Genomic DNA, 57,671 nt, shown 5'->3' with positions numbered 1-57,671 from the left:
TCAAGTAATTTGGGCCTCCCGCTTTAGGTCCCGTGCCAGAGAGTCCTCGACCACCAAATGGTTGAACCCCAACAATTGCACCAATCATATTTCGATTAATATACACATTGCCAGCACCGGATAATGCCGCTAGCTCATTCGCTCGCTCTTCAATGCGCGTATGAATTCCCATCGTTAAACCAAAACCGGTATTGTTGATATCATCAATCACCTGATGAAGATCTTTTGCCTTAAATCGCACAATATGTACGCATGGGCCAAACACTTCTGCTTGCAATACATTTATATTGTTTATTTCAAAAAGGTGGGGGGCAAAGTAGTGACCAACTAGTTTGTCTTCCACTTTACAACGATAAAGTAATTTCTGGTTCTGTATCATTTCGTTTGCATGCGCTTCTAGCGTCGAGAGTGCCCGTTGATCAATGACTGGGCCTACATCGGTATGTAGCCATTGCGGATCACCAATAGACAGTGTTTTCATTGCGCCAATCAGCATTTCAATAATAGTATCAGCGTTGTCTTCCTGTAAATATAAAACCCGTAAGGCTGAACAGCGTTGCCCTGCGCTCTGAAAGCCCGAAGCAATCACATCATCCACTACTTGTTCAGGCAGTGCCGTTGAATCTACGATCATGCAATTTTGACCGCCGGTTTCTGCAATCAGTGGTACTTGACCAGTACCTCGTTCTGCAAGCTTTTGCGAGATCAATGTGCCGGTTACCGTTGAGCCAGTGAACATTACCGCTTGAATACCCTCCTCAGAAAGTAAAGCATCGCCGACATCAGTCCCTTTTGCGATAATCAACTGCACAACGCCCACTGGCAAACCAATTGCTTGCATTAGCTCCAATGCTCTAATAGCAATTAAACTTGTTTGCTCAGCGGGTTTAGCAAGCACAGTATTGCCCGTTACAATCGCCGCCGCGACTTGTCCTAAAAATATAGCAAGGGGAAAGTTCCAAGGGCTTATGCACAACACCACGCCACGAGATTCCATATTGTCTCGCTCACAAAGTACTTGCGCTCTCGCAGCGTAATAACGGCAAAAATCTATCGCCTCACGCACTTCATCAATCGCATCTTGCGCCACTTTCCCTGACTCTTTAATACATATCGCTATTAACTCTTCCATGTGGCGCTCTAGAATATCTGCGGTTCGATTCAAAAACGCTGCACGAGTTACTACATCTGTTTTCGACCATGTTGAAAACCTCGTCTCTGCTAGCGCCAACTTTTCTTGCATGACCTGACGAGAATCAAAGGAATGTGTACCGAGTATTTCATCTACATTTGCAGGGTTGATCACCTTCATGTCAACTATTGTTGAATTGTTTTCAGACAATTTACGCTGATGCTTTGCTTGCCATTGGTTCAACTGATATTGCAAATTTATGAGCGAACTAACATCATAAAGGTCTATTCCTCGTGCGTTTATTCTCTCCTCGCCATACAATTCACTTGGCTTCAAAATCTTATCATTCACGCGGTTATTTAAGGTCTGCGTTCTTTCAACTGGGTCTGAAAGTAACTCTTCAACGTCTTTCGAATCGTCAACAATTGCGTTTACAAACGAAGAGTTTGCGCCATTTTCAAGTAAGCGCCTGACCAAATAGGCAAGTAAATCTTCATGCAAGCCCACCGGTGCATATACCCGGCACTGAATTTTGTCTTCCGTAACAATCTGATCGTACAGCGTATCACCCATACCATGTAAGCACTGAAATTCGAAACCTTCTTTATCTTCACCGGCAAGTTCTAAAATAACAGATGCAGTGTATGCATTGTGCGTGGCAAATTGCGGATAGATAGAATCTCTGTAGGCAAGTAATAAGTTTGCACAAGCGTGATAAGACACATCCGTAGAGGACTTTCTGGTAAATACTGGAAAGTCTGAAAAACCACCTTGGTGAGAATGTTTAATTTCGCTGTCCCAATAAGCGCCCTTGACGAGGCGTACCATCATCGGTTTGCTATGTTTAAGCGTTAATTCCCGAATCCAATCAATCACAAAAATGGCACGTTTTTGATAAGCTTGCACAGCAATACCAAAGCCAGTCCAATCGTCAAGTGCACTGTCTGCAAACACTGTTTCTATGATGTCGAGTGACATATCTAAGCGTTCAGACTCTTCAGCATCAACCGTCAGGCCAATGTTGTGCTGCTTAGCGAGTATACAAAGTGACGTTAACTTGGCAGCTATCTCTTTTACGACGGCATCCCCTTTCTTAAAATCATATCGGGGATGGATAGCGGACAGCTTTACCGAAATACCAGGGCTTTTTCTTGGACCGCGACCTTGTGCTGCGTTACCTATAACTTTTATGGCATGTTCGTAAGCGTCATAGTACCGCTGGGCATCGCCAAGCGTTCTAGCACCTTCACCTAACATATCGTATGAGTATACGTAGCCTTTTTTTTCTTTTTCGACTGCTCGCTGACATGCTTCTTCAATCGTTTCGCTCATGACAAATTGTCGGCCCATTACCTTTAAAGCAATATTCATTGCTCTTCGAATAACGGGTTCACCCAAGCGCCCAATTGTTTTTTTCAGTAAACCAAACTCTGACTGTTTCTTAGCATTGCTATAGTTAACTAAGTTGCCAGTGAACATAAGTCCCCATGCGCTGGCGTTAACAAACAATGATTCACTGTTGCCTAGATGCGGCGCCCAATGTCCTTGCGACAATTTATCTCTAATCAGATCGTCTTGCGTTTTCTTATCCGGCACGCGGAGCAACGCTTCAGCTAGACACATCAACACAACGCCTTCTGATGTAGAAAGAGAAAACTCATTTAATAGTGCATCAATACCGCCATGCGCGGCGTTTTCTTGCCTTATACGCAAGACCATATTGCGTGCTCGCTCCCAAGCCCGGCTTCTCGCACTCATACTCACTTCGGCAGAGGGTAAAATATGGTCTATTGCTTTATTTTCATCGATACGATGGAACTCACGTATCTTTTGACGAACAACGGATTGTGCCGAAAGACTGCCTTTGAATAACATGAACACCCTATTTTTTTGGATAACAGATTAACACGTAGATACGCTATTTATAGTGACTGAAGAGCATAGAAGTGTTGCTCATTAAAAATTAAATATTCAAACACCAAGCGTTAACTAATGATTGCAATATATCGCAGCTTGCCAAAAGTATACTAATTGAATGAGTATGCATGAAGCGCAATATCGTCAAGTGATTCAGATTGCAACGCGCATTTTGTCTAAGGCTGAAGCAGTTTACATATTAGGATGAAAATACGATTCAGGGCAAAAACTTAGTCTGTTTTACCTTGAAAGCGTGAGAGTAAGGAAAGAAAACTGCTGCGTCGTTTTAAATCGTACGAACACATGACGCGCAATAGTTTTAAAAGTATACTCGTTGAACTACTCACGATAACCGGCATCAAAGCTAGGTAGCGTAGACTAAAACGTCTCATCTACTTTAGGACGAAAGACTCAAATTATTAGGATATATAGACTATGCAGGACTCAAATTTAGTCACATTTTCTCTCAACAATAGAAACCAACGTATCTCATTAAACAGACAAATGGGAAAAATATCTCTTTTTATCCTAGTACCCACGGTATTGTTTGGGGCTGTCATTTTACTTTATCTATTATTCGCCAATACTATTCTGAAAAATGCAGCAGAAAACGGCCTGGGAGATAGCTTAGGTGCAGAAGTAAATATCGATGACCTAGATCATTCGTTAATGCCATTTGGCATCAGTATCAAGAGAATGCAAGCCACCGATCCTAGTGCACCAATAAGGAACAAGTTCGAAATTGCTTCACTAGCTGCTGACGTCGACTTAATGCCACTATTAGGTGGAAAAGTAATTGTCGAAAATTTGATAGTAGACGATGTCGCTTTTGGTACAACGCGCCAAGCGCCAGGCGAAGTATATAGAAAAGCAGAAAAACCCAGCAACTTTGCTTTCCCGACCTTAGAAGACCTCCCTAGTGTAGATGAAGTATTAGAAAATACGCCGCTAAAAACGACAGCGGCGATAAGTAATGCCAAAACCGTTTATGAAAAATATGAAGTTCCTCTAAAAAGCAGATATGAAGCACTACCTGATGAAGAAAAACTGAACGCATACAAAGCACAAGTGAAAGCCTTACAAGACACCGATGTTAAAGACCCCGCATCGCTAGCAAATGCCCTACAATCGTTGAAATCACTTAAAGAGAATATTAGCGCCGATAAAGACAAAATATCTGAGTTTGTCGCGCTTGCGCAAGAAGCAAAGCATGAAACAGCGGACTCCGTTACCACCTTAAAAAGTGCACCACAAGAAGACTATAACCTGTTGAAAGGACTCGTAGGTGGGGATCAAGCGGCGATTGATCAGGTAAGTCAACATCTCTTTGGTGATAAGGCTGAGTTATATGTCAAAGCGCTACTGGCAATGACTGAATTAGCTGCAGGCGACGACAGTCAAGCAGTTGAAAAGGAAGAAGCCATTGATGATTCGGGCCTACCGAGTTTGTGGATAAAAAACGCAAAAATTAGCGTGAACTGGCTTGATGAAAGTATTGCGTCCGAATGGAAAAACATTACTTCCCAGCACTCACTCATTCAATCGCCTACAACATTTGTAGTTAAATCAGCAAAAGCCAATAACTGGAAAACGATTGATATAAACGGTACATTCGAAATGACCAATAGCGCGTTAACATCCACTCAATCGTGGAATATTGCTGGCTTAACGATGAAAGACATCGCGCTAATTCCTGATAACGCAGCCCAGAAATTAACCGCTAGTATAAATAGTGGATTGTTAAATAGTTCAGGGAAATTGAGTATCAACAACAATCAACTCATGGGTCAATCAGAGTTTTTGCTATCAAAACTAGCGATGCAAGCAAGTGGAACCAATGATTTAACAACAGCAATTGCAGACATTGTAAAACAACAAGATGCCATAAATTTAATCAGCGATATAACTGGCAGCGTGTTTAATCCGAGTGTTTCCCTAAGTTCCGATTTAGATAAACAATTGTTGAGCGCTTTGGGGGATAATATTAAGAACAACCCCAAACTTAATGAGCTAAAACAAAAGCTTAATGCTAAGGCAAATGCCCAATTGGGCACTTCAGGAGATCAACTTGAGAATATTAATGCCTTACTTGCTGCCGCAGAGGGTGACAGTAATGCGCTCTCAGAACTGTTAAATGCTCAATTAGCCGACCCAAAACAAAAAGCTATCGATAAGCTAAAAGATAAATTATTTAATTAGACGCTTATTTATCGATACAAATTGCAATGACAACAGTATTTTGCGCCAAGCTAAAAAGCAACGTAGAATAAAGTTGTCTTTTCATATATTAAACCAAAGGTATTGCCGACCATGAAACACAAATGGATCGCGTTAGTATTAGTTGTGCTGCTCGCTATGTTGCAGTACCGCCTTTGGTTTGGCAAAAATAGTATAGCTGAATACAAAAACATGCAATCACAGATCAGTCTTATGGAAGCGCAAAACTCTCGATTAAAACAACGAAACCAGCTACTTAGAGCAGACATAGAAGACCTAAAATCTGGATTAGAATCTATGGAAGAAAGGGCTCGCAACGAGTTAGGACTAATCAAACAAGGTGAAACTTTTTACCGTATTTTACCTAAAGAGCAGTAATGTTGACCTTCAATAGCCGTTATACCGCAATAATCCCTGCGGCAGGGATTGGTCGTCGTATGCAATCTGACATACCCAAACAGTATCTCACTATTGCTGGCAAAACCCTGTTAGAACATTGTGTTAATGTATTTTTGTGCCACCCACTTATCGACCATGTGGTCGTCGTCGTTCACCCCAATGACGCTGAAGCGGCAAGACTCCTCTCAAAAGATGTACATGTAATTACTGGTGGCGCACAACGAGCAGACTCAGTACTTGCGGGTGTTCAATATGCTCAAGAAACACTAAGGTCAGAGTGGGTGCTTGTCCACGATGCTGCTAGACCGGGCATTAATATGGCATTAATTGATAACTTAATTGCAACAGTGAAAGGCACTGAAGGCGGTATTCTCGCCCTACCCGCCGTAGATACAGTAAAAGGCGCATCACGGAAAACGCAATGCGCGACAGATGATAGCGATGCAGTCCCGACAACGATAGATAAGACACTAAATAGAGAGACCATTTGGTTGGCTCAAACGCCGCAGATGTTCAAAACTGCGGCGCTGCAACAAGCCTTAGAATATGCGCTGAGCAAAAAATTACAAATAACCGATGAAGCATCTGCCATGGAGCTAATGGGCGTAGAAGTATGCTTAGTAGAAGGCACAGCGGAAAATTTTAAAGTCACTAAGCCTGCAGATTTAGCCTTGGCAGGATTCTACATATCTCAAAAAAATAATTTAAAAGGAGCTAACGCTTGCGAATAGGTCATGGCTACGATGTGCACAAATTTGGTGGCGATGGCCCGATAGTGCTTTGCGGCGAAGTTATTCAATATGAACAGGGGCTGATTGCGCACTCTGATGGCGACGTTGCTTTGCATGCGCTCGCCGATGCGATACTTGGTGCGCTCGCACTTGGTGATATTGGCAAACACTTCCCTGATACCGATCAAGACTTTGCCGGCGCAGATTCGATGAAATTGTTAACACAAGTATATCGCTTAGCAAAAGATGAAGGTTACATACTCGGAAATGCCGACATCACTATTGCTGCACAGGCACCAAGACTCGCGCCGCACGTTATTTGTATGCGTGAAAATATCGCAAAGAACCTTAACGTAAGATTAAATCAAATCAGCGTCAAAGCTACCACGACTGAAAAACTGGGTTTTGTTGGACGTAAGGAAGGCATAGCGGTAGACGCTGTCGTATTGCTAAAAGAAGCGACATAATGACGGAAAACTCTCTTAGTCTGACAACAGATAACTGGCAATACCTTCATGGGAAACCTAGATTGTCAGGTTCACTCAAAAACAAAACCGAAGACTTTTGTGTTGAAGAAGTGTTGGGGTTTGACTTAAGCAATAGTGGCGAACATAGCTTTCTTTGGATTAAAAAAACGGATACTAATACTGCGTTTGTTGGTGAGCTACTTGCTAAGTTCGCTAAAGTTCCACTCAGAAATATTGGATATGCTGGTAGAAAAGACAAATATGCCGTTACCTATCAATGGTTCAGTATTTATCACGCCAACAAGCCGATACCTAACTGGCATGAGTTTTCAGCACAAAATGTCGAAATAATTAAGGTAAGCAAGCACGATAAAAAACTAAAAACCGGTGCTCTAAAGAGCAACAAATTCAAGATAACAATCAATCTCAGCACCAGCATTGATACAGACTGGTTAACGTCGAGAATAGAGAACATTAAGCGCTTGGGAGTACCCAATTATTTTGGGCAACAACGTTTTGGTGAAATGCGGACGTCTGATGGCAGATTGGTGTTAAATGGCAACCTGTTATTAGGTGAAAAATTTATTCAAGGCGAAATAATAAAAAACCGAAATAAACGTAGCATGATGATCTCTGCCCTACGCAGTTGGCTATTTAACCAAGTAGTAAGCAAACGCATTGAAAATGAGAAAATCCACATAACCCTTTGTGGGGATGTGATGCAACTTACTGGCAGTAAAAGTTATTTTGTCTGTCATCGTGAAGACATGCCTACCATGATAGACAGGCTTAACAAGCGAGATATCCAAATTACCGCGCCAATGTGGGGAAGCGGCAAACAACTGAGTACAGAAGATGCACATGCGTTTGAAAACAGCGTCATTGAAGATTACCAAATGTTATGTGACAAACTAAGTGACATTGGTTTAAAACAAGAACGACGAGCGCTGCTATTGTACCCTGAAGCATTCGAATATGACGTTAAGGATGATATATTAACTCTGCGTTTCGAATTACCCGCGGGTGCATTCGCTACAAGTGTTATACGCGAAATAGTGAATACCTAATAACAAGCTCAATACTGACAAACGCTTTAATAATTGGCTTAATAAAGGAAGAATAAATAATGAGAATTTTATTAAGTAATGATGATGGCGCCGCTGCACCAGGCATTGACTGCATGTATCGGCACCTATCTAAACATTTTGATGTTACTGTCATTGCGCCCGACAGAAATTGTAGCGGCATGAGCAATGCACTTTCGTTGCACCATCCCTTAAGGATAAATAAAACTGAAAAAGGCTTTTATGCGGTAAATGGTACGCCCTCAGATTGCGTTCAATTAGGCGTAAATAGTGGCTTTTTCGAGGAACCAGATATAGTTGTATCCGGCATCAATGATGGACCAAACTTGGGCGATGACACGATATATTCTGGCACCGTCGCCGCGGCGCTTGAAGGTCGCCATTTGGGTTTGCCAGCTTTAGCTGTCTCTTTGTGTGCCAAACAAGATGAGCACTTTGACACAGCAGCGCTATTAACGGTAAATATAATAAAAAAACTAGAAAACCACCCACTGGATACAAAACAAATCTTAAATATAAACGTGCCCAACTTACCTATCGGCGAAGTAAAAGGTATTTTAGCGACTCGATGCGGAAAACGTCATAGAGCTGAAACGATGGTAGAAGATACTGATCCTTTCGGGAATCAAATTTTTTGGTACGGAAAACTCGGGGACGAATTAGACGCAGGTAAGGGCACAGACTTTCATGCCATTGCTAGCGGGTATTGTTCAGTGAGTCCATTATCAACGGACATGACGGTGCATCAACAGATCGCATCAATGAATACATGGTTACAAGAATAACGAAATGAATTTACACGCTACTCGCAAAGGTACACAACTTGCTTCGTTGCTCATAAGTGAGGGAATAAAGCACACTGAGGTTATTAAGGTCATCTCGCAAACACCTAGAGACCTATTCGTCCCTGAAGGGCTGAAACACAAAGCATACGAAAATAACGCGCTTCCCATCGGTCAAGGACAGACTATCTCTCAACCTTTTACTGTTGCCCATATGACTGAGCAATTGTTAAATACACCCTTTCCAGTAAAAAAAGTACTCGAAATAGGCACAGGCTCAGGATATCAAACCGCTATTCTCGCTCAACTTTTCCCAGAAGTATATAGCGTGGAACGAATCAAATCCCTGCAATTCCATGCCAAACGACGAATGAACAAGTTAGATCTTCACAACGTTAAAATGAAGCACGGTGATGGTTGGCTCGGTTGGCCAAGCAAAGGTCCTTTTGATGCAATTATTGTCACCGCTGCTGCAGAATCTGTACCCGACGCTCTCATTGAGCAATTAAGTGAAAAAGGACGATTGGTTGTGCCTGTAGGTAAAAATCAACAAAAACTGATATTAATTAACAAGGAACGACAAGCTGTGAAACGAGATGAAATTGGCGATGTTCGCTTTGTACCATTGGTCGCGGGAGCACTCGCTTGAAGATTTTCACCACACTTTATGAATCATGCCTTAAATGGGCTCGACACAAACATGCCGAAAAATACCTCGCAGGGCTGAGTTGTGCAGAGAGTACCTTCTTCCCTATTCCGCCAGACGTAATGCTTGCGCCTATGGTGTTAAGTCAAACAGATAAAGCGTGGCGCTTTGCAGCGATAACCACCGTCGCATCAGTCGTTGGTGGCGTACTAGGATACTTTTTAGGATATTTTGCCTTTGAATCATGGCTCGGTCCAATAATCGAACAATGGGGCTATGGAGAAAAGTTGGCGCTAGCGGAACGTTGGTTTGCTGACTATGGTGTCTGGGTGGTTTTCCTCGCCGGTTTTTCACCAATACCGTATAAAGTATTTACAATTAGCGCTGGCGCGTTGATGATGTCATTCTTTCCATTTTTAATCGCCTCAGCAATTGGACGCGGTATGCGCTTTTACTTAGTTGCTGCATTAATGAAATGGGGCGGTCCACCAATGGAAGCTAAGCTAAAAGATTATATTGAAATTATTGGTTGGGCGGTTGTAGTGTTAGCGATAGTGGCCTATTTCATTTTGAGATAAATGAAAAACTTAACTATCCCACTTTGGGTCTATATATATACGACATTCTTTAGCATATTCGTTATTGGCGGGTGCAGCGCTCGCCATGAACCTGCACCAGTTTCAACCCTTTCTACTCGACTCGCGTCTACCAGCAACTTAACTGAAATCTTGGGCGACACATATACAGTGAAACCGGGTGACACCCTCTTTTCTATAGCATTCTACAGCGGTAACTCTTATCGTGATCTTGCACTTTGGAATGACATACAAGCGCCGTTTCGTATTTACCCGAAACAAACGCTTAAACTACGGAATTTAAATCGCCGCTCGACGACAGCTAATAAAACAAAAAGTCACCCGGCGAAGCCTAGTTCAACACCGAAAATCGTAACGGCTGATAAACCTAAACAAGTAATAGTTGACGACCAAAGCACTCAGGCGTATCGTGGTGAACAATCAAAACATCGAAAAATACAAATTAGCAGATCCAAAGCTTCGACAAAATCTTACAAAGAACGTCAATGGATTTGGCCTGCTAAGGGTATAAATAAAGTAGCTACTGTAGGTATCGACGGAAACAATCGCGGTATCGACATACTAGGAGTAGCCGGCACTGACATTCTTGCCGCTGCAAACGGTAAAGTTGTTTACGCTGGTAATGCGTTAAAAGGATACGGTAATCTCATCATTGTTAAACATGATGAAAATTACCTAAGCGCTTATGCGCATAACGAACGAATACTTGTAACTGAACAAAGCTATGTCACGCAAGGGCAAAAAATTGCAACAATGGGTAACTCAGGCGCGAGTGAAACAATGTTGCATTTTGAGATTAGGAAAAAAGGTCGTTCTATCGACCCTTTGGAATATTTGCCTTAACTATCTGATTCGACGTTTTGAGCTTTGTGTGAGGAATTATTATGAACCCGCAAGGCTCTATGAGTAAGTTAGATGATCAAAGTTTCACCCCACAAGGGCTTGATACAGCCGTTCTTGAAGACAAAGAACTTGATGCGACAATTGTGGCTGATATTTCTGAAGAGCTCGAAAACACCAACGAACAAGTTGCATTTAAACAGCTTGATGCCACCCAAATATACTTAAATGAAATAGGCTTTTCGCCTCTTTTAACTGCTGAACAAGAAGTCACTTTCGCGCGAGCAGCCTTAAAAGGCGACAGCGCGGCGCGTGAAAGAATGATAGTCAGCAACCTTAGATTAGTCGTCAAAATTGCTAGGCGATACAATAATAGAGGGTTGGCGCTATTAGATCTTGTTGAAGAAGGGAACTTGGGCCTTATAAGAGCAGTAGAGAAATTTGATCCAGAGAGAGGATTCAGGTTCTCAACCTACGCAACGTGGTGGATACGTCAAACCATTGAGCGAGCGCTAATGAACCAAACGCGCACTATCCGTTTACCGATTCACATTGTAAAAGAGCTAAATTTATACTTACGTACTGCCAGAAAATTATCCCAGTCGCTAGATCACGAACCTACCGCTGAAGATATTGCTGAAGCTACAGGTGAACCTGTGGTAAGCGTTAGGCGGATGCTCAAATTGAATGAACGTATTAGCTCCGTTGATATTCCCGTAGGTGGTGATGGAGACAAAGCGCTCTTAGACCTTATAGCAGATACCAATGAACATGGTCCTGAAACCACACTTCAAACGTCTAATATGCACAATAACATTGTAGACTGGATGGCGTTGCTTAGCCCTAAACATCGTGAGGTGCTGGCTAGACGTTATGGCTTGATGGGGTATGAACCTTCTACGCTTGAAGAAGTCGGTGTTGAAATTGGCCTTACGAGAGAAAGAGTTAGGCAGATTCAAGTCGAGGCACTGCGTAAATTGAAAGATTTACTAAAGCAACAAGGTCTAAGCTTAGACACAGTATTTGGGGCAGAATAAACTAGTAAATGATGGTTGTTTTTAGACTGCTTGCTTCAGGCTTAATCGCTTTTTTATCATACGCTATGTGGGCGTGGTACGCTAACAGCCTAGTGACAAATGATAGCGAAGTATTGCTAAAAGCTGCGTTGGTACAAGGCACCTATAGCAGTGCTATCACACTTGGATTTACTGCTTTTTTAGAGTATTTTTTTAAAAAGTTTGGGGCAAACCATTATTGCTTACCGCTGATCCTGCCAAGGTGGTCACAACATGATCACGGCAATCCCTGTGCGACAAAGCTTGTAATAGAACACGCGTTAAAAACATCTCAACAAAAATGCCAGGGAACTTGTCTACCTGGGGCCTTGCTGTCGCCATTGCCAGCCTTGGCTATCCAATCGATATTAGTGATCGCAATAAATATTATGTTTATGACCCCTAACTTGTGGCTCACGATTTTGCCTTCAATAATATTCAGTGGTATTTATGGCTATGCTTATAGCTTTGGGCTGTCACGCAAACTCGAACGCGCTAATGTTACGAAGGTATAATCGTGCGGATTTTTATCATCTGCGCTATGTTTTTCTGTTTCAACAATCTGCCAACTACCTACACTTTCATAATCTGGAAAAACAGTATCGCCGTCAGTAGATAAGTCAATAAAGGTCAAATATAAATGCGTCGCCTTGGGCAATAAAGCCTCATATATCGCGCCGCCACCAATTACCATTACCTCACTTGATAATGTAGAGGCAAGTGACATCGCCTCTTCAACACTTTCAACTACTCTGGCATCATCAAGTTTATACTCAACATTTCTAGAAATAACGATATTGGTACGCCCAGGTAGGGCTTTACCAATGGATTCGTAGGTTTTTCGTCCCATCAACACTGGCTTACCCAAGGTAACTGATTTGAAATGCTTTAAATCTGCAGGTAAATGCCATGGCATTTGATTGTCTTTACCAATGATTCGATTCTTGGCCATTGCCGCAATGATCGAAACTTTCATGTCAGTAACCTCTTTGCTTTTTTAACTTACTGATTAAGCTATGCTGGTAGTTATTTGTTTGTCTTTTGGCAATTGCATATCTAGGTGCGGGATACCATCTTCAAGGTAATCTTCACTAATAGCTTCAAAGCCTAAAGATGTGTAAAAACCTTTTAGATAGCACTGTGCGCCTATCTTTATGTCTTCATTCGGCCAAATTTTTTGGCATTGATAAATAGAAAATACAAGTAGCTCACGGCCTAATTTTCTTCCTCGAGCCTTTGCAGATACAACAACTCTGCCAATACTAGGTTTGGCGTACGTGAGTCCTTTGGGCAACAATCGAGAGTACGCTAGCAACTCATCCCCCTCACAAAACAAGACATGTTTTGCAGAGAGATCATGATTATCTATATCTTGGTATGCGCAATTTTGCTCAACAACAAACACTTCACTACGCAATTTCAATATTCCATAAAGTTGATGCGTCGTTAGCTGAGCAAAACTTAGTACAACTTTATTCATTCGTTAGTGTACACCACATTTGGGTGGTCGTCCCAATCATCGTCATCGTCGTCTTCATCATTTAGACCATCGGGCTCTGGGCCTTGGGACGCGTTCTTGTGCGAATTATCCCACGTAAACCCTACGTCATCATCGTCAATGTCTGCTGCATCCTCAGGCGGTAGATTGTCAATAAATTCCATTAAATCCTGACATATCTCTCGACTCCCAATTTTATGGAAGGCAGACATTTGATAGTAGTCCCCTTCCCACCCGAGTTTTTCAGCAATATCTGAACACAAATCATCGGCCTCTTCCTCCAATAATAAATCCACTTTATTGAAGACTAACCAACGAGGTTTAGACGCCAATTTAGGGCTATATTGGTCTAGCTCATTCATGATAGTTAGCGCGTTTTCAACCGGATCACTGCCATCTACAGGCATGACGTCTACTAAATGTAATAACACTCGACATCGCTCAAGGTGCTTTAAAAATTGAATACCTAAGCCAGCCCCGTCTGATGCACCTTCAATTAAACCTGGGATATCAGCAATAACAAAACTTGCCTGTGAATCTAAACGGACAACGCCAAGGTTAGGTACCAAAGTAGTGAACGGGTAATCGGCAACTTTAGGCTTTGCAGCAGAAACAGAGCGAATAAATGTAGATTTCCCGGCATTGGGCAACCCAAGTAAACCAACATCAGCTAATAACATTAGTTCGAGTTGCAGCATTCTAATTTCGCCGGGTGTTCCGTCTGACTTCTGACGAGGTGCACGGTTTGTGGAGCTTTTAAATCGAGCATTGCCTAAGCCGTGAAATCCGCCTTGTGCTACTTTCACTTTTTGACCATGCGTAGTTAAATCACCCAATACTTCAAGAGTATCTTTATCTGTAGCGCGTGTGCCAACAGGTACTTTCAAGACTAAATCTTCACCTTTATGACCTGTGCAGTTAGTGCGTTGTCCATTTTGGCCACGTTCTGCTCGGTGAAAGCGCTCAAAGCGGTAATCAATCAGTGTATTTAGGTTTTCGTCCGCTTCTAAGAAAACACTGCCACCATCGCCACCATCGCCACCATCAGGACCACCTTTTGGAATGTATTTTTCACGCCGAAAGCTGATAATACCGTTTCCACCGTCTCCGGCTTCTACTCTAATTTCAGCTTCATCTACAAATTTCATAATGACTTATCTCTTTTTGCTTACTTACAGACTACTAAAAAGCATGCGAAATCGCAAAGTTGCTTCGCTCACCCGTATATGTAGTAATTGGATCGTTTGGCGATCGAACTTTAGGTATTTGTTTGCTTCAAAAGGCATGGGCGCCTTTTGTTGAGCCCTCATGGATGACGCACAGCGACTTACGAATACCTAAAGTTCGACCGCCAAATGATTACTCGCGTTTCATAGCTATCAACATTTCATCAGGCAAATAAAAAGCCGCTGATTAAAGCGGCTTTTACAATATTTAACGCGTTAAAGATTATTCAGCAACGATACTTACGTATTTGCGGTTTTTAGGACCTTTAACTTCAAATTGTACTTTGCCGTCAGACAATGCAAACAAGGTATGATCTTTACCGATACCTACATTATCACCTGCGTGGAATTTAGTACCACGTTGACGTACAAGGATGTTACCTGCCAGTACTTCTTGGCCGCCATAGCGCTTAACACCTAGGCGTTTGCTTATAGAATCGCGACCATTTTTAGTACTACCACCAGCCTTTTTATGTGCCATGTGTTCGTCTCCTAATTAAGCTGAAATACCAGTGATTTTCACTTCTGTGAACCACTGACGGTGTCCGGCTTGTTTGCGTGAATGCTTACGACGACGGAACTTTACAATTTTAATTTTATCACCACGACCATGAGTAACAACTTCTGCTGTTACTTTGCCGCCACTTACATACGGCGTGCCGATTTTAACGTCATCACCAGTGCTAACCATCAAGACATTATCGAAATCAACGGTCTCACCCGGAGCCACTTCGATTTTCTCTAGACGAACGGTTTGGCCTTCAGCCACACGGTGTTGTTTACCACCACTTTGGAAAACCGCGTACATATTATTCTCCGCTCTGCGCTCATAGCGCTCAATTCAAAAAACAGGGCGCGAATTGTACGTAAACTTTGACATACTCGCAAGTGCTAAATGGAGATATTTCACCATTATTTTGTAGTTTTTTTGTTCAAATAAATAAAACGGAATGAATCGTTGGGCAAAACTGGCTGAAAACGATGATTGATGTACAATAGCCCCACAATAAAAATGACATTATACATCTCCTGGAATGGACTTAGACAATATTCGCAAACTCTCCGACGCTGACATGTCAGCAGTCAATAAATTAATACAACAGCAAGTTGATTCAGATGTAGCACTTATCAATCAATTGGGTTTTTATATCGTAAACAGTGGAGGTAAACGTCTTCGCCCTTTATTAACGGTGCTTGCGGCAAGAGCGTTGAATATTCAAAGCGAGGAGCATTATACGCTTGCGGCAATCATTGAATTTATCCATACCGCAACACTGTTGCATGATGACGTAGTCGATGAATCGATGATGCGACGTGGCCGAGAAACCGCGAATGCAGTATTTGGTAATCAAGCCAGCGTACTAGTCGGCGATTTTTTATACTCTCGTGCATTTCAAATGATGGTAGATTTGAAACGCATGCGTGTGATGGAAGTACTATCCGACGCTACTAACAGAATTGCGCAAGGAGAAGTATTACAGTTAATGAATTGCAATGATCCCAATACAACGGAAGAAAGTTACTTGGAGGTCATATATAGCAAAACGGCTAGGTTGTTCGAAGCAGCTACACAACTTGCCGCGGTGTTAACTGACCAACGGCCTGAAGTTGAATCAGCAATGCAAAACTACGGTAAGCACCTAGGGACGGCCTTTCAGTTGATTGATGATGTCCTCGATTACACCGCCAGTGCGGATGATATGGGTAAACAAGCAGGCGATGACCTCGCTGAAGGGAAACCAACACTGCCGTTATTACATGCAATGTGGCACGCGTCAACTGAAGATACAGCGCTAATTCGTGGCGCAATCGAAAATGCTGACGGTATGGCCCATTTTGATAGAATCATTGGAATAATGAATACCACAGGCTCACTCGACTATACTAAAAACCTTGCGATAGCGGAGGCAAACAAAGCGAAAGAGGCAATTAAAATGCTGCCTGAATCTAATTATAAATCTGCACTAATCGGATTAGCTGACTTATCAGTTAATCGCGAAAGTTAGTCGCGCATTAGCGCTGTCGATTAACATGCAAGAGAATCAAACAGATGATGCAAGCAAGTTTGGTAGATGGATGCTATGGGCCGTATGGTTGCTGATTTTCGGTTTGCTTATCTATTTTTTCTCCGGCTTTATCGAACGAAAATATAATCCAAATCAGTCCCCCTCCTCTAGCACTAGCGGTGGCGTGACAGAAGTTATACTAAAGCAAAATAACATGGGGCACTATGTTACGAATGGATTCATTAATGGCGAACCAGTGACATTTTTGCTTGATACTGGTGCTACTTCGGTGACAGTAGGTGCTCACTTAGGTAAAAAATTAGGGCTTAGCGCTGGCCAACGCTTTAATGCACAGACTGCTAACGGCATTGTTACCGTTGCTAGCACCACAATAAACGAGCTACGCATTGGGGATATTCGTTTATTGGATGTGGAAGCAAACCTTAATCCAGGCATGAAGCAAAACGAAATTCTGTTAGGCATGAGCGCGCTAAAACGATTAGAGCTTGTTCAGCGAGGCGACACACTCATGATAAGATCTTACTGAATATAAGTTGCTGACAAAAGGCCGATTAAACTCACTACCAGTTATCTCGTGACATATTCTCGTTCTTCTCTGCATGTACAATTACATTGTCTTCAATCCGAACCCCACCGTAAGGCCTAAATTCATCGACGACATCCCAATTGATATATTTTGAATTTTCAGTGCTTTTTAATTCGGCTAACAAAGAGTCGATAAAATAAACACCCGGCTCAATCGTAAAAACTTGCCTTGCTTCAACCGTACGAGTACATCTTAAAAAAGGGTGTTCCGTTGGAGCCGGCTTAGGCGTACCTCGATCATTCGCAACATGCCCCGCAACATCATGCACTTGCAAACCCAACATATGGCCAACGCCATGAGGAAAAAAGGTACCTACAATTCCTTTGTCTAGTATCCCCTCTGGCGATAAATTTATTAGCTTAAAGTCATGTAGTATATTCGCAATGCCAACAAACGCTTGTTTATGAATGTCTACATACTCGATCCCTGGTATTAGCTTCCCGACAAGTTGCTGCGTTAAACTGTCAACAGCTACAATAAGTGCATTAAACTGATTATTTTCAGCACAGTAGGTTCGCGTAATATCTGCGGCGTAACCACTATAGGAAGCTCCAGCATCGATTAAAAATGAGCGGTGTATTTCAGGCGCAGTTTTATCTAGCACCATGTAATGAAGTATCGAGGCATTTTCATTCAAAGCGACAATATTGCCATAAGGCATTTGTTCTTCTGACTGAACGGCAGCACTCAAATAGGCCTGATTTATTTCAAATTCTGACTTACCTGATAAAAAGGCTCGCTCAGCCGCTTTGTGTGAGCGCACTGCAATTTTATTTGCTTCTCGCATACAGTTAAGCTCATAGTCAGTTTTAAAGGCCCTATGATAATGCATATAGTGCATAACACGATCTGGATTGACTAACGAAATGCCCAGTGCTTTTGCGACTTCTACGTGCTCACCTAAATAAGCATATTTACTTAAATCATACGGCAGATGTTTTTCTACCATATTGGCTTTTTTAAGATACGTAATATCAAAAAAGTCCGTCCAAAAAGCGTCTGGCACCTTAGGTACTTTGTGCCAAAAGTCCACTGGCAAATAAAAAATTAACTTTGGTTTATTTACACCATCAACAATCAACCAAGAATTGGGATTATCTACGACAGGTAGCCATGCTTTAAACTGAGGGCTTACTTTAAATGGGTAGGGGTTATCGTCTAAAAACTGATAGTGTAATTGTCCTGAATGAATAATGAGCCCATCAATTGCTTCTCTGCCGAGAGCCTCTCTCGCCCTATGTTGAAGCGTTTCAATATGCTGAGCATATTGTAACTCAATGGATGTTTGATTCATTTAGTCTCCTTCGTTGGAATATACGGTAAACAAGTAATATCTTGTATTAAGTTCTAGGGCTCACCTGCGATGTCACAAAGGCCTCAAAAACGCTAATTTCAGGTTCGCTTGCTACTAACTTTCCTTGATAAATTTGTTGGTAGGCCATCACTGCTTTTACATAGTTACGTGTTTCTTTATAGGGGATGAGTTCAACCCAAATATCGGCGTCAACAGCATCCTTTTCAGGTAACCACTTACGTACTTTATGCCAACCCGCATTGTATGACGCAGTCGCTAGTAAAGTATTATCGTCTAGTTTATTCATCAAGTAACGCAAATATTTGTTCCCTATTTTTGCGTTGAGCTTGGGGTTTAGTAACTCACGAGAGGTGACTCGACGTTTCTCTAAATATTTCGCCGTACTTGGCAAAATTTGCATCAAGCCTCGCGCGTTAGCAGAAGACACTGCATCCGGCATAAAACTGCTCTCTCGTCTTGCAATAGCTAAACTCCATTCAGGTTGAATATTGTTCTTTTTTGCTTCAGGTAGCAGCAAGTCCGCATACGCCAAAGGGAATCTTCTTTCTACATCATCTAATGAGCGCATCCTACCCAATGTAAAAATGGTTTGGTCATGCCATCCCCATTCAGAACTCACTACGGCTGCCGCCAATTTTTCAGAATCGCTTAACTTACGCTGCATACTCAGCCATTCTAAACGCGCTCTGTATTCTCGCTCGATTCTTCTCAATTCATATGCTCTTTTCGCCTCGCCTGAAGACAAAACCTTTACAACAAGCCTATCATCAACATCTATCGATTTATGCGCTAGGCTATGTGGTATACCCAATCGAGCGCTAGCTAAAAAACCATAATAATCACGATTTTCAGCCAGTTGTTTATATAGCGCTTTCGCATCGCCTTGCTTACCAATTTGCTCATATGCCCTTGCTAACCAATACTGGAACTGATTTTCATTGGTCAGCTGCGGTAAACTCTTTTCAATTAATAAAGAAATCTTGTACCAATTTTGCTGGCGTAGCAAGTAAGCAAGGTGCCAACGCATTGTTTCATCATCTGGTGCAATTTCGTTTGCTTTAATTAACCAGTCTTCAGCATGTTTATCTCTTTCAATGGCTAAGCTGACAGCAAATTTGTTACTAATAATTCCGAGCTGTTCAGCATTGAAAGTAAGCTTATTTTTAGCTTTTTCAAAGGTACGCAAAGCAAGTTTTGAGTCTCGCCAAATTAAACGTGACAAACCATATGTCATAACTTGAGCTTCAACCGCAGGATATTTTCCAGTAAATGCCTTTAGTTGTTTGACAAACGCCGGATTTCGTCGCGTTTTGTGCCATAAATCAGCCAAATATTGTTTGTCCTTTGGCAATAGAGTTTTTAAATAGGGGATTAAGGTATGCGCGCCACCTTCGGCAGACTTTTTAATTCTGTGAAGAACTAAGTCCTCTGTTAACTGCCCTGCTTTCATCCATATTTTGAATAGCGGGTCACAAGCTTTAGGCTGTGATTTACCCACATTCCACAACTCAGGCACCTGAGAAAACACTAAGGACTTGTCCTCCAGATCTTTATATTGATAGCGAAGGAAATGGCAGCGCATTTCAGCGTTAGTCGTTGAGCGATAAAACTCCTGAAACAATGACGAGCGATTACGTTTTAACAAGTATCTTAGCCAAGGCGTGCGCACCTGTTTACCTACAGGCGTGTTTTCATATTCATCTAAAAAAGCGCGAATCTGTTTGGTCTTTTTCAAACTCATCCGATGGTTTAATTTCTTAGCTTCTAAGTAAGGGACAAGCGGGTAATCACCCATTGTGGTAAGCGCTTTAAAAAATTCTTTGTCCGACATTTTCCAAACTTGCCGTTCCAAGCGGAGAAAATCTTCGCGTTGCTCTGCCCGTTGTGCAGAGTTCATCACAAAATCAATGTCTTTAGTTGATAAGTCATCAACTATTTTTGTATTAGTAACAGCCTCTTGGGCCGATATACCAAAACCTATCAACAAACTGACAACTAGGCATAAATAACGATAACAGTGTTCGCGAGTAAACAATTAAGCGTCCCTAGGTATTGAAAACCGGCTTTCTACGGCCATGCTTACAGTATTCCTAATTTAATGAATATATAGTTATAGATATAAAAAATACTCTGTTCTAGCTTGAATAACGTAATATTTGATACATCTTTTAAACAAATTTTTAAACAAAAGGTTCATGTCAACACTATTAAAAAGATTAACATAATTCCACTATCGGTAATGTTGGTCTAATCTTAATCAGATCTTTTCGATTTAAAGTGTCACAGGAGATATAAATGATGTATCAAGGCAAAAGTCTGTCAGTTGAGACAACAGACGACGGTATTGTGGAACTTGTGTTTGATGCACAAGGTTCGGTCAATAAGTTTGATAAACAGACAGTCGCCGAGTTAGATAGTGCCATAGCGTCTATCAATCAAGCAAGCGACATTAACGGTGTTTTAGTTCGTTCTAACAAAACGACGTTTATTGTTGGTGCAGATATCACAGAATTTACGGCACTATTTTCTATGCAAGACGCCGAAATACTCCATTGGGTCGAAAGCGCCTCTGCCGTATTCAACCGCTTTGAAGACATTTCTGTGCCTACAATTTCGGCAATTAACGGGTTTGCCTTAGGTGGTGGCTGCGAAATGGCGCTTGCAACCGATATACGCGTCGCTGACACCACAGCGAAACTAGGCTTACCAGAAGTAAAGCTTGGATTAATGCCGGGGTTTGGGGGCTCAGTGCGATTGCCAAGAATCATTGGTTCAGACAACGCATTGGAATGGATGACAACCGGCAGGGACCGCAGTGCAGAAAAAGCACTCAGAGAAGGCGCGATTGATGCAGTCGTTAACCCGGACGACTTACATCAGGCCACTCGACAAATGCTGCTTGACGCCATAGCAGGAAAACTAGACTGGCAAGCACGCAGAAAAGAAAAGACATCACCGTTATGCCTTAATGCAAACGAAGCCATGATGAGTTTTTCAACCGCTGCGGCCATGGTTGCTAGACAAGCAGGTAAGCATTACCCTGCCCCACATAAAATAGTGGAGAGTGTCCAGAATGCAGCTGCCTTAGCACGCGACGAGGCGCTATCAATTGAGAATAAGGGCTTTGTCAACCTTGCAAAAACAGATGCATGTAAAGCACAAGTAGGCATATTTTTAGCTGACCAACTTGTTAAATCAAAAGGTAAGGCATTAGCAAAGGCAGCAATTAAAAATGTTGAAAAGCATGCAGTACTAGGGGCAGGTATTATGGGAGGTGGAATCGCCTACCAAAGTGCAGTAAAGGGTGTTCCGACCATAATGAAGGACATCAACCAAGCAGCTTTAAACTTGGGACTATCTGAAGCAGCCAAGATCCTCGAAACAGGTATGCAACGTGGTAAAGTCGATGCAAAAAAAATGGCCTCCACACTCAACAATATTATCCCGACATTGGATATGAACGCGATATCAGATGCCGACTTGATCATTGAAGCAGTAGTAGAAAATCCTAAAGTTAAGGCATCCGTCTTAAAAGAGATTGAATCGACCGTAGCAGATGACGCAATTATTACCTCGAACACTTCTACTATCTCAATCAATCAACTTGCAAAATCACTAGAAGATCCCACTCGGTTTTGTGGTATGCATTTTTTTAACCCTGTACATAAAATGCCGTTAGTAGAAATAATTCGCGGTGACAACACTGATGACGCGACAATTTCGGCCGTTGTCGCGGCAACGCTGAAAATGGGAAAAACCCCCATTGTCGTCAATGATTGTCCCGGCTTTTTAGTCAACAGAGTGTTATTCCCTTACTTTGCTGGTTTCAGCAAACTACTATTGGACGGCGCAGATTTTAGTGCTATTGATAAGGTGATGGAAAAAGTATTCGGCTGGCCAATGGGACCCGCTTATTTGCTAGATGTCGTAGGTCTAGACACAGCCGATCATGCTGCGAGTGTTATGGCTGAAGGCATTCCCGAACGTATGCGGAAGATTGAAAATGATCCAATAACACTTTTATATACTAATGCGCGCCTCGGTCAGAAAAATGCTATGGGCTTTTACAATTATGGCGAAGATAAACGAGGCCGCCCAACAAAAGTGCCAGCGGAAGAGGCGCACGCCATACTCGCCAAACATGCGACTAAAGTAACCGAATTTACTGCTGATGACATCATTGCTCGCTTGATGATACCGATGGCGAATGAGGCTATTCGATGCTTAGAGGAAAATGTTGTTGGGAGCGCAGCAGAAGCTGACATGGCACTCCTTTACGGATTGGGCTTTCCGCCATTTAGAGGTGGGATTTTCCGGTATATAGAAACGATGGGCTTAGCTAATTTCGTCGCCTTAGCAGATAAGTATGTTCACCTTGGTCCAATTTATGAAATATCTTCTGGAGTGCGCGAAATGGCTGCTGCAGATAAATCTTACTTCGCGCAGCCATAAGGGAGAATTATTATGAAAGATGTAGTAATAGTAGATTGTGTTCGCACACCAATGGGTCGGTCGAAGGGTGGCGTATTTAGGCACGTCAGAGCTGAAGACTTATCAGCCCATCTAATGACGGCACTGCTAACAAGAAATCCGAATATTGATCCAGCAGACATCGAAGATATTATTTGGGGTTGCGTGCAGCAAACCAAAGAACAAGGTTTTAATGTCGCGCGAAACGCACAGTTATTGACTAGCATACCAAGAAGTACAGCGGCGGTGACAGTTAACAGACTATGCGGCTCTTCAATGCAAGCTTTGCATGATGCAGCATCGGGCATCATGACCGGACGCGGAGACATATACATGATTGGTGGAGTTGAGCATATGGGCCACGTACCAATGAATTACAATATTGATTTTCATCCCGCGCTAGCAAAATTCACCGCAAAAGCCTCTGGAAACATGGGTATGACCGCTGAGTTACTCGGCCGCCAAAATGGCATTACACGTGAAATGCAAGATGCATTTGGCGCACGTTCTCATCAAAGAGCCCATACTGCGATGCAAACTGGCGGATGGGCAAACGAAATCGCTCCAATTGAAGGTCATGACAATAACGGTTGCTTAACTCTAATTGAACACGATGAAGTTATTCGTCCAGACACTACACCAGAGACACTTTCTGGATTAAGGCCTGTGTTCGACCCAGTGAATGGTTCTGTCACAGCAGGTACGTCATCAGCAATATCTGATGGCGCAGCCGCAATGTTGATCATGTCTGCAGACAAGGCAAAAGCTCTCGGACTTAAACCACGCGCTAAAATTCGTGCCATGGCGGTTGCAGGATGTGATGCTGCGATAATGGGGTATGGGCCAGTACCAGCAACCAAAAAAGCGCTGAAACGTGCCGGTTTAAAGATGCAAGACATTGAATTTGCTGAATTCAATGAAGCGTTTGCTGCGCAAGCCTTGTCTTGCATTAAGCAATTGGGCTGGCTAAACGATTATGATAACAAAGTAAATTTAAAAGGGGGAGCCATTGCCTTAGGCCACCCTTTAGGATGCTCTGGCGCGCGAATATCAACAACCTTAATTAATGTGCTCGAAGACCAAGACGCAAGCATCGGGCTTGCTACAATGTGCATTGGTTTAGGCCAAGGGATAGCTACTATATTCGAACGGGTATAGTCACTATCTTGTATATTCAACGGTATATAAAACAAAAGCGCCAAATTGGCGCTTTTTATTCATCTGTATCAACTATCGTCTAGATAGGCTCAACATTTGCAGCCTGAAGACCTTTTTGACCATCTTCTACTTCAAATGACACACGTTGTCCTTCTGGTAAAGTTTTGTAACCTTCAGCGACAATTGCACGGTAATGTACAAAAACATCTTTTCCGCCGTTGTCTTGGGTTAAAAAACCATACCCTTTTTCAGGGTTAAACCATTTAACTGTGCCTGTAACTTTAGACATAAAAACCTCAAAATATAACTATAAATAGAATGCGCTTGCAGCCAGCGCTGGTGTTTTTGACAAGCGCGCTGCTGAGATTTTTACTTCTGAAGTACAGCTCGTGGACCACACATATTGACAACTAAATGAGGGGTTTAACACTTAAGATGTAGCAAACTTACAAACATGCTTTACCAAAAACATTTTTAGTGTAGCACAAATACTTGAAAGATCATGGCTTATTAAAAAAAAGTAGAACATTTTTTAACAAGCCATAAGCATCTATTTTTATTAAGTTTTTGTGAAAATATTTATGGGCGAAGTGCGCGGTCACCACGAGATAATCCACACACACCTGTACGAGCAGATTCAGTAATATCTGCACAATCAGCCATGACATCAGCAAAGGCGGTAAGCTTATCGCTTGTCCCGGTAATCTCCATCGTGTAATGCTGGGATGTGACATCCAAAACACGCGCTCTAAATATGTCAACGTTGCGCTTTACTTCAGCCCGCGCTACTTCAGTGCGTGTAGCCACTTTAATTAACATAAGCTCTCGTTCAACGTGCGCTGATCCCGTTAACTCTGTTACTCGTAACACATCAATCAGCTTATTGACCTGTTTTAATATTTGCTCTGCCACTTTGTCATCGGCTTCCGTAATAATAGTCAGTCTAGACAAACTCTTATCATTGGTAGGCGCAACACACAAAGAATCAACATTATATCCACGTTGCGAAAACACACCCATAATACGAGAAAGTGCCCCCGGAGCGTTCTCCATTAATACCGAAAAAATCCTTCTCATTAGGTACGCTCCGTCTTACTTAAACGCATATCATCCATCGCACCAAACTTGATTTGCATTGGATAAACATGTTCATTTTGGTCTACAGCAATGTCCATAAATACTAAACGGTCCTTTTCGGCGAAACAACGTTCCATAGCACCATCTAGCTCATCTAAGGTATCGACTTTAATGCCTACATGGCCATAGGCCTCTGCTAATTTAACAAAATCAGGCATGGACTCCATATAAGAACTACTATGACGCCCTTTATAAATCATATCCTGCCATTGCCTTACCATACCGAGGGCACGGTTATTCAAAGAAATAATTTTAACAGGCAAGTTATATTGAAGACACGTGGACAATTCTTGAATATTCATTTGGATACTACCATCACCCGTAACAACGACTGAACAAGCCTCAGGGTGAGCAAATTGAACACCCATTGCCGCAGGTAGGCCAAAGCCCATTGTGCCCAAACCACCGGAATTAATCCAGCGACGAGGTTTTGCAAACGGGTAATAGAGCGCAGCAAACATTTGATGCTGGCCAACATCAGAACTCACATAAGCGTCACCGTTTGTGTGTTTATATAAAGACTCGATAACCCTTTGTGGCTTAATTGTTGTATCGCCTTGATTGTATCTAAGGCATTGACGAGAGCGCCAATCGTTTATCTGCTCCCACCAGTCCGTTAACTTAGTGTCTTGGTCAGAAAAATCATGAGACGCCATCTCAGCCAGTATTTGGCGAACGACCTCATCGACAGACCCCACGACAGGAATATGTGCATTGATAGTCTTCGAAATTGACGCTGGGTCGATATCGACATGAATAATATCTGCGTGGGGGCAAAATTTGTCTACATTATTCGTTACGCGGTCATCAAACCTCGCACCTAAGGCAAGTATACAATCGGCATTGTGCATGGTCTTATTGGCTTCAAACGTCCCATGCATACCTAACATACCTAAAAATTGCTCATGCACTGAGGAAAAAGCACCTAAGCCCATTAAAGTAGACACAACGGGTGCATTTAACTTTTCAGCTAATTCGGTTACTAAGTCCGACGCGTCCGCGGCAATAGCACCACCGCCAATGTAAAGCACAGGTCTTTTCGCATTTTCAAGTGTACTAACGGTCTTCTTTATTTGTTTTCCATGCCCTTTCAACGTCGGATTGTATGAACGCATAGTGACATCAGTAGGAAATTCATAAAGATGCTCTTCCTGAACATTTACGATGTCTTTTGGTAGGTCAACAACCACCGGGCCAGGACGACCAGAGTTGGCGATATAGTATGCTTGCGCAATTGCTTTAGGAATATCTACCGCACGCTTAACTAAAAAGCTATGTTTAACCACAGGGCGAGAACAACCAACCATGTCTGTTTCTTGGAATGCATCTTCACCAATTAACTGCGTTGGTACCTGTCCAGAGAGCACTACCATAGGAATAGAATCCATATAGGCAGTAGCAATACCAGTCAGTGTATTAGTTGCCCCGGGGCCAGATGTAACGAGCACTGTACCGGTTTTACCGGTTGAACGAGCATAACCATCGGCCATATGGGCTGCCCCCTGCTCATGGCGAACGAGAATATGCTTTACATGCTCTTGAGCAAACAAGGCATCATAAATATCTAGTACAGCACCACCTGGGTAACCAAATAAATGCGTTACACCTACATCTTTTAACGCCTCTACAACCATAGCGGCGCCTGACATCATTTTCACTTGCGTGACTCCTCTGAAATAATCATTTCATTTTTATCGGACTATATCGAAAATCATGCAACGTAAAAACAAATTAAGACAAAAAAGTGAAATATTATTCCTTTAATATAGCTTTTTTAGGATAAACCTTTCGCTCAAGTATTTACCATTGCTATCCAAATGATGGATATCAACTAGCACCATAAAAAATCGGGCCGCAAGGGTACTCTGGAATGGCTTTTACTTCAAGTGCAATCATTGAGCTAATAAAGCATATTTAATGAGCGATTTGAATCATCAAAGAACTAATTACACATTAATGTTTTTGATCAAGCATCTAAGTCAAGACTGTCATCAGCATCAACTTCAATATCATCCTCGTTGGCAACACTTTTTGCAGAGCCATATATACTCGCGCATCTCGGTCGATTGATACGTTTTTGATACTTTAACCATGCGCGCTCTTGCACAGTTTTCGGGTCGCTATGGCCTAATGCTGACGATATGTACTGTTCGTCTTCAGCGTCGACAGGCGAATATTCACCATCAACAAGCGCCGCAAATAAACAACCATATTGCGCCAACGCTTTGCTTTCAGCGATAGAAAAGTCGCCAGAACGCGAAAATCCATAAGGGTAATTTTTTGGATCGCTAAATAAGCGAGTGTGGAGAGTTTTTTTAGTTAAACCAGACACAATAAGTTCGCCCCAATATATATTAAATCAACAACGGAATGCCTTGCTTAGAAAGCATTATTTACTCTCGAATATCGACACTGTCAACAAAATTTTTAGGGATATATATGTAAATTGAAAAACTTAATATAACTGTAATAGAATTGATAACTAAATTGGTACAAGCACACACTTGGACACCTATGCTCAAGCAGCCTACTTCGCCCTAGTAATCCATGCCCAATTCATTTCACAAATGATAGGTTCTTGACCGCTCTCGTCTGTCACTTTAACTGCAACCATAACGTCGCCTTTTTCTTCGTTTTGCATCTTATGAATTTGTTCATCACTTAACCACGCTTCGGCTTGCATATCACCTTGTGACCGTTTTACATACTTTAGATTCATTGACTTTATCAAGGGTAACTTGTCACCAGGTAAATTCACACCGACCACAAAGCCCGTTGCCGACTCAGCCAATAGAGCCATTGCCGCAGCGTGAATACCACCAATATGATTCTGGACTTTAGTCCGATTTTTTTGAAAAAATACGACGCGTTTTAAATCAGTTTCGAGAATAGTTACGCCCGCAGTCCCGACCAACTTAACTTTGAAACGAAACATGAAAGTCAATAAGCGCAGAGCAATAAAGTCAGGATACGAAAGTGCTTTTTCTGCGAATTTTCTTAGCGGATTTGTTTTAGCCATATCATGTCCAAATAATCTGGTCAGATGTCTAAGATAACATGGCAATAGAAAAGAAACATAGATTTGCAGTGTAATTATTTTACTTCAGCTCATTTGCGCAAAGCATACTTGAAAGTAATTAAATAGGCGGACTAAGAGATTTTTGAATAAAACTTGGAGCGGGAAACGAGACTCGAACTCGCGACCCCAACCTTGGCAAGGTTGTGCTCTACCAACTGAGCTATTCCCGCGTATTTTGGTGTAGTTAGCGTTTGCAAACACTGAGTATGCCAAACTTGGCAATCACTTCGTGACGAGATATGCACTATACCAACTGAGCTATTCCCGCAAACTGGAGGCGCATTATAGAAAAATTTTGAATCGTTGCAAGCCAATTTTTAAAATAATTTATTAATTGAGCATTTTTTCAACGACATAGCTAAATTTATCTGTGCCGGAATCAAATTTCCTTTATCGATGCCGATAAAAAGTATGAGAGGTATATCCGTATCGGATATTGAGGGAATTTAGTGAAATACAAAATACTATTAGTTGAACATGACGCAGCAAGCTTGCGCGTGCTAAAGCGTATCATCGGTAAAATAAATCTCGATGTCGTGGTAGCCACGTCACTCACAGAAGCTAAACTCATTTTTGAAAGCTCCACACCAGAATCATTTTTGTGTGCAGTAGTTGATTACTCGCTACCCGATGCACTGCATGGCGAAGCGATAGACTTTGCAATTGCGTCTTTTATACCTGTTATCGTACTGACAAGCCTACCCGACGATGATGTCAGAAAACGCATTTTGTCGAAGGCAGTTGTAGATTACATCCCAAAACAAAACCGACAAGTTTTTGAGTACTTAAGTCGTTTGTTAACCCGACTTGAGAAAAACAAAAAAGTGGGGGTGTTGGTTGTTGGAAAACGCCCATCATCGCGCAACAAAGTTTGTGAGCTACTCAATAGACATAACTTCGAAACTTTTCAAGCCAATAACACCCATGATGCCATCGAAACGCTGTATGAGAATAACCTTATTAAACTGGTAATCACCGAAAACGAACTAAAAGATGAAACAGGTATTGAGCTAGTCGCGGCCATCAGAAAAGAATTTTCAAAAGAAGAAGTCAGCATTATTGGTACGTCAAATTTGCGCCAACCTGCGTTATTAGCTAAGTTTATCAAAAGTGGTGCCAATGACTATTTACGGGAGCCATATTGCCACGAAGAGTTTTTTTGCCGCGTCGTCCAAAATATTGAACATATTGAACAAATAGATGTTATTCGCAAAACGGCAAACACAGACTATTTAACTGGCTTGCCAAACAGACGTCATTTCTTCGAAGAAGTTTCGTCAAGTATCAAGCGCGGTTTAGACTCCATGTGCTTAGCACTGATGGACCTCGATCATTTCAAACAAATTAATGATACCCATGGCCACGATTGTGGCGATGTTGTGCTTAAGGAAGTGTCGAAATTAATGAAAAAGCACTTTGCCGCGTTCCCAATGTCTCGCTTCGGAGGTGAGGAGTTTTGCGTGTTTTTTCCCAATATGGGAAAGGAGCAAGCAATTCAAACTATCGATGCGTTTAGACTAAAAGTGGCAGATAAAAAAATTAGACGAAAAAGACAAACAATCTCATGCACTGTAAGCATTGGTTTAACAGCGCTAAACGCCGACAAAATTGAACTCATGCTTAGCCAGGCTGATGAGTGTCTATATAAAGCAAAATCCCGAGGTCGAAATCAAATAGTCTCCACGTAAATGAAAACATTTTTAATAAGACAGTAAAAAGCGCCAAAAAAAAAAGCGAGCAGACATACGTCGCTCGCTTTTTATAGTATTCAATTTTCACATGTTTACTTTGTTAAAAATAAATGTGCGTTTGCAAAAACATAAGCTCATTGGTCCGGCTAGGTTGCTGCGGAATGCCTTCAGAAGATCGAACACCTGCTCTCAATTGCAACATCGAGATTGGCGCATATTCTACAACCAATGAATAACGCGTTTCCTGATTGTTAGAAAAACTCCTATCCGGGTCGTAGTACTCTCCTGTAACTTTAATGTTCAAGCCTTTTTGCAATTGATAATTTGCTTCGATTAAACTGACAAGCTCTTCTTTATCAGGCCCAAACGCTTGTTCGGTTTCAATAAGGTTCGCCTCAGTCAAAAACACCCAATTTCCTACTGTTAACCCGCCATATAAATTGTAGTAACGCTGTTCATTTTCTTCTGCACCATTGACAACCAGTGTTCCTCCCACTCTAAAATTGTTAAATAGTTTCTCGGCTTTTGCACCAAATAAAAATTTGTCATCGTTATTAGAGACGGCACTAGTTCCATTGGTGATAAAGAAGTTAACAGACGCTTTATCATACTCGAGCCCCAGTTCAACGCCGTTGTCACTGCTATCAAAATTGAAACCCGTCACTTGGCGGACGAATGAGCTATCGTCTTCAAGACGTAAACCATATGGCACATACATCTTACCGGCTTTTACGTAATGATTACCCGAATAATTGTATAGCAAAAATGCTTCTCGATTGACTGCGGCACCTGGTGCAACTTGTTGATCTAAATAGAGTGTGAATTTTGAATTTTTGGGCGTCAATGCGACGTAAACTTGCGCAGATTCAACTCTAAAGGTAGATGAATCCTCACCAGCATCGTTTTGAGTGGCTTGCGCGTTATAACGAAAATTGCCACCTACTTTCAAATAATCAGTAATTTCACCAATATCAGCGGCAGCGATATCCGATATTTCAGCAGGCAATTGAGTATGCCCAAATAAATTACCGAATTTTGTTCTCATGCCGCCACCAATAGGATTAACATGGCATGCACTGCACTTCGCGTTAGTCTTAACTGCTAGATATGGTTCTGCCTGCACTGCACTGACAGCCAATAGTAGTCCCCAAATCAATATGAGCTTTATTACGGGGACGCTGAATACATTATTTAAGTATTTCATAAGTAAAGACCCCCCCTTCATTCCCATCCATATCGCCGTCTAAGACAAACCCGTGCTTATCAATAATTGTAGACGTTAGTGGTTCGTTCAACACTAAAGCTATTCCTGTTAACGCCGGGTCTAACCCGCTAATATTAATGTTTAGCGTTTTTTCATCCGACCACTGAATATTTGTCGTGGCTGATATCAACTCATTGTTCGTTGTAGAAAATACTTGAACATCATTTGCCGATAGAGTATCTGACGACATTTCATTGCTAAACGCTAGCGCGACACTGACAGTATCCGCGGTTACAGACATTGTATTTGCGACAACAGTCACCTGCGAGCTGTCTATTGGTGCCCCATTATTTATCCAATCTTTTATTGTATTTTGCGTCTCTTGGTCTAGTGGCGCTTCTCCCAGCGGCATTTGATTGCCCGCAATCGGCGCACCTGAAATCTTTAAGTACAAAAAACTATTTTCAGCGTCACCCGGCAATACACGTTTGAAACTTGAATTCGTCGCAGAATCGACATTTATCAAATTGCTTTGAGAAGTGGCAAGGTCATCCATTGCAAGTCCAAGCGGGGCATTGCCACCGGCATGACATTGAGTGCATCGAGGAACAAGGACTTTTTCTTGAATCGACGCTAAATTTGCTTGTAGGCTATCTTCATCGGGGGGTTCCGGTTGAGACGGAGGATCGGGTAAACTTAAATCCACCGGCTGTCCGTCATCATTTAAACCCGTGCCATCCCCGGCATTACAACCTTGCAGAAATGTCCCCATAGAACATGCAACTAATATTGGTATGAAGCGCTTCATACGTCTCTCCTAAGTAGTAATAGATCATAAATAAATCCATAGTAAAATGAGAGCAATACAACTGACATGTCTCATTCACCTAGCAGTACGCATGTTGCGTCATAAAAGTTGCAGCACGTTCACTTATTTATTAAAAAGTCATCACGAAACCACAAATAGATGCAAATATACAATAAGCTCTTATATTGTTAACGACTCGGAAAAACTAGCGCTCCGCTAGTGTATTCTTGGCCAAATGTAGCACGCGCAATGGCTACCTGAGAAATTGCAGATTCAAATAAAGCAATAGAAAGATCTGATAGAGGATGAATGAAAACCGACCACATAATACCATCTGATACGGCATATCTTGCATCTAGAGCAGAATGGTAGTTAGCTTCCAAGGATTGTAACAGTACATCATTACTTAATTTATTCATTTCAATTATAGGTGAGACTAAACGCATTCTGTCGGCATTTTTATCAAAAATCACCGCCATATTCATACCTTTGAAATTAAATTCGATCAAATTCCCTTGCGCTTTAATTCCGTCAGCACCTACACTTACAATCTTTTCTTGCATTTGCTGGGGCGTAATGGCTTGCGCGCTACTTATGCTCAAACCGACTAAGAAAATCACGAAAAAAGATGATGTGATTAGACTAGCATCAACACATTGGCGGAACATTAATTTGAAAAAATGAAGCATTTTCATCCCTGAATAAAAATTAAATGGTGTAAATTAAGTAGACCTAAGAACAAGCAATTATATTTCAGCGCATTAATTCCACTATATTTTGAAAATAGTTTTTCGATAGTACTTCAGTTCCTCAATGGACTCTTTAATATCATCTAACGCCAAATGCACACCTTTCTTCTTAAAACCTTCAGCAATGTCAGGCTGCCAGCGCTTCACTAATTCCTTGATACTGCTTACGTCGATGTTTCTGTAGTGAAAATATGCGTCTAACTCCGGCATATATTTAACTAAAAAACGCCTGTCCTGCCCTATGCTATTGCCACACAATGGCGACTTACCTGCAGGTACGTACTTTTCAAGAAATTCTATTGTTTCTTGCGTCGCAGTATCAACATCATAGTGACTGTCTTTGCATCGTTGTGTTAACCCGGATGCGCCATGCGTCGTCGTACACCATTCGTCCATCGCATTCAAAATCGCATCAGATTGATGTACCGCAATAACAGGCCCTTGGGCTACGATGTTTAAATCCTTATCTGTTACAATACTGGCTATTTCAAGCACAAAACAGGTGTCCGGATCTAAACCTGTCATTTCCATGTCAATCCAAACTAAGTGCTGTTCATCTACTGTCATTTATCACCTAATCACTTCTAGTTGTGCAACTGCAAAGCAAAAAATGTATCATGCATCCATAAGATCGCCAACTTTGATTAAGGCCTGTGGCAAAAAAACCTAAATTATCCAAAAATCAAAAACGTCGAGTACAGCAAAATCGACACAAGCGTATTGCCAATCAAAATGAACAGACACTTGATAATTTAGGCGAGCAAATCGGCGGCCGGGTCATTAGTCGATTTGGCAAACACGCTATAGTCGAATCAACAGATGAAAAGAAACAAGTACACAACTGCTTTATTCGACGCACAGTTGAATCAGTAGTATGTGGCGATCAAGTACTGTTTAGACCAAGTATATCCAATGAAGAGCGTGATCGCGGCATCATAGAAGCGGTGTTAGATAGAAAATCGGTTCTCACAAGACCAGATTACTATGATGGCGTAAAACCAATTGCTGCAAATATTGACCAAATCATGGTCGTTAGTTCTATCTTACCCGCATTTTCTAGTCATATTATCGATAGATACCTCGTTGCTTGTGAACAAGCAAAAATTGAACCCATCATTTTAGTAAATAAAATCGAACTCCTCGACGAAAAAGAGCTATGTAAATTAGATAAGCAACTCGATATATATAGGCACTTAGGCTATAAGGTATTTTTAGTCAGCTGCAAAACCCACATTGGCATTTCGTCTTTTGTGGATGAGCTCAGCGATAAAGTCAGTGTATTTGTTGGGCAAAGTGGCGTCGGAAAATCGAGCCTAGTCAATCAATTGCTACCCGACGCGAAAGAGCAAGTCGGTGATGTGTCTGAAAACTCAGGACTCGGCCAACACACGACAACCGCAGCTAAGCTACTGCACTTCAGCAATGGAGGAGAGCTAATTGACTCTCCGGGTGTAAGAGAATTTGGACTCTGGCATTTATCAAAAGAGGAAGTAACTACCGGTTTTATCGAGTTTCGACGGTATTTAGGTGGCTGTAAATTCAGTGATTGCTCACACAAAAGTGATCCCGGTTGCCTTATTACAGACGCCGTAAATACTGGGGATATCGAAGAATCCCGGTATCAAAGTTACTTAAAGATCATAGAGACGCTGGATACGCAACGCCCTTCTTATGCCAAATCATAAGCACTCATAATCCTTTTGTTGGTACAAAAAACGATTCTGTCAGATACAATCAAGTTGGATTAATTATGGAGCAAGTGCGTGATAGACTGGATAAAAGTCCGTACTCAATATATTTTACCTAAACACTTAATTTCTCGTTTTCTCGGATTTATTGCGGAAAAAGAATTGGGGGTTATTACTCAAAGCTTAATAAAGTTATTTATTAAGGCGTTCAATATTAATATGCAGGAGGCGCAACTTGAGTCTCCATCAGACTATAAAACCTTTAATGCATTTTTTACCCGTCCGCTTAAAGAAGGTATTCGACCTATTGATGAAAATGCAAATGCACTGTGCCACCCAGTCGATGGCGCAGTAAGTCAATTTGGTGATATTAAGGGTGATAGCATATTTCAGGCTAAAGGGCATGAATACAGCTTGACCACGCTATTAGGCGGAAAGCCAGAAATAGCTGAAACGTTCAAAGATGGTAAGTTTGCTACGATTTATCTTGCACCTAGTGACTATCATCGAATTCACATGCCAATAGACGGCAAACTCACAGATACACTTCATGTTCCAGGTGAATTATTTTCGGTCAACCCGCTGACGGCGCAGAATGTTCCGAGTTTGTTTGCTAGAAATGAACGCGTAGTTGCGTTGTTCGATACTACCGTCGGAAAAGTCGCAATGGTGTTAGTAGGTGCCACAGTAGTCGCAAGCATAGAGACTGTTTGGCAAGGTACTGTGAGTCCTCCGGCGGGTAAATATGTGCAACATTGGCAGCACGACAAAGAAGAGATTACCTTGAGTAAAGGTGATGAAATGGGCCGGTTCAAACTAGGCTCAACCGTTATCCTTTGCTTTGAAAACGAGCGTATTGATTTTACAGAAATTTCAGCTGGTATGGTTACCCGTTTGGGTAAAGAACTCGCGATTGCAATAAAGCATCAATAAGGGTTCGTTATCAATATTTTCAATTATGTACTGGGCATGCTCACATGAACCCAGTCAAGCGTAGTCTTATTAATTTACACCTAACCGTAATATTACTCGGAGGGACAGCGCTGTTTTCTAAATTAATCGCTTTACCTGCCTTAGATATTACCTTTGGTCGTTCACTCCCCGCCTTCATTTGTCTATTTATTTTTGCCAAATTTTCTGGTGAAAGTTTGCGCTTAAACAATACAAAGGATTACTTTATTGGCATTGGGCTGGGGATCCTTATGGCAGTGCATTGGATGACCTATTTTATGTCAATGCAGTACTCCAGTGTGTCTGTCGGCATCATTGCCCTCTTTACATTTCCTGTAATTACCGTTTTGTTAGAACCTTTTTTTGAAAAAATAAAACTGAATTGGCAAGACGTGTTAAGTGCAGTTGTTGTTTTGTTTGGTATTTATTTAATTGTTCCAAGTATTTCTTTAGATAATGACGTCACGTTAGGTGTTTTAGTCGGTGTTCTTTCCGCGTTCTTATATGCACTAAGGAACCTCTTTCACCGTCAATATTTTTCGCATTATAGTGGTGCCAAAGCAATGGGGTGGCAAATCATGGTTATTTGTCCGTGCTTGATATTTTTCTTGGACGACAAGTTTATATCAATGGACACACACACAGCTCTTCTATTGCTATGTTTAGGTACGATTTTTACTGCTTTGCCACATGCTATGGTAGCAACAGCGCTAAAACATCTTCGAGCAAAGACCTTTTCACTGGTTGCATGTATGCAACCTTTTTACGGTGTAGTATTGGCGATTTTAGTATTGAACGAATCCCCGACAATAAAAACACTTATTGGCGGTGTACTGGTAATATCAGCTGCAATATATGAAACTATTAATACGCACCAGTCATACAAAAGAGAAAATGAGTGAGAATAGTCGCGCATCGCGGATTCAGTGAAAAATTTCCTGAGAACACAATTATCGCGTTTAAAGAGGCCATTGCTGCTGGTGTCTCAGCAATAGAATGTGATGTTCAAGAAGTAGATGATGAATTCTATGTTTTTCACGACTGGTCTCTTGACAGGCTAACCAACGAACAAGGCTCGATAAAGCGGCTCAATAGCGAACAACTATCTGATATCCGCGTGCAGGATTTACATAAGATACCAACCGTGAGCGACGTTTTCTCCGCCGTTAACGGAAAAGTGCTATTAAACTTGGAACTAAAGTCAATTGACAACCCTTTAGCCTTTATAAGACGCTTAAATTCTCTAATGAACGAATTTGAAACAGAATTAGTCCTATCATCGTTTGACCATCCAACATTAATCAATGTTCGTTCACTACTCCGTGATTCTCGCTGTCAACATAAGATTCGATACGCAGGCCTAATTTCACACTTACCCATTACAAAAGCCCAATACGCCGTTGACTTAGAATTAGATATCGCTGCGATTGACGCCCATCTAGTAAACGGAGCCTTCGTTAAACATGCTCACCAGCATAATATCGAAGTGTGGAGCTATACAGTCAATGAGGAAGTGCTACTTAGGGAATTAGACGTCATGAAAGTCGATGCGATATTTAGTGACAAGGTATCTTGGGCCTTAGATCTGCTAGGTAAATAAACTGCCAGTGCTTGGCTATTTACATCCTTTACAGCGACGACATAATCTAAGATTTAGTAAATGAGCACCGATTATAAGAATTGCACCGATCGCAATCGTAAGCGGTTCAAAATCATGACCAAATACGTCCTTATTCCAATAAATCAGCGCCCCAGCAACCAATGAGTAGATTGGATATAACTGACGATGATATTGATGAAAACCAATAAATAACGCCGCAAACCCAATCACGACTGAAAAAGATAGAATAGCTAATTCAAACCAGGCATCAGCGAAGAAACTAGAAGCAATTAACGGCGCTATGGGTAACAATAAAGGAAGAGCCAAGCAATGTAACGCACACAAACTAGTAATCCAAACACCTAACTTATCTAAGCGTTTAGTATCAAGATGCTTTTCTATTTTTGCTGGTGCTAAATCATCTGCGACAACATCTGTTGACTTAAATTGTTGCAATGTTTCTTCTACCTACATCAAGTTCTACCGACAAGCTAAATGCTCGCAGGCCAAAGGTGTTATAGTATAACATTGGATGCAATCAAGTTAAAACAGTATTTGTTATAAATTGAGCTATTGAGGCAGACTAAGTGATATAGGGGCAGCGTCCACCGTATTTAGTGATTTCGCGGTAAGGCGAGGGTTAAATCTAAACTTATTTTTCTCTTGCAGAAACTCGCTTACAGTGACTAACTCGACATCATTTGGCAAGTCCATTAAATACTCATTTAAAAAACTTAATGTCACCGGATATGGATGCGCTATGCCTATCGCCTTACCGCTTTTTCTCGCTTTTCGCAGCAATGCATTCAGTTGCTTGCGCAAAAACGCTTCGTTTTGGTAGTGATCTAGAAATATGTGTCGACTAGCTGCTGTAACGCCAATTTCATTCGCAAGCGCACCTGCTTTAGTGAATTTTGTTGTTCTGCTATCAATAAAAAACAGGTTTGTTGAGTGCAATACCGACATTACACTTCGCATCTGCAGCGTCATTTGCGTTAACTTACTTCCCATATGATTATTCACACCCACTGCATGGGGGACAGTTTGTAAGGCATCCAAGATGGCATTTTCAACTTCGCTAGGATACATATCAGCAAATATGGCTCCTTCACCTAAGTTCTCGCCGTTTAAGGATTCCATAGGCATATGAAGCATAACTTCTCGATTTTGATCAGCAGCGAAATAGGAGAATTTTGTGGAATACTCAGTATGAGGCAAAATTGAGAAAGTAACATTTTTCGGCAGCAAAAACGCCGCCTCATCAGATGCCTTGGCACCAATGTCGTCGACGATAATGGCAATTTGAACTCGCTCTTTCGCATTAGCGATGTCTTTTGCATTAACAAAAGCGCTTTGCAGCAAGAGCGACAACAACAAAAATACCAATAATTTATGAATGACTAGCTTATTACGTTTTAGCACACTGTTATTTTTATGACGCAGTCAAAATAAGAATATCAGTGTTGTGCAAAAATTGCACCTATTTGTATTTTTATGGATTGTTGCCGCAAAAAACGCTTTGTACTCAAAACATTTAGCTACTTAGTCTGGAGACGATATCCTCTAACATGCTTCGTGGACACCCATAGTTAATACGAAAGAAATCTGGACTACCAAAATCTCGTCCCGGTGATGGGCCAACGCCTTTCGATTCAGCCCATTTTTGAGTGTCACTAACATTAAGTCCGCTGGCATCGACCCACAATAAAAAGGTTGCCTCTGGCGCAATGCAAGAAAGACCATTGATGTTATTTATCGCGTTAACTAGGTAATCTCTATTCGCGCGCAAATAATCCAACTGAGCGTTTAACCACTCATCACATAGCGTAAATGCAGCCTCTGTCGCAACAAGCCCCATTACGGTTACCCATGGCACAATCCCGGCCCCTGCTTTTACAAACTTTCGGCGTTGTACAGCATTTGGGATGATGGCAAAAGATGTGCCTAAACCTGCGACGTTAAACGTCTTACTAGCGGCCATTAAAGTAATTGAGTTATCTGACAGCGCTGGAAGTTTACCTGCAGGAATATGCGTAACATCATCTAACACTAAGTCACAATGAATCTCGTCACTACATAGTGTGACACCATGTTTATTGCAAATATCGGCTACACGGCTCAACTCTTGCTCAGTGAGGACGGTACCCACAGGGTTCATCGGGTTACACATGATAAACAGCGACGCCTTTGGATGCGCAGCATGTTTTTCGAGCGCTTCAAAATCTAATGTCCAACGGCCATTCACTAAAATTGTCGGAACATCAAACCGTTCTCGTTGGTTAATTTGGGGAGCAGCTAATAAGGGCGGGTAATTTGGCGTCTGAACAATAATCCCTTCATTGTCTTCTGTAAAGGCTTTACTTGCCATATTGAAAGCTGGCACTACACCAGGTGTCCAAACAACCCACTCAGGTGAAACATCCCAAGCATATTGCTGTTTACACCAAGCAACAACGGCTTCAACAGCTGGCGTATATTCACTTGGCAAGGTGTACCCAAAAAGACCATGTTGACTTCGCGTGACAAGGCTATCGATAACACCTTGCGGGCTACTAAATTCAGTATCTGCCACCCACGTCGGGATAATATCTTTGCCCTTGTAACGTTCCCACTTAAATGCATGTGTAGCAGATCTATCTGGTATTTTATCAAAATTGAACAAAGCGAAACCTCTATAAGGGATATTTAGATTTAATATAGCAAAGAGCCACTTGGCTAGATAGTCGAGCCAGCGGAGATATTAAGAGCAAGTACGACTTTAATATTCAAATTTAATAGATGCGCTATTTAGAAAAAATGAATTACATTAACCTCACAGGTGTGTCAGGTTATTATTTGGCGTATATAGCCACTGCCGTCGTTATGTTTACCAAGAAAAAAGCCAGCGACAACAGGCTGGCTTTTGAGCTATCTATTGCGCTTAGCAAGCGCAAACTTTAGTCTTTCTTCGTTCTTGATGCACGTTTACGGTCACTTTCGGTAAGTAATTTTTTACGTATACGAATGCTCTCAGGCGTCACTTCTACCAACTCATCATCATCAATGAACTCTAGGGCTTGCTCTAAGGTCATCACGATAGGTGGTACTAAGCTCTGTGCTTCGTCAGTGCCAGATGCACGTACGTTTGTCAGTTGCTTCCCTTTCAGTGCGTTCACAGTTAAGTCGTTATCACGGCTATGAATACCTATCACCATGCCTTCATAAACCTCTACCCCATGTCCAATGAATAGGCGACCACGATCTTGAAGGTTAAACAACGCATTTGTAAGTGCCTTACCTGTCGCATTGGCGATAAGTACACCATTCTTACGTTGACCAATTGTGCCACCTTTGTGTGGACCGTAGTGATCAAACGTGTGATAAAGCAATCCCGAACCAGAGGTTAAAGTCATAAACTCAGTTTGGAAGCCAATAAGCCCGCGACTCGGGATCATGAAATCCATACGAGTGCGCCCTTTACCGTCAGGCGTCATATTGGTTAATTCAGCTTTACGGATACCTAACTGTTCCATGATAGAACCTTGATGCTCTTCTTCACAGTCAATCGTTAGTGTTTCGTATGGTTCTTGTAACTCGCCATCAACTTCTTTCAAGATAACTTCTGGACGAGAAACTGCTAGTTCATAACCTTCACGACGCATGTTCTCAATCAAAATACCTAAATGAAGTTCGCCACGACCAGACACTCTGAATTTGTCAGGGTCTTCCGTTTCTTCAACTCTCAATGCAACGTTATGGACCAATTCATTGTTCAGGCGATCTAAGATGTTGCGAGAAGTAACATATTTACCTTCTTTTCCAGAAAACGGGGATGTATTTACTTGGAACGTCATGGTGACCGTCGGCTCATCAACAGACAGCGCCGGTAATGCTTCAATCGTGTTTACATCACACACCGTATCAGAGATTTTTAACTCACCTAAGCCTGTAATTGCAACGATGTCACCTGCACTTGCTTGTTCAACGTCATGACGATCTAAACCAAGATAACCAAGTACCTTGCCAACTTTACCGTTTCTCTTGTCTCCAGCAGCATTAACGACTGTCACTTGCTGGTTAATTTTCACGACACCACGTTTAATACGACCAACACCAATAACGCCTAAGTAGCTGTTATAGTCCAACTGCGAGATTTGCATCTGAAGTGCGCCTTCAGCATCGGCATCCGGTGCAGCAACTTGTTCTATGATGGTTTCGAACAAGGGGGTCATATCTGTGCCCGTATCTTCCGCTTCATTAGACGCCCAGCCGTTTAACGCCGACGCATACACTACTTGAAAATCTAATTGATCGTCAGTCGCGCCTAAGTTATCAAATAAATCAAATACCTGATCAATAACCCAATCTGGACGCGCCCCTGGCTTATCAATCTTGTTGACCACAACAATTGGTTTTAAACCTTGGGCAAACGCTTTTTGCGTAACAAAACGTGTTTGCGGCATAGGACCTTCTTGCGCATCGACCAGTAACAGTACTGAATCTGCCATTGACATAACACGTTCTACTTCCCCACCAAAATCGGCGTGTCCAGGGGTATCAACAATATTAATCCTGTAGTCACCATAATTTATCGCCGTATTTTTAGCGAGAATGGTAATACCACGTTCTTTTTCAATGTCGTTTGAATCCATTACACGCTCTTCGCTGTCGCCACGAGTTTGTAAGGTACCTGATTGTTGTAAAAGCTTATCAACCAAAGTTGTTTTACCGTGGTCAACGTGCGCAATAATAGCGATATTGCGTAAGTTAGCGATGCTGGAAGACATAAATACTCTCAAAATTTGCCCGCGGTCTTTATATGACTACAGGAGATAACTATTTGGCGGCGGATTGTACAGATTTATTGTGGATTAGGCTATGTGAATTCATGTTTTTTGTCTAAATAAAACATGCTGATAACATTTAAGCTGACTTCGGTTGATTTCAGAACATTCAAAAGCATAACAGACACACTATAAGAGGAGTATGTATGCGTTTGTTATTTATTAAATATCTATCCCAATGTAAACCGATATTCCAGCAAATTAACGTTCAAAATTATTTAGAATGCAATGACTTCACTTTTTCTGTGCAAACCTCAGAGGTGTAGCACCAAACAAGTGCAACACTTTATCTAATTCGATTTTATACCATGACATTATCTATTGAAAACAAAGTGTTAAGTATTCTTTACCATTGGCATGATAATAGCTTTAAAATCCGTTAATTCCGCAATCGCGTTATTATTGTTACATCGCTCACCCCAAGCTAGCCAGATTGTTAGTTTACGGGGCTTGATTATGGTTAATACTTATGGTCATACTTAAGTGTTGCCAACTATCGTTGTAACGACAAAACTTTCGTTTTTCGGGTCAACCACATGGTTGCCCAAATATTCATCACACAACGGACTTAAAACTGGAGAACTATATGTCAATTGAGTCAGCTTTAGCGCTTATCACTGAAAGCGAAGCTAAGTTTGTAGATTTACGTTTCACAGACACAAAAGGTAAAGAGCAACACGTTTCTATACCAGCAGGATTAGTAGATGACGAATTTTTCGAAGAAGGAAAAATGTTCGATGGCTCATCTATCGCTGGATGGAAAGGCATCAATGAATCAGACATGATCCTTATGCCTGACGCAGAGAGTGCTGTAGTTGACCCATTCGCAGAGGAAACTCAAGTAAATATCCGTTGTGACGTAGTTGAGCCTTCAACGATGAAAGGTTATGACCGTGATCCTCGCTCAGTTGCTAAGCGTGCAGAAGAGTTTTTGAAGTCTACTGGTATCGGTGACACCGTATTGTTCGGTCCAGAGCCAGAGTTTTTCTTGTTTGATGATGTAAAATTCCATACAGACATGGCCGGTTCGTTCTATGCAATTGATGCTGAAGAAGCAAAATGGAACTCTGGTTCAGATTATGAAGGCGGCAACATGGGGCACCGTCCAGGTGTTAAAGGCGGATATTTTCCAGTACCTCCAGTAGATTCAGCGCACGATATGCGCGCTGCAATGTGTCTTGTTATGGAAGAAATGGGCTTGGTAGTTGAAGCGCACCATCACGAGGTTGCTACTGCGGGTCAAAATGAAATTGCTTGCCAATTCAATACCCTAGTTAAGAAAGCCGATGAGATCCAAATCTACAAGTACGTTGTGCACAATGTTGCTCACGGTTACGGAAAAACGGCAACATTCATGCCTAAACCTTTAGTAGGCGACAACGGTTCTGGCATGCACTGTCACCAATCGATTGGTAAAGACGGCAAAAACATCTTTGCTGGTGACAAATATGCAGGCCTATCAGAAGAAGCTCTCTTCTACATTGGTGGTATCATCAAGCACGCACGTGCAATAAACGCTTTTGCTAACGCATCAACTAACTCGTACAAGCGCCTTGTACCTGGGTTCGAAGCTCCAGTAATGCTAGCGTATTCTGCTCGTAACCGCAGCGCATCAATCCGTATTCCTTACGTAACGAGTGATAAAGCACGTCGTATTGAAGTACGTTTCCCTGACCCAACGGCTAACCCATACCTTGCGTTTACTGCGATGCTTATGGCGGGTATCGACGGGATCAAAAATAAAATTCACCCTGGCGATGCAGCTGACAAAGATTTATATGACCTACCTGCAGAAGAAGCTGCGTCTATTCCAACAGTCGCTAGCTCACTAGAGCAAGCACTTGAGGCACTTGACGGTGACCGTGAGTTCTTAACCGCTGGTGGTGTAATGTCTGATGATATGATCGATGCATACATTGCGCTTAAATCTGAAGAAGTTGAATTAGTAAACATGACAACTCACCCAGTTGAGTTCGATATGTACTACAGCGTATAAATATTCGAAGTTAATACATATGTATAAAAGGCCTGCATTATGCAGGCTTTTTTTACGTGTCTGCATTCTGTAATATATGACGTGTATCCATGATAGGACGATTAAATATGTTGTTACGTGTGTGCTTGATTTTTTCTATGATTGCGCTAATGAACATTGTATATGCAAAAGTTTATAAGACCGTGCACGAAGATGGTACAGTCACCTATTCAGATACTCCTTCAGCAGGTGCAATTGAAGTAGAAATAAAAAGCACGATCACAACCATTCCTGCATCACCCCTCAAACCACCAAAAACATCACTACAAAATACGATCAAAAAAAAATCATATCAGCTTTCTGTATTGCAACCAAATGATGAACAAACAATCCGCAGTAATAGTGGGGATATTACTATTGCGGCTGCGTTAGAGCCTAAATTAGCTGGCCTATTTACTTTATCGCTAAGTGGTACAGATTATCAGTCACCAACAGGTATGTTCGCATTAAAAAACGTCGACAGAGGCGAACATACTTATCAAATTCACTTTACTGATAACACAGGCAAGGTTATTGCATCTACCCCGCCAAGAAAGCTGTACTTGCACCGCACATCTCTAATCAATCGCCCTAATTAAGGGATTGTCCTGATTCTACAAGCAGTTAAGGTGGTGCATTATCTATAAAGCTTATTAGACTTTTGTAGGTAAGCAGCCTAAATTACCATTAAGCACCACAATGGTGCATTGAATTTGTTAGGTGAGGAATTATTTTTGGGAAATACGCCCCTACTTTTGGAAACAATATTCCAATCGATGACAAATGCGCTTCTAGTGCTAGACGATGAACTTAATATTGTCTACGTGAATGAAGCCGCATTGAATGTGTTCGAGACCGGTTTAACGCAAATCCAAGAAAAGCCTTTCAATGAGTTTTTCCTTGAAGAGTGTTTCGATCTTTCTCGTTTTCAAAAGGCGTTCATGAAAGGTGAAGAATTCTCAGAAGCCGAGCTTCAATTGTGCTTCAAAGATGGCCGTTGCACATTGGTTGACTTACAAGCAAACATTTTTAAAGTAGAACACAATATATACTTGCTGCTAGAAATAATGCCGGTTGATAAACAACGAAAAATTAGCCAAGAAACCCAGCAATACGCCCAGCAGATGGCGGCGCGTGAATTGATACGGGGGCTCGCACATGAAATTAAAAATCCATTGGGCGGTATTCGAGGTGCTGCGCAGCTTTTAAATAAACAGCTCCCGTCAAAAGAACAACAAGAATTCACGCAAATGATTATGGAACAAGCAGACCGTTTGCGTGGACTCGTTGATCGACTTTTAGGGCCAAATACGCTCCCAAGAAAGGATTATTGCAACTTGCATGAAGTTATCGAAAAAGTGAGATCGCTCATTCTTGTCGACCAGTCTTATTCTATATCGGTTACAAGAGATTACGATCCCTCAATTCCCGATGTCTTTGGTGATCCTGACATGCTGCAACAAGCGCTACTCAATATCGTTCGTAACGCTAGCCAAGCCTTGAAAGAAGCTAAAATTCAACAGCCAAACATAAGGTTAAAAACCAGGATAGAAAGAAGCTCAGTAATCAACGGTAAACGACATGCATTGTGTGCATTGATAAGTGTAATCGACAATGGACCTGGCATCCCTAAAGAGCTGAGAGATACATTATTTTATCCGATGGTTACCAGTAAGAAAAACGGCAGTGGATTGGGATTGTCCATAGCACAAACATTAACAGATCATCATCATGGAAAGATAGATTTGGAAAGTTTCCCTGGTTACACGGAGTTTACCATCTATATACCAATAACAATAAAGGACGCAAACAATGACTGAACCAGTATGGGTTGTTGATGACGACAGTTCAATTCGATGGGTATTAGAGAAAGCTTTAAAAGTCGCAAACATTGGATGTATGAGCTTCTCTAACCCTGAAGATCTACTATTACAAATTCAAAGTGGGAATGCACCGCAAGTGGTTATTTCAGACGTACGTATGCCAGAAATGGATGGGATGGCCTTATTAGAAGAAATACATGAACATGTGCCAGATTTACCCATAATCATAATGACCGCGCATTCTGATTTAGATAGTGCAGTAAAAGCGTACAAAGGCGGAGCTTTTGAATATTTGCCAAAACCCTTTGATATCGACGAAGCCGTATCATTGACAAAACGCGCGTTAGAACACGCCAGAGAAACCAGTCAACTGAGGCAACAAGAGTCCTTAAGTTCAAATACTGAAATCATTGGTGAAGCGCCTGCAATGCAAGAAGTGTTTCGCGCCGTAGGTCGACTTTCCCGCTCATCAATTAGTGTTTTGATAAATGGTCAATCTGGTACTGGGAAAGAGCTTGTCGCACAGGCCTTGCATAAGCACAGCCCGAGGAGCGATGAAACGTTTATTGCACTGAACATGGCGGCGATACCTGCTGACTTAATCGAATCAGAGCTGTTTGGTCACGAAAAAGGGGCATTTACTGGCGCCCAAAATGCGCGTCAAGGACGATTTGAACAAGCCGACGGAGGAACGTTATTTCTCGATGAGATTGGTGACATGCCAATTGACGTTCAAACTCGTTTGTTGCGAGTACTCGCAGACGGTCAATTCTATCGAGTTGGGGGCCATCAGCCTGTAAAGGTTGATGTAAGAATTATTGCAGCCACGCATCAGGATTTAGAGCAACGAGTACATGACGGCAAGTTTAGGGAAGATTTATACCACCGCTTGAATGTCATTAAAATTCACATCCCTAGTTTGAATGAGCGCAGAGAAGATATTCCTTTGCTTGCTAAGCACTTTTTGTCGAAAGCATCCAAAGAATTGGGCGTTGAGAGTAAACAGCTTTCTGAATTGGCGGAACACCGACTAATGGAAGTTGCTTGGCCCGGAAACGTAAGGCAGCTAGAAAACACTTGTCGCTGGCTCACGGTAATGGCGAGTGGCCAAGAAATACTCGTAGATGACCTACCACCTGAGCTTCACACCTTAACCGAAGACACATCTCAAACTGCGGTGCACGATGATTGGACAGTCCTGTTAGCGAATTGGGCTGACAAACAGTTGTTGTCTGGTCGCAATGATATCCTAGATGTCGCTCAATACGATTTTGAAAAGGTGCTACTGAGTTGTGCGCTAAAGCACACGCAAGGTCACAAGCAAGAAGCAGCTAAACGACTCGGATGGGGAAGAAACACTCTGACTCGCAAACTGAAAGAGCTGAATTTCAGCAACGACTAATAGGGCAGAGGTAACCGAATTAAAAAAGGAGCTAATGTATTAGCTCCTTAACAACATTTACACTCTTGAAATGCATTTTACATTGGCTCAATCATTTCCAAGCAGAAAGAGAACTTAGTACCGCATCCCAATTCACTGCTGACTTCTAACTCAGAGTCGAACAGTGCGATTAATTTTTGGCTTATAGCTAAGCCAAGTCCAACATGAGTAGTTGCATCACGCTCAGTATTACTAGCTTGGTACCGCGCATCAAATATGTGTGACAATTCTTCTGACGATATACCTACACCAGTGTCAACAACACTGACTAATAATTTACCAGCTTTATCACTCACTTCTAAGGTAATTTTACCGTTAGGTGGTGTATGTCTAATCGCATTCTCAATTAAATTAGATAATACACGTTCTACCTTTTCAATATCTGCTCGAACAAAACCACTTGCCTGATCGATCAATACGGCTAATTCAATATTTTTTGCCTCGGTCTTGATCTTAAACTTCGCTGCAATGTCATGCAGAAGTTCAGCCAATTGAAAGGTTTCCAACTTAAGCTTTATATGTCCACTTTCTAAATAGGCTAATTCAAATATTTGATCTATTAGTCGCTTTAAATTACGCAAGTTTTTCATGCAAATCTGAATGAAATGGGCGCGATCCTTTTCATCCAATTGCTTGTCTTTTAATGATAGGGTTTCAACATAGCCTTGTAAATTAGCTAGAGGAGTACGTAAATCATGACTCAAATCCGCTAACAATGCGCGACGCTGACTATCATTTGCCTTTATCTGCTGCCATTGCTTATCTATATGCTTTAACATTTCATTAAAAGCAAAGCCTAGTCGCTGAACTTCATTACGAGATTCGTTTCGCCATGGCAACAATTGAATACCAGATCCGGTTAAATCAAACCCATTGTTTCTAAAGCGATCCATGTCATCACTCAATCGTTTAAGTGGCGCTGTGAAAAACCTAAACAAAAGCAAAAGTGCAAACAACAAGAAAAGTAGGCCAGCAAAAACAATAAGTGCAAATTGTTGAACACCCTTACTTTGTTGCAACTCATCAATTATCGAATCATATTGCGAGCCTCCAACAATGACATATAAGTATCCTTGTAATTTATCGCCATTAAAAATAGGCGCCGCAGAAAATATTTTTTGTTTATCGTTAGATTTAGGGTCATCGCCATACAAGGGAAAAGACGCATTTCCTTCAATCATTTCCGTGATGGGGCCAAGTGAAATGCTATCTCTAACAACTTCCCCCGGCTTAGCTGAATAAGTTAAAAGCTTCCCATTTATGTCTACAAAATAAAATTCAAAGCTAGGGCCAAGTAACATAAGCGCATGAAAAAGGTTTTTTAATGCATCGTAGTCATAAACGCCGGTTTTCAACAATGGGTTATCAGACGCCAAATGTTCAGCAAGCTTAAGATGGAGGCGCTGCTCGCCCTCATGTTTGATACTAGTCTGTAAATACGTCGATGCAGTAGTAAGCAAGGCGATTACTAAAAAAAAACCGCCGACCAAAGAGACTGATAGCCGTTGATAAAAGCAAAGTTTGGGGTGCCACATATTAGCTCCCTTTGCTTACTTTATTAAATTTGTAACCTACACCCCAGACCGTTTGCACAAATTCGGGATTTGTTGCATCTTTTTCCACTTTTGAACGCAATCGATTGATATGAGAGTTTACGGTGTGCTCATATCCACAGTGCTGGTAACCCCATACTGATTCTAATAATTGGCTTCGAGAAAATACTTGATTGGGGTGTTGCATTAAATGAAACAGTAAATCAAATTCAGTTGCGGTCAAATCCAGTAATTTGTCATTTCTAAAGACTTCTCGGGTTTGTTGATTTATCGATATATCACCGCACTGCAGAAACCCTTCCTCAGGCACAACCTCTTCTTTCGCTTTTTGTAATAAATGCGCTTTACGAATTTGAGACCTAACTCTTGCTTGCAGTTCTGGAATACTAAATGGCTTACTCATGTAGTCATCAGCGCCTAATTCCAAGCCTAAGACCCTGTCAGTTTCAGAATTTTTCGCCGTTAACATCAAAATAGCTTGCTCAGGCTTGCGCTCTCTTAATTTTCGGCAAATGTCCAACCCACTCATCAAAGGAAGCATTACATCGAGTAACACTAGTGAATATGAATTGTTTAATGCCGCATTGAGACCACTTTGGCCATCTGCGCAATGATCAAGATTTAAACCTAGTTCACTTAAGTTAACCTTGATAAGTGCAGCAATATCCATGTCGTCTTCGACAATCAGCACATTGTCCATATTAATACCCTTAGATTTAATAGTGTTATATTAGTGATTTTGACATATGACCGAACAAGAGTGTAATTTAATTCAGCTAGTATGAAGTATCGCCAAGATGTATCGCAAAAGTATCACAAAAAGGACAAATTACAGTTACGCAATTTTACTTTCTGGTAACTCGGCAAAAGACTGCCAAATCGAATGTTTTGCGACAATGCTAAGTTGCTCGTCCAAAATTGCCAGTAAGTCTTTTTCTGTCGTCAAGGGATTAGCGAGTACCACGCGAAACACGGTAATCGGAACTGAACCGTATTGGTTAACTTCGATACGAGTTCTTGAAACAAATGACTTACCTGCTTCACGTTGTTGTTTTTGTACGGATACAGTCAAAGAATCTAACTTTTTGTTAAGTTCAATTTGCTTTTGTGAATGCATCGTTGAAAGAGCGGATAGAGTGGCTGGTCGCAAACGGTAAGTTAAGATAGACAGAGTCGGTTCTGTCACTAGTTCAAAATCTGGATGTGAATTTATTAATTCAGCAAATCGATGCGCCAATTGAATACTTCTGTCAATGAGTAACTGATACCCACCTTTACCAAATATATGTAAAGAGGAATACAGCATCATAGCCATACCATTTCTTGAACCTTCCAGAGTGGTCGCGCCAAGGTCTTTAGACCCTTCTCTTAGAATATACTGTGCATGATGACGAACTGCGTTACTGTGGGCAGGATCTTTAAAAATAGTCATACCTGCGCCCATTGGCACATACATCTGCTTATGCGCATCAATGGTAACAGAATCAGCTTTTTCGATGCCCTTGAGTTTATCTCGATATACATCAGAGAAAAGCGTAGCGCCTCCCCAGGCTGCGTCAACGTGAAACCAACACCCAAGCTCATTTGCAACATCAGCAAGTTCATCGAGGGGATCAACGTGCCCAGTTTCCGTCGTGCCGGCAATACCTACAATAGCCAACATTTTGTTGCCATCATCTTGATATTCACGACCAACTCGCAATGCATCCTTAGGCTCTAACACTTGGTTTGGACTTGGTAGGCTCAACATATTTTCTCGTCCGATACCGAGCACATCGATTGTCTTCCCTAATGAATAATGCCCGCGTCTTGACGCCATAATACCGATGTTGTTGATATTATAGTGCCGATAGGCATTCACTAATCCCGCGTTCCCAACCCCCCGAAAATCCTTATCTGGGCCTAATATCTTATTGCGAGCAACCCAAAGTGCCGTAATATTTGCGATTGTGCCACCTGAACAGAATGCGCCGAGTGAATGACGAGCACTATGTAAGTATTTCTCATAAAATGCTTCATCCTGGGCATAAATGAGGTTGTGCATCATCCCTAAGGTTTGCCGTTCTAATGGCGTAAATGCCTTCGATGTTTCTATTTTGACGAGATTTTGGTTAAGCCCAACGAGCAATTTAGATAGTGGTAAATGAAAATAAGGTAGCGCCGAAGTCATATGTCCAATAAACGTTGGCGCATATGTATTTACTGACTGCGCAACCAATTTATCCAACAACGTTTCGGCATGGCTCGACACAAATTCAGGTGCAACTGGGATGGCTGCATTAGAAAAGTCTTTTTCAATTTCTTCAAGAGAGGTTTTTTTTGCGACTACATGCTGCGATAAAAAGTCAGAAAGATTATCTGACAAATGTTTTTCTATCTTTGCAAGGGTAGAATCGTCGTTTTCAGGCTTTGTAAAAACCCTGAAAAGGTGTTCTAAACTAACCTCTGCCTTTGCCCTATCTTTCGCCAAAATCTGCCTTCATTTGTCATTTAAGGAGCGAAACTTTACCCCAGTTAAGTATTTTTACCAAGTGTAGCTAGACAAAATTAAGCTAAATCATTGTGTATATGACACTTTTTTTACATTTTTATTAAAGCCAAATAGAATTTGACTGATAACAAGTATAGAGAATTAGCGTATTAGGACCTAAGGTGCAAACAAACGTAGTAAGTGACAATGTGAATATCGAACATATTGTCCCGTTTTATCAACCGATATTTAATCTAGATACTGGCGCAGCCGTAAGATACGAATGTTTAGCTAGGCTCTTAGATGAACACCAGAAAATTCATTTACCCAATGAGTTCTTGTATTTAGTTGAGCGCACTGAATTTACCGCCGCAATGACTCAACGAATGCTTGACATGTCTACTGCATTTTTTAAACCAAAACAGATGCGCTGGAGTGTTAACATGTTCGAAGCCGACTTATCAGACATGCGAATTGTTGACGATATGGCTAAGCTTTGTCAGCATGTAGACAGGGGCTTATGCGGTATTGAATTACCCTACAGGAATGTAAAGAATAACTTGTCAGCCTTACGTAAATTCATGGAACAAATCCCCAAATTACACATTACGGTAGATGACGTCGATGAGTGTGATGCCAAATTACATGCACTCATTGCATCAGGCGTAGATGCCGTCAAATTAAAAGGAAGTGTAGTAAGGGAGTTTGCCTCAACCGGGTCCACAAAGAAAACCATTGAATGTGTACAACATTACTGTAAGGAATACTCTGTTAATCTAATTGCCGAACACATTGAAGACCAACAAACCTTAGAAGCGGTTAAATCTATGGAGATTAAATACGGTCAGGGGTTTTATTTATCAAAACCTCACACCACAGTATAAATGAGCCGAATACCGACTCTCATAGGTTTAATTTATATTCATTCGCATTGCTAGGCGCTAACACCTCGCCAACAACGCTGCCCTGAATCCTGATACTTTCTTTCAAAGGGTGTTATCGGCCGCGCTTTATGTTCTTCCACATGCATATCAAGACCATACTTGGCCAGTGCAATAGCAAACTCTCTTACGTAAATAGACCAATTTGAACGTACTTCAATCTTATTACAAACAGAGAGCATACTTGGTAATGCATCACTGGCATGCCAACGCTTACCTAGTTGAGATTTTTTAGGGTAGGGATTTGGGTAAAGCAAGTATTGCTTCTTAACCGCCCATGGGGTTTCTGTGTCTAGTTTTGCAGCTAGTAAACGCCAAAAATCATGTAAATCAGCTTGAATAACGATTGCATTAACAGCATCTGCGTCAGCATGACGTGATTTATAATATGCATGTTTATCAAGTCTTGCTGCTGACTTATCTACACCAATAACTCTTGCTTCTGGATATTTAGCAGCAAGCACAAGTGTGCTCTCCCCTACACCACAACAAGCATCAATAATGACACCACCATGCCAACCTTCGAGCCATTCGACAACATATTCAAATGCATCAGTAGTATGTTTTGCGAAAGGCTTATGTGATTTACCTGTTTGATGCTTTTGCACGTAACTCAGTAGATCTTCATGCACATCTTCTTGATTGCTTGTAATTTTTCTCGCTTCTTGCATCTCTATGTATTCCACATACCTACATACCAGAGTACGTTAGGTTCTTATACCAACACCTTTGTTGAGCAATCGCCAGGCAACAATATATAGAATGACGTTGAATACAATAAGTAGACCCAAAGACACGAAATAATTTACATCAGATACACCTAAAAACCCGTAGCGAAAACCATTTACCATGTAGACAATCGGGTTTGCCTTGCTAACAATTTGCCAAAATTCAGGCAACAGGGTTAGGGAGTAAAAAACGCCACCAAGATAAGTTAGGGGTGTCAAAACAAAAGTAGGAATAACACTTATATCATCAAAGTTTTTTGCATAGACCGCGTTAATAAGCCCCGCAGTCGAAAATAATATCGAGGTCAGTAACAGCGTTATCGCGATGACGGCAAAATTGTGAATTTGCACATCTACAAAAAACATCGAAACAAAGGTTACAATAATACCAATAAGTAATGCTCTGGCGACACCACCTCCCACAAAACCAAAAATAATGACCCATGTAGGTACAGGCGCAACGAGCAATTCTTCGACATTTTTTTGAAATTTCGCGCTAAAAAAGGAAGATGATACGTTTGCGTAAGAATTAGTAATAATCGACATCATTATAAGACCTGGAACGATAAACTCCATGTAGGTAAATCCACCCATTTCCCCAATTCGCTTACCGACCAAACTACCAAAAATGACAAAATACAATGACATCGTTATGGCAGGCGGCACCAACGTTTGCACCCAAATTCTCAAAAAGCGTGTACATTCTTTTATCCAAATGGTCTTTAGTGCAACCATATTTACACTACTCATACTGTTTCCTCAGTCTTATTTTCATTATTAGAGGATTCAACTAAACGCACAAATAGCTCTTCTAAGCGGTTTGCTTTGTTGCGCATGCTCATCACTTTGATATTTGCCGCAGAAAAATATTCAAACACAGGGTTTAAGCCGCTAGCTTTTGGTACGTCAACTTCCAAGGTATGAGAATCAATGACTCTTGAGTCGAACTCAGGAATTTGCGTATTTTGTATATCGCCTTCTACGTCAAACACAAAGGTTTCAATATTTAACGTCGACAGCAACGCTTTCATACTGGTATTTTCGACTATCGAGCCTTTATCAATGATAGCAATATTTCTACACAGCATTTCAGCTTCTTCTAAATAATGCGTGGTTAATATAATAGTAATACCTTGCGCATTTATCTGCTTCAAAAACGCCCACATCGAACGACGGACTTCAATGTCAACGCCTGCAGTTGGCTCATCTAAAATCAATATTCTTGGCTCATGCATCAGCGCTCTAGCAATCATGAGCCGACGCTTCATACCACCAGATAAATCTCTAGACCTTGTATTTCTTTTATCCCAAAGCTCTAATTGTTTTAAATATTTTTCTGCGCGCTGCTTTGCTATATCTCTTGGAACACCATAATAACCGGCTTGATTAATGACTATCTGCAACAAGGTTTCGAATTGATTAAAATTAAACTCTTGCGGCACTAAACCAATACATGACTTAGCCTCAACCTCTTGTTTCGACGCGTCATACTCAAAAACGTTAATATCACCCGCTGTTTTATTTACTAACGAACAAATTATGCCGATTGTTGTTGATTTTCCTGCTCCATTTGGCCCCAGCAAAGCAAAAAAGTCACCTTCCTCTACAGATAAATCAATCCCTTTAAGCGCCTTCACCCCTGCGCTATATTTTTTCTCTAAGCCTCGAATATCGATTGCTTTCATCAATTTCCCATTTGGTATTGTGTCGAATGAATATTTGTCGTGTATCTTTCTAACGTAAATTACAGATGCTTTCGAAAGTAAAAAAATAGAAGCGTAGTTTACCATGTAGCCATAAAAAACAAGTAAAGAAAACTAAAGTGAGTGTAAATTTCCATTCATGCGTTGCATAGAGCGCTCATATGTAAGTTGTATAATACAAGCGTCCGTGCTGGCTCTATGCCTTTTTAAGCCACTTCGACGAGCAATAAAGGCTTTATCTTTATCCCACGTATTAAACTGACTTTCTTTCATTATCAATTCCAAACTACTAATGCGAAATGCCATGTTGACTTTGGACTTACCAAACAGTTTAAGTAACCAGGGGTTATCTACTACCCATGCGTCTGAATACAACGTTTGGCCTCCAACAAAATCATTCAATTCGTGGCAAACGTCGATTGGGTTAATACCTCGCTGTTGAATAACACCCTGAGAAATACCGTGTATTTGCTCCGCTGAATCATCCCAGTGTATCCAATCATCAAATGGCTTTATCAAACGACAAAATCGGCTACCGTTAGGAAGTACTACACCGATTTCAATGGGAAAACTATGAATCCCAAATCCACTAGCTTCCACATCAATAATAGCGGGTAAAGAAGCTGCGATAATATACACCTTAAATAGTTGATAATGCCTTGAACATATTGTTAGCAAAATTTTTCGTATAAATGAAGGATTTTTATTCCGACTTCTCAGGTTTGAAGTAAATTTTTTCAAGCTGCTTTGCACAAAGTTTGATCTGCACCATCAAACTATGCCATTGAATAAATTATCCTATTAAAATAGGAGAAATGCATTCTCATCGATATTTGAAAACTGAAATGATGCATGCGCTAACAATCAGGAAAAACGAAATGCTAAGCGATGGCAAAACAAAATCAAGCGTATGCGAGTTACGTTCAAATGTATGCAGCCGCAACAAACACCATGACTCATTGGCGAATATTGTCTGAACCCCCTGAAATTCTGAGGCAGAACGGGTCCATGACTCTGATAATCAAAGATAAACTAAAGAAATACATGGGAATTTGGCAGTATATACTGAGTGACTTACAAACCGAAAAAATAAGCTGGTAATGTATCCTATCCGCAATCAACTTAGAGGTCGTTATTGTTTTGCATCAATCTTTTTTCCCGTCGTTTCCACATGACTTTAGCTAAACGCTTCATGCTGACTGTGGTATCTAACTCATCTACAATCTCAACACCTAGCAAACACTCAAGTAAGTCTTCTAGAGTAACAATCCCCTCAAGACCGCCATATTCATCTACTACCAACAAAATATGCACTCTAGAATTTAAGAAATGGTCAAATGTAGTGGCAAGGGGCATATCGCCCAACAATGTAACCATACTTTTCATAAACTCTTTCAATAGCCTATCGCCTTGCCCTTGCGCGCTGGCAAGTAAAATTTCCGACTTCATAACAAAACCGGTAATATTTTCAGATTCATTGTCTTCGTAAATTGGGATCCTTGAAAAAGGTTTGTTTGAATATTCTTCAACAAATTCGTCTACTGTAATGTCTTCAGAGACCGAAAATACAACGGTTCGGTGGGTCATTGCGTCTTTTATTTTACGCTCATGCAAGGTAAGAAGATTTTGTAAAAAATTAGCTTCTTGAGTCGCAAGTTGCCCTTCACTTTCAGAAAGTTCCGCCATTGCAAGTAATTCACTACGACTTAAACCTTTTAATGGACTTTCTTCAGTAAAGCCACTTGTCAACTTTTGAGACATTTGCACAAATGGATAAAGAACTAAAATGAGGTATTTGAGGAAATACGCAGTTATTGGCGCTAACGACTTCCAATATGTTGCCCCTAACGTCTTCGGAATGATTTCAGAAAAAACCAAAATTAATAAGGTTAACACGGCAGAAATAACGCCAAGGTATGCGTCACCAAATACCGACGCCGCCTGAGCGCCAGCGCCGGCGGCACCCATTGTATGCGCAATGGTATTTAAGGTTAAAATTGCTGACAACGGCTTATTGATATCGGTTGTAAGTTTATTTAAAAGAGCACCCGCAGGTTTTCCATCTTTTTCTAAAAGAGAAATGTATGCTTGTGAAACACTTAATATAACTGCCTCTGCGACAGAGCAGACAAAAGAAAAGCCTAAAGCTATAAAAACGTAGATAAAAAGTAAGACCATACGGTCGAAGACGCCATTTAAATATCAAAGGTCGAGTTTAACACTCAAACTAGTAGGTAGCACAATATGTTTTTATTCAGTACATTTATTTAAACATAAACATATTAAATTGCTAAAGACCACTAAGATCTAAAATTTGCTTTTCCGCAAATAAAAATAGAAATAGGTGCCTACAATTAAAGTCAGGAAGATTGCTTCAAATTTGATATTAAAATCAAATTGATAGTACTGAACATTCACAAATTCCGCTAAAACCGTTAAGTAAATAGCGACAAAGAGAATAAAAGTTAGCCTGAATAAAACCTTGGAAACCACCACAGCATCTTCCTCATTTCTCACCATGCAAGAATGGCTTATTTTTATTGTTAACTTGTCCGAAGAGCGAACGTCAAATAATTGACACTAGAATATTGCAAAAGGTTCAGGAAATTTTCAAGAGCTGATTTGATAAATTATTAATATATGTACCGCAATACAACAAATCTCTAAATAATTCAATCAATTGGAAAAATAAAAAATTAAATTTTTTTTTAGCAAAAAAGTATCTTATGCATATTTAGCATGTCGCATAAGAAAATTGCCGTAGCCCTTAAAAAAATAAGAGCTAAGCACTAAACGTTAAGTTTGTAAAATTTATTACTTCGTTACCACCCAAATTGCGTGGATGATGCCTGGCACATAGAGAAATATGCACAATAAGATGTTTATTAGTAGATCTTTACCTACGCCACTTTTCAAAAATACAGATATTGGGGGTAAAAATATTGCCAAAATAATTAGAATTAACTTACTCATGATACATCCATTTTAAATTCTTGTTCAAATAAACTAACATTCATGCGGCACGAACTTCAAGTGATAGCGGCAATAAACATTAGCTAATAAAAAAGCCAGCAAACGCTGGCTTTTTCGAATCTTTTAAATACTAGAGATTAGTCTAGGA

General features: G+C 41.2%; 54 protein-coding genes and 1 tRNA gene (1 of these 55 running past the window's edge). 24 read left to right on the top strand and 31 right to left on the bottom strand.

The window, feature by feature from the left end:
• A protein-coding gene (gene putA / locus QQK00_RS17485) for a bifunctional proline dehydrogenase/L-glutamate gamma-semialdehyde dehydrogenase PutA (protein WP_284218972.1) crosses the window boundary here: on the bottom strand, nt 1–3,007 show its 5' portion. 797 nt of this gene lie to the left of the window's left edge; the window shows 3,007 of its 3,804 coding nt (coding positions 1–3,007); it begins with the start codon at nt 3,005–3,007; the stop codon falls past the left edge of the window.
• A gap of 477 nt (nt 3,008–3,484) precedes the next feature.
• Here putA and QQK00_RS17480 point away from each other — a divergent pair, with 477 nt between their 5' ends.
• The 10 genes from QQK00_RS17480 (at nt 3,485) to rpoS (ending at nt 11,849) form a co-directional block, all read left to right on the top strand.
• On the top strand, nt 3,485–5,248 hold the full coding sequence (locus tag QQK00_RS17480) for a TIGR03545 family protein (RefSeq protein ID WP_284218971.1): 1,764 nt from the start codon (nt 3,485–3,487) through the stop codon (nt 5,246–5,248).
• Between the two features lie 111 nt (nt 5,249–5,359).
• On the top strand, nt 5,360–5,644 hold the full coding sequence (ftsB, locus tag QQK00_RS17475; protein ID WP_284218970.1) for a cell division protein FtsB: 285 nt from the start codon (nt 5,360–5,362) through the stop codon (nt 5,642–5,644).
• Entirely contained in the window at nt 5,644–6,396 is a 753-nt protein-coding gene (gene ispD, locus QQK00_RS17470) for a 2-C-methyl-D-erythritol 4-phosphate cytidylyltransferase (RefSeq protein WP_284218969.1), read from the top strand. Before ftsB ends, ispD begins: the two co-directional genes overlap by 1 nt.
• Nucleotides 6,387–6,863, top strand: a complete 477-nt coding sequence (ispF, locus tag QQK00_RS17465) for a 2-C-methyl-D-erythritol 2,4-cyclodiphosphate synthase (protein WP_284218968.1) — start codon at nt 6,387–6,389, stop codon at nt 6,861–6,863. Before ispD ends, ispF begins: the two co-directional genes overlap by 10 nt.
• On the top strand, nt 6,863–7,930 hold the full coding sequence (gene truD, locus QQK00_RS17460; protein ID WP_284218967.1) for a tRNA pseudouridine(13) synthase TruD: 1,068 nt from the start codon (nt 6,863–6,865) through the stop codon (nt 7,928–7,930). The genes ispF and truD overlap by 1 nt, the downstream gene beginning before the upstream one ends.
• Nucleotides 7,931–7,989: 59 nt before the next feature.
• Nucleotides 7,990–8,733: a 5'/3'-nucleotidase SurE gene (surE, locus tag QQK00_RS17455; RefSeq protein ID WP_284218966.1), complete on the top strand. Its 744-nt coding sequence runs from the start codon at nt 7,990–7,992 to the stop codon at nt 8,731–8,733.
• Nucleotides 8,734–8,737: 4 nt separating this feature from the next.
• Nucleotides 8,738–9,379, top strand: coding sequence for a protein-L-isoaspartate(D-aspartate) O-methyltransferase (locus tag QQK00_RS17450; RefSeq protein WP_284218965.1), 642 nt, complete (start codon nt 8,738–8,740; stop codon nt 9,377–9,379).
• Nucleotides 9,376–9,954, top strand: coding sequence for a YqaA family protein (locus QQK00_RS17445; protein ID WP_284218964.1), 579 nt, complete (start codon nt 9,376–9,378; stop codon nt 9,952–9,954). Before QQK00_RS17450 ends, QQK00_RS17445 begins: the two co-directional genes overlap by 4 nt.
• Nucleotides 9,955–10,815, top strand: a complete 861-nt coding sequence (locus QQK00_RS17440) for a peptidoglycan DD-metalloendopeptidase family protein (RefSeq protein ID WP_284218963.1) — start codon at nt 9,955–9,957, stop codon at nt 10,813–10,815.
• Nucleotides 10,816–10,856: 41 nt separating this feature from the next.
• Nucleotides 10,857–11,849, top strand: a complete 993-nt coding sequence (gene rpoS, locus QQK00_RS17435; protein WP_284218962.1) for an RNA polymerase sigma factor RpoS — start codon at nt 10,857–10,859, stop codon at nt 11,847–11,849.
• Between the two features lie 478 nt (nt 11,850–12,327).
• Here the strand turns inward: rpoS and folA are convergent, their stop codons facing one another.
• From folA to rplU, 5 genes are all read right to left on the bottom strand, one after another.
• The gene (folA, locus tag QQK00_RS17430; RefSeq protein WP_284218961.1) at nt 12,328–12,843 is read right to left on the bottom strand and encodes a type 3 dihydrofolate reductase; all 516 of its coding nucleotides are present in this window, start codon (nt 12,841–12,843) and stop codon (nt 12,328–12,330) included.
• Between the two features lie 33 nt (nt 12,844–12,876).
• The gene (locus QQK00_RS17425) at nt 12,877–13,347 is read right to left on the bottom strand and encodes a GNAT family N-acetyltransferase (protein ID WP_284218960.1); all 471 of its coding nucleotides are present in this window, start codon (nt 13,345–13,347) and stop codon (nt 12,877–12,879) included.
• The gene (gene cgtA, locus QQK00_RS17420; RefSeq protein ID WP_284218959.1) at nt 13,344–14,513 is read right to left on the bottom strand and encodes an Obg family GTPase CgtA; all 1,170 of its coding nucleotides are present in this window, start codon (nt 14,511–14,513) and stop codon (nt 13,344–13,346) included. Before cgtA ends, QQK00_RS17425 begins: the two co-directional genes overlap by 4 nt.
• A 301-nt stretch (nt 14,514–14,814) precedes the next feature.
• Nucleotides 14,815–15,072 carry a 50S ribosomal protein L27 gene (gene rpmA / locus QQK00_RS17415; protein WP_284218958.1) on the bottom strand — a complete coding sequence of 86 codons (258 nt, stop codon included), beginning with the start codon at nt 15,070–15,072 and terminating at the stop codon, nt 14,815–14,817.
• Nucleotides 15,073–15,087: 15 nt separating this feature from the next.
• Nucleotides 15,088–15,399: a 50S ribosomal protein L21 gene (gene rplU / locus QQK00_RS17410; protein WP_284218957.1), complete on the bottom strand. Its 312-nt coding sequence runs from the start codon at nt 15,397–15,399 to the stop codon at nt 15,088–15,090.
• A 226-nt stretch (nt 15,400–15,625) separates the two neighbouring features.
• Between rplU and ispB the strand changes: the two genes are divergently transcribed.
• Both ispB and QQK00_RS17400 read left to right on the top strand, forming a co-directional pair.
• Entirely contained in the window at nt 15,626–16,597 is a 972-nt protein-coding gene (gene ispB / locus QQK00_RS17405; RefSeq protein ID WP_284218956.1) for an octaprenyl diphosphate synthase, read from the top strand.
• Nucleotides 16,598–16,622: 25 nt separating this feature from the next.
• On the top strand, nt 16,623–17,144 hold the full coding sequence (locus QQK00_RS17400; RefSeq protein WP_284218955.1) for a retropepsin-like aspartic protease family protein: 522 nt from the start codon (nt 16,623–16,625) through the stop codon (nt 17,142–17,144).
• Between the two features lie 34 nt (nt 17,145–17,178).
• Here QQK00_RS17400 and pepQ read toward each other — a convergent pair whose 3' ends face one another.
• The gene (pepQ, locus tag QQK00_RS17395) at nt 17,179–18,498 is read right to left on the bottom strand and encodes a Xaa-Pro dipeptidase (protein WP_284218954.1); all 1,320 of its coding nucleotides are present in this window, start codon (nt 18,496–18,498) and stop codon (nt 17,179–17,181) included.
• 46 nt (nt 18,499–18,544) lie between these two features.
• Nucleotides 18,545–20,554 (bottom strand): transglycosylase SLT domain-containing protein, encoded by a 2,010-nt coding sequence (locus QQK00_RS17390; RefSeq protein WP_284218953.1) that lies wholly within the window; start codon nt 20,552–20,554, stop codon nt 18,545–18,547.
• A gap of 260 nt (nt 20,555–20,814) precedes the next feature.
• Here QQK00_RS17390 and fadB point away from each other — a divergent pair, with 260 nt between their 5' ends.
• Complete coding sequence (fadB, locus tag QQK00_RS17385) at nt 20,815–22,971, top strand: fatty acid oxidation complex subunit alpha FadB (RefSeq protein ID WP_284218952.1); 2,157 nt, start codon at nt 20,815–20,817, stop codon at nt 22,969–22,971.
• A 12-nt stretch (nt 22,972–22,983) separates the two neighbouring features.
• A complete protein-coding gene (fadA, locus tag QQK00_RS17380) occupies nt 22,984–24,147 on the top strand; it encodes an acetyl-CoA C-acyltransferase FadA (protein ID WP_284218951.1) in 1,164 nt (387 codons plus the stop codon).
• Between the two features lie 79 nt (nt 24,148–24,226).
• Here fadA and cspE read toward each other — a convergent pair whose 3' ends face one another.
• From cspE to QQK00_RS17350, 6 genes are all read right to left on the bottom strand, one after another.
• The gene (gene cspE / locus QQK00_RS17375) at nt 24,227–24,436 is read right to left on the bottom strand and encodes a transcription antiterminator/RNA stability regulator CspE (RefSeq protein WP_284218950.1); all 210 of its coding nucleotides are present in this window, start codon (nt 24,434–24,436) and stop codon (nt 24,227–24,229) included.
• A 290-nt stretch (nt 24,437–24,726) separates the two neighbouring features.
• Complete coding sequence (ilvN, locus tag QQK00_RS17370) at nt 24,727–25,224, bottom strand: acetolactate synthase small subunit (RefSeq protein WP_284218949.1); 498 nt, start codon at nt 25,222–25,224, stop codon at nt 24,727–24,729.
• Nucleotides 25,224–26,942, bottom strand: a complete 1,719-nt coding sequence (locus QQK00_RS17365; protein ID WP_284218948.1) for an acetolactate synthase 3 large subunit — start codon at nt 26,940–26,942, stop codon at nt 25,224–25,226. The genes ilvN and QQK00_RS17365 overlap by 1 nt, the downstream gene beginning before the upstream one ends.
• 308 nt (nt 26,943–27,250) lie before the next feature.
• Entirely contained in the window at nt 27,251–27,616 is a 366-nt protein-coding gene (locus QQK00_RS17360) for a MaoP family protein (RefSeq protein WP_284218947.1), read from the bottom strand.
• Between the two features lie 195 nt (nt 27,617–27,811).
• The gene (locus QQK00_RS17355) at nt 27,812–28,303 is read right to left on the bottom strand and encodes a DUF4442 domain-containing protein (protein ID WP_284218946.1); all 492 of its coding nucleotides are present in this window, start codon (nt 28,301–28,303) and stop codon (nt 27,812–27,814) included.
• Nucleotides 28,304–28,457: 154 nt separating this feature from the next.
• Nucleotides 28,458–28,533, bottom strand: a tRNA-Gly gene (locus QQK00_RS17350).
• A 279-nt stretch (nt 28,534–28,812) separates the two neighbouring features.
• On the opposite strand from QQK00_RS17350, the gene QQK00_RS17345 reads away from it, so the two are divergent.
• Nucleotides 28,813–30,051 carry a GGDEF domain-containing response regulator gene (locus QQK00_RS17345; RefSeq protein ID WP_284218945.1) on the top strand — a complete coding sequence of 413 codons (1,239 nt, stop codon included), beginning with the start codon at nt 28,813–28,815 and terminating at the stop codon, nt 30,049–30,051.
• A 103-nt stretch (nt 30,052–30,154) separates the two neighbouring features.
• Here QQK00_RS17345 and QQK00_RS17340 read toward each other — a convergent pair whose 3' ends face one another.
• The 4 genes from QQK00_RS17340 to orn all read right to left on the bottom strand — a co-directional run bounded on the left by QQK00_RS17340 (nt 30,155) and on the right by orn (nt 33,382).
• Nucleotides 30,155–31,258: a hypothetical protein gene (locus QQK00_RS17340; RefSeq protein ID WP_284218944.1), complete on the bottom strand. Its 1,104-nt coding sequence runs from the start codon at nt 31,256–31,258 to the stop codon at nt 30,155–30,157.
• Nucleotides 31,242–32,066: a hypothetical protein gene (locus QQK00_RS17335; protein ID WP_284218943.1), complete on the bottom strand. Its 825-nt coding sequence runs from the start codon at nt 32,064–32,066 to the stop codon at nt 31,242–31,244. The genes QQK00_RS17340 and QQK00_RS17335 overlap by 17 nt, the downstream gene beginning before the upstream one ends.
• A 188-nt stretch (nt 32,067–32,254) precedes the next feature.
• Nucleotides 32,255–32,755 (bottom strand): hypothetical protein, encoded by a 501-nt coding sequence (locus QQK00_RS17330; protein WP_284218942.1) that lies wholly within the window; start codon nt 32,753–32,755, stop codon nt 32,255–32,257.
• Nucleotides 32,756–32,836: 81 nt separating this feature from the next.
• Nucleotides 32,837–33,382 carry an oligoribonuclease gene (orn, locus tag QQK00_RS17325; RefSeq protein WP_284218941.1) on the bottom strand — a complete coding sequence of 182 codons (546 nt, stop codon included), beginning with the start codon at nt 33,380–33,382 and terminating at the stop codon, nt 32,837–32,839.
• Nucleotides 33,383–33,468: 86 nt separating this feature from the next.
• On the opposite strand from orn, the gene rsgA reads away from it, so the two are divergent.
• The 4 genes from rsgA (at nt 33,469) to QQK00_RS17305 (ending at nt 37,054) form a co-directional block, all read left to right on the top strand.
• On the top strand, nt 33,469–34,500 hold the full coding sequence (gene rsgA, locus QQK00_RS17320; RefSeq protein ID WP_284218940.1) for a small ribosomal subunit biogenesis GTPase RsgA: 1,032 nt from the start codon (nt 33,469–33,471) through the stop codon (nt 34,498–34,500).
• Between the two features lie 78 nt (nt 34,501–34,578).
• Complete coding sequence (gene asd / locus QQK00_RS17315) at nt 34,579–35,436, top strand: archaetidylserine decarboxylase (RefSeq protein ID WP_284218939.1); 858 nt, start codon at nt 34,579–34,581, stop codon at nt 35,434–35,436.
• 44 nt (nt 35,437–35,480) lie between these two features.
• Nucleotides 35,481–36,356, top strand: a complete 876-nt coding sequence (locus QQK00_RS17310; RefSeq protein WP_284218938.1) for a DMT family transporter — start codon at nt 35,481–35,483, stop codon at nt 36,354–36,356.
• On the top strand, nt 36,353–37,054 hold the full coding sequence (locus tag QQK00_RS17305) for a glycerophosphodiester phosphodiesterase (protein ID WP_284218937.1): 702 nt from the start codon (nt 36,353–36,355) through the stop codon (nt 37,052–37,054). Before QQK00_RS17310 ends, QQK00_RS17305 begins: the two co-directional genes overlap by 4 nt.
• Before the next feature lie 15 nt (nt 37,055–37,069).
• Here the strand turns inward: QQK00_RS17305 and QQK00_RS17300 are convergent, their stop codons facing one another.
• The 4 genes from QQK00_RS17300 to typA form a co-directional block, all read right to left on the bottom strand.
• A complete protein-coding gene (locus QQK00_RS17300; protein ID WP_284219078.1) occupies nt 37,070–37,456 on the bottom strand; it encodes a MerC domain-containing protein in 387 nt (128 codons plus the stop codon).
• Between the two features lie 168 nt (nt 37,457–37,624).
• A complete protein-coding gene (locus tag QQK00_RS17295; protein ID WP_284218935.1) occupies nt 37,625–38,476 on the bottom strand; it encodes a divergent polysaccharide deacetylase family protein in 852 nt (283 codons plus the stop codon).
• A 112-nt stretch (nt 38,477–38,588) separates the two neighbouring features.
• A complete protein-coding gene (locus QQK00_RS17290) occupies nt 38,589–39,716 on the bottom strand; it encodes a MalY/PatB family protein (protein WP_284218934.1) in 1,128 nt (375 codons plus the stop codon).
• A gap of 274 nt (nt 39,717–39,990) precedes the next feature.
• Entirely contained in the window at nt 39,991–41,820 is a 1,830-nt protein-coding gene (gene typA, locus QQK00_RS17285) for a translational GTPase TypA (protein ID WP_284218933.1), read from the bottom strand.
• Between the two features lie 643 nt (nt 41,821–42,463).
• Between typA and glnA the strand changes: the two genes are divergently transcribed.
• The 4 genes from glnA (at nt 42,464) to glnG (ending at nt 47,116) form a co-directional block, all read left to right on the top strand.
• Nucleotides 42,464–43,873 carry a glutamate--ammonia ligase gene (gene glnA, locus QQK00_RS17280; RefSeq protein WP_284218932.1) on the top strand — a complete coding sequence of 470 codons (1,410 nt, stop codon included), beginning with the start codon at nt 42,464–42,466 and terminating at the stop codon, nt 43,871–43,873.
• Nucleotides 43,874–43,980: 107 nt separating this feature from the next.
• Nucleotides 43,981–44,490: a DUF4124 domain-containing protein gene (locus QQK00_RS17275; RefSeq protein WP_284218931.1), complete on the top strand. Its 510-nt coding sequence runs from the start codon at nt 43,981–43,983 to the stop codon at nt 44,488–44,490.
• Nucleotides 44,491–44,625: 135 nt separating this feature from the next.
• Nucleotides 44,626–45,711: a nitrogen regulation protein NR(II) gene (glnL, locus tag QQK00_RS17270; RefSeq protein WP_284218930.1), complete on the top strand. Its 1,086-nt coding sequence runs from the start codon at nt 44,626–44,628 to the stop codon at nt 45,709–45,711.
• On the top strand, nt 45,704–47,116 hold the full coding sequence (gene glnG, locus QQK00_RS17265; protein ID WP_284218929.1) for a nitrogen regulation protein NR(I): 1,413 nt from the start codon (nt 45,704–45,706) through the stop codon (nt 47,114–47,116). Before glnL ends, glnG begins: the two co-directional genes overlap by 8 nt.
• 77 nt (nt 47,117–47,193) lie before the next feature.
• On the opposite strand, the gene QQK00_RS17260 is transcribed toward glnG, so the two are convergent.
• The 3 genes from QQK00_RS17260 to panP form a co-directional block, all read right to left on the bottom strand.
• Nucleotides 47,194–48,690, bottom strand: coding sequence for a sensor histidine kinase (locus tag QQK00_RS17260; RefSeq protein ID WP_284218928.1), 1,497 nt, complete (start codon nt 48,688–48,690; stop codon nt 47,194–47,196).
• A gap of 1 nt (nt 48,691) precedes the next feature.
• A complete protein-coding gene (locus tag QQK00_RS17255; RefSeq protein ID WP_284218927.1) occupies nt 48,692–49,408 on the bottom strand; it encodes a response regulator transcription factor in 717 nt (238 codons plus the stop codon).
• 135 nt (nt 49,409–49,543) lie between these two features.
• Nucleotides 49,544–51,178: a pyridoxal-dependent aspartate 1-decarboxylase PanP gene (panP, locus tag QQK00_RS17250; RefSeq protein ID WP_284218926.1), complete on the bottom strand. Its 1,635-nt coding sequence runs from the start codon at nt 51,176–51,178 to the stop codon at nt 49,544–49,546.
• 182 nt (nt 51,179–51,360) lie between these two features.
• Here panP and QQK00_RS17245 point away from each other — a divergent pair, with 182 nt between their 5' ends.
• Nucleotides 51,361–52,062, top strand: coding sequence for an EAL domain-containing protein (locus QQK00_RS17245; RefSeq protein ID WP_284218925.1), 702 nt, complete (start codon nt 51,361–51,363; stop codon nt 52,060–52,062).
• Nucleotides 52,063–52,112: 50 nt separating this feature from the next.
• On the opposite strand, the gene trmB is transcribed toward QQK00_RS17245, so the two are convergent.
• From trmB to QQK00_RS17215, 6 genes are all read right to left on the bottom strand, one after another.
• Nucleotides 52,113–52,790 (bottom strand): tRNA (guanine(46)-N(7))-methyltransferase TrmB, encoded by a 678-nt coding sequence (gene trmB, locus QQK00_RS17240; RefSeq protein ID WP_284218924.1) that lies wholly within the window; start codon nt 52,788–52,790, stop codon nt 52,113–52,115.
• Nucleotides 52,791–52,826: 36 nt separating this feature from the next.
• Complete coding sequence (locus QQK00_RS17235; RefSeq protein ID WP_284218923.1) at nt 52,827–53,597, bottom strand: ABC transporter permease; 771 nt, start codon at nt 53,595–53,597, stop codon at nt 52,827–52,829.
• Nucleotides 53,594–54,532, bottom strand: coding sequence for an ABC transporter ATP-binding protein (locus tag QQK00_RS17230; RefSeq protein WP_284218922.1), 939 nt, complete (start codon nt 54,530–54,532; stop codon nt 53,594–53,596). Before QQK00_RS17230 ends, QQK00_RS17235 begins: the two co-directional genes overlap by 4 nt.
• A 132-nt stretch (nt 54,533–54,664) precedes the next feature.
• Nucleotides 54,665–55,228, bottom strand: a complete 564-nt coding sequence (locus QQK00_RS17225) for a hypothetical protein (RefSeq protein WP_348521162.1) — start codon at nt 55,226–55,228, stop codon at nt 54,665–54,667.
• 444 nt (nt 55,229–55,672) lie between these two features.
• The gene (locus QQK00_RS17220) at nt 55,673–56,728 is read right to left on the bottom strand and encodes a CNNM domain-containing protein (protein WP_284218921.1); all 1,056 of its coding nucleotides are present in this window, start codon (nt 56,726–56,728) and stop codon (nt 55,673–55,675) included.
• A gap of 636 nt (nt 56,729–57,364) precedes the next feature.
• Nucleotides 57,365–57,523, bottom strand: coding sequence for a YqaE/Pmp3 family membrane protein (locus QQK00_RS17215; RefSeq protein ID WP_284218920.1), 159 nt, complete (start codon nt 57,521–57,523; stop codon nt 57,365–57,367).
• Nucleotides 57,524–57,671: the final 148 nt, after the last annotated feature.

The sequence above is a fragment of the Agaribacter marinus genome, from assembly GCF_030160655.1.
Taxonomy (GTDB): Bacteria; Pseudomonadota; Gammaproteobacteria; order Enterobacterales; family Alteromonadaceae; genus Glaciecola; species Glaciecola marina.
This window is presented reverse-complemented; position numbering and strand designations above follow the sequence as displayed.

What these genes read in the sequence shown, in the direction of transcription:
- QQK00_RS17220 (WP_284218921.1), bottom strand. Translation starts at nt 56,728, where the DNA reads ATGGTCTTACTTTTTATCTACGTTTTTATAGCTTTAGGCTTTTCTTTT.
- QQK00_RS17355 (WP_284218946.1), bottom strand. Translation starts at nt 28,303, where the DNA reads ATGGCTAAAACAAATCCGCTAAGAAAATTCGCAGAAAAAGCACTTTCG.
- ispD (WP_284218969.1), top strand. Translation starts at nt 5,644, where the DNA reads ATGTTGACCTTCAATAGCCGTTATACCGCAATAATCCCTGCGGCAGGG.
- pepQ (WP_284218954.1), bottom strand. Translation starts at nt 18,498, where the DNA reads ATGAATCAAACATCCATTGAGTTACAATATGCTCAGCATATTGAAACG.
- rplU (WP_284218957.1), bottom strand. Translation starts at nt 15,399, where the DNA reads ATGTACGCGGTTTTCCAAAGTGGTGGTAAACAACACCGTGTGGCTGAA.
- typA (WP_284218933.1), bottom strand. Translation starts at nt 41,820, where the DNA reads ATGTCTTCCAGCATCGCTAACTTACGCAATATCGCTATTATTGCGCAC.
- QQK00_RS17400 (WP_284218955.1), top strand. Translation starts at nt 16,623, where the DNA reads ATGCAAGAGAATCAAACAGATGATGCAAGCAAGTTTGGTAGATGGATG.
- QQK00_RS17450 (WP_284218965.1), top strand. Translation starts at nt 8,738, where the DNA reads ATGAATTTACACGCTACTCGCAAAGGTACACAACTTGCTTCGTTGCTC.
- truD (WP_284218967.1), top strand. Translation starts at nt 6,863, where the DNA reads ATGACGGAAAACTCTCTTAGTCTGACAACAGATAACTGGCAATACCTT.
- rpmA (WP_284218958.1), bottom strand. Translation starts at nt 15,072, where the DNA reads ATGGCACATAAAAAGGCTGGTGGTAGTACTAAAAATGGTCGCGATTCT.
- cspE (WP_284218950.1), bottom strand. Translation starts at nt 24,436, where the DNA reads ATGTCTAAAGTTACAGGCACAGTTAAATGGTTTAACCCTGAAAAAGGG.
- ftsB (WP_284218970.1), top strand. Translation starts at nt 5,360, where the DNA reads ATGAAACACAAATGGATCGCGTTAGTATTAGTTGTGCTGCTCGCTATG.
- QQK00_RS17340 (WP_284218944.1), bottom strand. Translation starts at nt 31,258, where the DNA reads ATGAAATACTTAAATAATGTATTCAGCGTCCCCGTAATAAAGCTCATA.
- fadA (WP_284218951.1), top strand. Translation starts at nt 22,984, where the DNA reads ATGAAAGATGTAGTAATAGTAGATTGTGTTCGCACACCAATGGGTCGG.
- rpoS (WP_284218962.1), top strand. Translation starts at nt 10,857, where the DNA reads ATGAACCCGCAAGGCTCTATGAGTAAGTTAGATGATCAAAGTTTCACC.
- QQK00_RS17215 (WP_284218920.1), bottom strand. Translation starts at nt 57,523, where the DNA reads ATGAGTAAGTTAATTCTAATTATTTTGGCAATATTTTTACCCCCAATA.
- ilvN (WP_284218949.1), bottom strand. Translation starts at nt 25,224, where the DNA reads ATGAGAAGGATTTTTTCGGTATTAATGGAGAACGCTCCGGGGGCACTT.
- cgtA (WP_284218959.1), bottom strand. Translation starts at nt 14,513, where the DNA reads ATGAAATTTGTAGATGAAGCTGAAATTAGAGTAGAAGCCGGAGACGGT.
- glnA (WP_284218932.1), top strand. Translation starts at nt 42,464, where the DNA reads ATGTCAATTGAGTCAGCTTTAGCGCTTATCACTGAAAGCGAAGCTAAG.
- QQK00_RS17310 (WP_284218938.1), top strand. Translation starts at nt 35,481, where the DNA reads ATGAACCCAGTCAAGCGTAGTCTTATTAATTTACACCTAACCGTAATA.
- QQK00_RS17235 (WP_284218923.1), bottom strand. Translation starts at nt 53,597, where the DNA reads ATGAGTAGTGTAAATATGGTTGCACTAAAGACCATTTGGATAAAAGAA.
- folA (WP_284218961.1), bottom strand. Translation starts at nt 12,843, where the DNA reads ATGAAAGTTTCGATCATTGCGGCAATGGCCAAGAATCGAATCATTGGT.
- surE (WP_284218966.1), top strand. Translation starts at nt 7,990, where the DNA reads ATGAGAATTTTATTAAGTAATGATGATGGCGCCGCTGCACCAGGCATT.
- ispB (WP_284218956.1), top strand. Translation starts at nt 15,626, where the DNA reads ATGGACTTAGACAATATTCGCAAACTCTCCGACGCTGACATGTCAGCA.
- QQK00_RS17335 (WP_284218943.1), bottom strand. Translation starts at nt 32,066, where the DNA reads ATGAAGCGCTTCATACCAATATTAGTTGCATGTTCTATGGGGACATTT.
- glnG (WP_284218929.1), top strand. Translation starts at nt 45,704, where the DNA reads ATGACTGAACCAGTATGGGTTGTTGATGACGACAGTTCAATTCGATGG.
- QQK00_RS17480 (WP_284218971.1), top strand. Translation starts at nt 3,485, where the DNA reads ATGCAGGACTCAAATTTAGTCACATTTTCTCTCAACAATAGAAACCAA.
- QQK00_RS17275 (WP_284218931.1), top strand. Translation starts at nt 43,981, where the DNA reads ATGTTGTTACGTGTGTGCTTGATTTTTTCTATGATTGCGCTAATGAAC.
- QQK00_RS17260 (WP_284218928.1), bottom strand. Translation starts at nt 48,690, where the DNA reads ATGTGGCACCCCAAACTTTGCTTTTATCAACGGCTATCAGTCTCTTTG.
- QQK00_RS17330 (WP_284218942.1), bottom strand. Translation starts at nt 32,755, where the DNA reads ATGCTTCATTTTTTCAAATTAATGTTCCGCCAATGTGTTGATGCTAGT.
- fadB (WP_284218952.1), top strand. Translation starts at nt 20,815, where the DNA reads ATGATGTATCAAGGCAAAAGTCTGTCAGTTGAGACAACAGACGACGGT.
- orn (WP_284218941.1), bottom strand. Translation starts at nt 33,382, where the DNA reads ATGACAGTAGATGAACAGCACTTAGTTTGGATTGACATGGAAATGACA.
- QQK00_RS17230 (WP_284218922.1), bottom strand. Translation starts at nt 54,532, where the DNA reads ATGAAAGCAATCGATATTCGAGGCTTAGAGAAAAAATATAGCGCAGGG.
- QQK00_RS17255 (WP_284218927.1), bottom strand. Translation starts at nt 49,408, where the DNA reads ATGGACAATGTGCTGATTGTCGAAGACGACATGGATATTGCTGCACTT.
- trmB (WP_284218924.1), bottom strand. Translation starts at nt 52,790, where the DNA reads ATGCAAGAAGCGAGAAAAATTACAAGCAATCAAGAAGATGTGCATGAA.
- QQK00_RS17440 (WP_284218963.1), top strand. Translation starts at nt 9,955, where the DNA reads ATGAAAAACTTAACTATCCCACTTTGGGTCTATATATATACGACATTC.
- QQK00_RS17425 (WP_284218960.1), bottom strand. Translation starts at nt 13,347, where the DNA reads ATGAATAAAGTTGTACTAAGTTTTGCTCAGCTAACGACGCATCAACTT.